Annotated in this window: 39 protein-coding genes; 15 read left to right on the forward strand and 24 right to left on the reverse strand. The window is 73.6% G+C overall.

Features of this window, described 5'->3' with window-relative positions; translation table 11 throughout:
• Positions 1–247 (forward strand): hypothetical protein (locus tag ACZ52J_RS39590; RefSeq protein WP_465625911.1); only part of this gene is annotated, 247 nt, incomplete at its 5' end.
• Positions 248–413: 166 nt separating this feature from the next.
• Here the strand turns inward: ACZ52J_RS39590 and ACZ52J_RS39595 are convergent.
• Positions 414–1,418 (reverse strand): stage II sporulation protein M, encoded by a 1,005-nt coding sequence (locus ACZ52J_RS39595; protein ID WP_360507986.1) that lies wholly within the window; start codon positions 1,416–1,418, stop codon positions 414–416.
• Positions 1,419–1,724: 306 nt separating this feature from the next.
• Between ACZ52J_RS39595 and ACZ52J_RS39600 the strand changes: the two genes are divergently transcribed.
• A complete protein-coding gene (locus tag ACZ52J_RS39600) occupies positions 1,725–2,729 on the forward strand; it encodes an RDD family protein (protein WP_465625913.1) in 1,005 nt (334 codons plus the stop codon).
• Positions 2,730–2,808: 79 nt separating this feature from the next.
• On the opposite strand, the gene ACZ52J_RS39605 is transcribed toward ACZ52J_RS39600, so the two are convergent.
• Complete coding sequence (locus ACZ52J_RS39605; protein ID WP_465625915.1) at positions 2,809–3,444, reverse strand: hypothetical protein; 636 nt, start codon at positions 3,442–3,444, stop codon at positions 2,809–2,811.
• Positions 3,445–3,554: 110 nt separating this feature from the next.
• Between ACZ52J_RS39605 and ACZ52J_RS39610 the strand changes: the two genes are divergently transcribed.
• Entirely contained in the window at positions 3,555–4,067 is a 513-nt protein-coding gene (locus ACZ52J_RS39610) for a SigE family RNA polymerase sigma factor (RefSeq protein WP_465625917.1), read from the forward strand.
• Positions 4,064–5,167: a hypothetical protein gene (locus ACZ52J_RS39615; RefSeq protein ID WP_465625919.1), complete on the forward strand. Its 1,104-nt coding sequence runs from the start codon at positions 4,064–4,066 to the stop codon at positions 5,165–5,167. Before ACZ52J_RS39610 ends, ACZ52J_RS39615 begins: the two co-directional genes overlap by 4 nt.
• 100 nt (positions 5,168–5,267) lie before the next feature.
• Here ACZ52J_RS39615 and ahcY read toward each other — a convergent pair whose 3' ends face one another.
• From ahcY to ACZ52J_RS39645, 6 genes are all read right to left on the reverse strand, one after another.
• Positions 5,268–6,716: an adenosylhomocysteinase gene (ahcY, locus tag ACZ52J_RS39620; protein ID WP_360507972.1), complete on the reverse strand. Its 1,449-nt coding sequence runs from the start codon at positions 6,714–6,716 to the stop codon at positions 5,268–5,270.
• A gap of 388 nt (positions 6,717–7,104) precedes the next feature.
• A complete protein-coding gene (locus ACZ52J_RS39625; protein WP_360507969.1) occupies positions 7,105–8,082 on the reverse strand; it encodes a cation diffusion facilitator family transporter in 978 nt (325 codons plus the stop codon).
• A gap of 84 nt (positions 8,083–8,166) precedes the next feature.
• Complete coding sequence (locus ACZ52J_RS39630; protein WP_465625922.1) at positions 8,167–9,414, reverse strand: SIS domain-containing protein; 1,248 nt, start codon at positions 9,412–9,414, stop codon at positions 8,167–8,169.
• A 60-nt stretch (positions 9,415–9,474) separates the two neighbouring features.
• On the reverse strand, positions 9,475–9,657 hold the full coding sequence (locus tag ACZ52J_RS39635; RefSeq protein WP_280686052.1) for a Trm112 family protein: 183 nt from the start codon (positions 9,655–9,657) through the stop codon (positions 9,475–9,477).
• 136 nt (positions 9,658–9,793) lie between these two features.
• The gene (locus tag ACZ52J_RS39640) at positions 9,794–11,179 is read right to left on the reverse strand and encodes a phosphomannomutase/phosphoglucomutase (RefSeq protein ID WP_465625924.1); all 1,386 of its coding nucleotides are present in this window, start codon (positions 11,177–11,179) and stop codon (positions 9,794–9,796) included.
• A 132-nt stretch (positions 11,180–11,311) separates the two neighbouring features.
• On the reverse strand, positions 11,312–11,677 hold the full coding sequence (locus ACZ52J_RS39645; protein WP_350520082.1) for a DUF3499 domain-containing protein: 366 nt from the start codon (positions 11,675–11,677) through the stop codon (positions 11,312–11,314).
• 163 nt (positions 11,678–11,840) lie between these two features.
• Here ACZ52J_RS39645 and ACZ52J_RS39650 point away from each other — a divergent pair, with 163 nt between their 5' ends.
• Positions 11,841–12,293: a metallopeptidase family protein gene (locus ACZ52J_RS39650; protein ID WP_360507960.1), complete on the forward strand. Its 453-nt coding sequence runs from the start codon at positions 11,841–11,843 to the stop codon at positions 12,291–12,293.
• 107 nt (positions 12,294–12,400) lie between these two features.
• Here ACZ52J_RS39650 and ACZ52J_RS39655 read toward each other — a convergent pair whose 3' ends face one another.
• The 3 genes from ACZ52J_RS39655 to ACZ52J_RS39665 form a co-directional block, all read right to left on the reverse strand.
• Positions 12,401–14,128, reverse strand: a complete 1,728-nt coding sequence (locus ACZ52J_RS39655; protein WP_465625927.1) for a DUF5719 family protein — start codon at positions 14,126–14,128, stop codon at positions 12,401–12,403.
• 6 nt (positions 14,129–14,134) lie between these two features.
• Entirely contained in the window at positions 14,135–18,109 is a 3,975-nt protein-coding gene (locus tag ACZ52J_RS39660) for a glycosyltransferase (RefSeq protein WP_465625929.1), read from the reverse strand.
• 208 nt (positions 18,110–18,317) lie between these two features.
• Positions 18,318–18,590 carry a WhiB family transcriptional regulator gene (locus tag ACZ52J_RS39665; RefSeq protein WP_063349134.1) on the reverse strand — a complete coding sequence of 91 codons (273 nt, stop codon included), beginning with the start codon at positions 18,588–18,590 and terminating at the stop codon, positions 18,318–18,320.
• Between the two features lie 770 nt (positions 18,591–19,360).
• Between ACZ52J_RS39665 and ACZ52J_RS39670 the strand changes: the two genes are divergently transcribed.
• The 3 genes from ACZ52J_RS39670 to ACZ52J_RS39680 are packed head-to-tail and all read left to right on the forward strand — an operon-like array spanning position 19,361 to position 22,184.
• Positions 19,361–19,888, forward strand: a complete 528-nt coding sequence (locus tag ACZ52J_RS39670) for a cysteine dioxygenase (RefSeq protein WP_360507998.1) — start codon at positions 19,361–19,363, stop codon at positions 19,886–19,888.
• A 41-nt stretch (positions 19,889–19,929) separates the two neighbouring features.
• On the forward strand, positions 19,930–20,889 hold the full coding sequence (gene cofD, locus ACZ52J_RS39675; RefSeq protein ID WP_360507951.1) for a 2-phospho-L-lactate transferase: 960 nt from the start codon (positions 19,930–19,932) through the stop codon (positions 20,887–20,889).
• On the forward strand, positions 20,886–22,184 hold the full coding sequence (locus tag ACZ52J_RS39680; protein WP_465625931.1) for a coenzyme F420-0:L-glutamate ligase: 1,299 nt from the start codon (positions 20,886–20,888) through the stop codon (positions 22,182–22,184). Before cofD ends, ACZ52J_RS39680 begins: the two co-directional genes overlap by 4 nt.
• A gap of 74 nt (positions 22,185–22,258) precedes the next feature.
• Here ACZ52J_RS39680 and ACZ52J_RS39685 read toward each other — a convergent pair whose 3' ends face one another.
• Positions 22,259–23,188, reverse strand: coding sequence for a DNA-3-methyladenine glycosylase family protein (locus ACZ52J_RS39685; RefSeq protein ID WP_465625933.1), 930 nt, complete (start codon positions 23,186–23,188; stop codon positions 22,259–22,261).
• A gap of 40 nt (positions 23,189–23,228) precedes the next feature.
• On the opposite strand from ACZ52J_RS39685, the gene ACZ52J_RS39690 reads away from it, so the two are divergent.
• Positions 23,229–23,729, forward strand: a complete 501-nt coding sequence (locus ACZ52J_RS39690) for an SgcJ/EcaC family oxidoreductase (protein WP_465625935.1) — start codon at positions 23,229–23,231, stop codon at positions 23,727–23,729.
• Between the two features lie 117 nt (positions 23,730–23,846).
• Here the strand turns inward: ACZ52J_RS39690 and ACZ52J_RS39695 are convergent, their stop codons facing one another.
• On the reverse strand, positions 23,847–24,959 hold the full coding sequence (locus ACZ52J_RS39695; RefSeq protein ID WP_465625937.1) for a peptidoglycan recognition protein family protein: 1,113 nt from the start codon (positions 24,957–24,959) through the stop codon (positions 23,847–23,849).
• Between the two features lie 104 nt (positions 24,960–25,063).
• Between ACZ52J_RS39695 and ACZ52J_RS39700 the strand changes: the two genes are divergently transcribed.
• The 3 genes from ACZ52J_RS39700 to ACZ52J_RS39710 all read left to right on the forward strand — a co-directional run bounded on the left by ACZ52J_RS39700 (position 25,064) and on the right by ACZ52J_RS39710 (position 28,962).
• Entirely contained in the window at positions 25,064–25,855 is a 792-nt protein-coding gene (locus ACZ52J_RS39700; RefSeq protein ID WP_360507939.1) for a TIGR03089 family protein, read from the forward strand.
• A 166-nt stretch (positions 25,856–26,021) separates the two neighbouring features.
• Complete coding sequence (locus ACZ52J_RS39705) at positions 26,022–27,167, forward strand: LCP family protein (protein ID WP_465625939.1); 1,146 nt, start codon at positions 26,022–26,024, stop codon at positions 27,165–27,167.
• A gap of 211 nt (positions 27,168–27,378) precedes the next feature.
• A complete protein-coding gene (locus ACZ52J_RS39710) occupies positions 27,379–28,962 on the forward strand; it encodes an LCP family protein (protein ID WP_465625941.1) in 1,584 nt (527 codons plus the stop codon).
• Positions 28,963–29,083: 121 nt separating this feature from the next.
• Here the strand turns inward: ACZ52J_RS39710 and ACZ52J_RS39715 are convergent, their stop codons facing one another.
• From ACZ52J_RS39715 to ACZ52J_RS39725, 3 genes are all read right to left on the reverse strand, one after another.
• Complete coding sequence (locus ACZ52J_RS39715; RefSeq protein ID WP_360507930.1) at positions 29,084–30,124, reverse strand: glycosyltransferase family 2 protein; 1,041 nt, start codon at positions 30,122–30,124, stop codon at positions 29,084–29,086.
• A gap of 272 nt (positions 30,125–30,396) precedes the next feature.
• A complete protein-coding gene (locus ACZ52J_RS39720; RefSeq protein ID WP_465625963.1) occupies positions 30,397–32,970 on the reverse strand; it encodes an ABC transporter permease in 2,574 nt (857 codons plus the stop codon).
• Between the two features lie 16 nt (positions 32,971–32,986).
• On the reverse strand, positions 32,987–33,775 hold the full coding sequence (locus tag ACZ52J_RS39725; RefSeq protein WP_465625943.1) for an ABC transporter ATP-binding protein: 789 nt from the start codon (positions 33,773–33,775) through the stop codon (positions 32,987–32,989).
• A 611-nt stretch (positions 33,776–34,386) separates the two neighbouring features.
• On the opposite strand from ACZ52J_RS39725, the gene ACZ52J_RS39730 reads away from it, so the two are divergent.
• A complete protein-coding gene (locus tag ACZ52J_RS39730) occupies positions 34,387–35,739 on the forward strand; it encodes an LCP family protein (protein WP_465625945.1) in 1,353 nt (450 codons plus the stop codon).
• 286 nt (positions 35,740–36,025) lie between these two features.
• On the opposite strand, the gene ACZ52J_RS39735 is transcribed toward ACZ52J_RS39730, so the two are convergent.
• From ACZ52J_RS39735 to ACZ52J_RS39750, 4 genes are all read right to left on the reverse strand, one after another.
• The gene (locus tag ACZ52J_RS39735) at positions 36,026–36,628 is read right to left on the reverse strand and encodes a hypothetical protein (protein WP_465625947.1); all 603 of its coding nucleotides are present in this window, start codon (positions 36,626–36,628) and stop codon (positions 36,026–36,028) included.
• Between the two features lie 199 nt (positions 36,629–36,827).
• Positions 36,828–37,619, reverse strand: coding sequence for an arylamine N-acetyltransferase family protein (locus ACZ52J_RS39740; protein ID WP_465625949.1), 792 nt, complete (start codon positions 37,617–37,619; stop codon positions 36,828–36,830).
• A 161-nt stretch (positions 37,620–37,780) separates the two neighbouring features.
• The gene (locus ACZ52J_RS39745; protein ID WP_465625951.1) at positions 37,781–38,275 is read right to left on the reverse strand and encodes a peptidylprolyl isomerase; all 495 of its coding nucleotides are present in this window, start codon (positions 38,273–38,275) and stop codon (positions 37,781–37,783) included.
• A 71-nt stretch (positions 38,276–38,346) separates the two neighbouring features.
• The gene (locus tag ACZ52J_RS39750; protein ID WP_465625953.1) at positions 38,347–38,493 is read right to left on the reverse strand and encodes a hypothetical protein; all 147 of its coding nucleotides are present in this window, start codon (positions 38,491–38,493) and stop codon (positions 38,347–38,349) included.
• Positions 38,494–38,578: 85 nt separating this feature from the next.
• Here ACZ52J_RS39750 and ACZ52J_RS39755 point away from each other — a divergent pair, with 85 nt between their 5' ends.
• Positions 38,579–38,956, forward strand: a complete 378-nt coding sequence (locus ACZ52J_RS39755; protein ID WP_360507914.1) for a MerR family transcriptional regulator — start codon at positions 38,579–38,581, stop codon at positions 38,954–38,956.
• Between the two features lie 8 nt (positions 38,957–38,964).
• Here the strand turns inward: ACZ52J_RS39755 and ACZ52J_RS39760 are convergent, their stop codons facing one another.
• Complete coding sequence (locus ACZ52J_RS39760) at positions 38,965–39,624, reverse strand: class I SAM-dependent DNA methyltransferase (protein WP_465625955.1); 660 nt, start codon at positions 39,622–39,624, stop codon at positions 38,965–38,967.
• Positions 39,625–39,695: 71 nt separating this feature from the next.
• On the opposite strand from ACZ52J_RS39760, the gene ACZ52J_RS39765 reads away from it, so the two are divergent.
• Positions 39,696–40,310, forward strand: a complete 615-nt coding sequence (locus tag ACZ52J_RS39765) for an NAD(P)H-dependent oxidoreductase (protein WP_465625957.1) — start codon at positions 39,696–39,698, stop codon at positions 40,308–40,310.
• A gap of 9 nt (positions 40,311–40,319) precedes the next feature.
• Here the strand turns inward: ACZ52J_RS39765 and ACZ52J_RS39770 are convergent, their stop codons facing one another.
• The 3 genes from ACZ52J_RS39770 to ACZ52J_RS39780 form a co-directional block, all read right to left on the reverse strand.
• Positions 40,320–40,841, reverse strand: a complete 522-nt coding sequence (locus ACZ52J_RS39770) for a GNAT family N-acetyltransferase (protein ID WP_465625959.1) — start codon at positions 40,839–40,841, stop codon at positions 40,320–40,322.
• Between the two features lie 70 nt (positions 40,842–40,911).
• Positions 40,912–41,778: an oxidoreductase gene (locus ACZ52J_RS39775; protein WP_465625961.1), complete on the reverse strand. Its 867-nt coding sequence runs from the start codon at positions 41,776–41,778 to the stop codon at positions 40,912–40,914.
• A 204-nt stretch (positions 41,779–41,982) separates the two neighbouring features.
• The coding region (locus ACZ52J_RS39780; protein WP_144385854.1) for an acyl-CoA dehydrogenase family protein at positions 41,983–42,072 on the reverse strand (90 nt) is incomplete at its 5' end.

Here is a 42,072-nt window from a genome sequence, read left to right on the forward strand (position 1 = left end):
GACTTTTGGCACGCTGTTGAGTTCTCAAGGAACGGACGCTTCCTTCGGACCGCCTTCCAGCGGACCCTCCGGGCTTCGTTCTTTCGTGTTTCCAGCTTACCAGATGTTTTCCGCTCCGTTTTCCGGAGTTTCATTCATCCGATTCCCGCTGGCGGGATTTCCTGCAAACTTCGCTCCGAAGCTTATCAAAGCTTTCGGTGTGCTCAGTTCGTGGGATTTGCTTCGTCGGAGGGCGCGCATTTCGTGAAACGCGCTCGCCTCGATTCGGCGGTGTCGTAGACACTAACGCCCGGGCCCGACCGTTGTCCAGTCAGTCCCAACCGTTCAAACCTACTAGCCCACCCTCACCACGTCAATGGTTTGGCCGGGATGAGAGAAGACTAGCAGGTCAGAGGAGTGCTGATCACATCGCCTCAGGCCGCGACGGGCTGCAGGTCCGCCCGGTCGGCCGCGTCCACATCACCGGATTCTCCGCCTTCCGCGGCCTTTCGGCCCAGCACGAGGGCGTACAGAAGGAAGGCCAGCTCTGCCAGCGCACCGATGGCGATGCGCGCCCAGGTGGGCAGGCCGGACGGGGTCACGAAGGCTTCGAGGATGCCGGAGACCGCCAGCACCGTCGTCAGCCCCATCGCCATTCCGATGATCGAGCGGCCCTGTTCCGCCAGGGCCACCGCACGCGTGCGCGGACCGGGGGCGATGACGGTCCAGCCGAGGCGCAGGCCGAGGCCGCCGGCCACGAAGACCGCGGTCAGCTCCAGCAGGCCGTGCGGGATGAGCAGACCGAGGAAGACGTCGAGGCGTCCGGCGGAGGCCATCAGCCCGACCCCGATGGCGAGGTTCACGACGTTGCCCCACATCACGTAGAGCACCGGAATGCCCAGCGCGATCCCGTAGAGCAGGCACTGCACGGCGATCCAGGCGTTGTTCGTCCAGACCTGCGCGGCGAAGGAGCTGGCCGGCCGGTCCGAGTAGTAGGCCTCGTACTGTCCGCCGGGGCGGGTCAGCTCCCGCAGACGGTCGGGGGCGACGAGGCTGTTGCGGACCTCCGGGTGGGTGGCCACCCACCACGCGAGCACGGCGGTGGCGAGCAGCGAGACGATCGCGACCGGCACCCACCAGCGGCGCGCGCGGTAGAGCGCGGCCGGGAAGCTCACCGTGTAGTAGCGGGCGACGTCCTGCCAGCCGTTGGTCCGGGAGCCGGTCACCGCGCTGCGGGAACGTGAGACCAGGCTGGTCAGGCGGCTCAGCAGCGCCGGGTCGGGCGCGGCGGCCTGGACCTTGGCGAGGTGGCCGGTGGTGCGCTGGTAGAGGGTGACCAGTTCGTCGGCCTCCTCTCCGCTGAGCCGGCGCCGGCGTGCGAGGGCGTCCAGCCGGGCCCACTCCCCCTGGTGGGTGGCGACGAAGACGTCCAGGTCCATTCGGCGGCTCCATGATCGGCGGTGGGCGCGGACGTGCGTGCGCGGGCGGGCGGGTACGCGGCGGGCAGGCACGTACGGACAGGTGCGGCCCAGCATGCCAGCAGGGGCCCGGGTCGCGGCCTCCGGGATCTCACTTCCCGTGCGCCCACCGGGCCCCGTATGTTTGCGGCTGCGGATCAGACTGCGGCGGGCGGAGCCTGGGGGGCCGATCCGGGCCGATTCCCTCCCCGGCGCTGCCGCCCCCGGCGGTCCCGGATCCCCATGGGCGAGCCGTACGGGCTCCAAGAACGTGAACGGACAGGTGTCTTGAGCGACCTGGTGACGGGTGAGGCGGTCGTCCTCGGCCTGCAGACGGCGAAGCTTCCGAGCCGGGCATTGGCGATCGTGCTCGACCTGCTCGTGGAGTTCGCCGCCCTGCTGGTGGTCACGCTGCTGCTGGGCGTCGTGCTGGTCGACATCGACAGCGCGGCGCTGGCGGCCGTCATGATCGGCCTGATGGTGTTCTTCCTGGTCGCTGTCCCGGTGATGGTCGAGACCTTCAGCCACGGACGCTCGCTCGGCAAGGCCGCACTCGGCCTGCGGGTGGTGCGCACCGACGGCGGCCCGGTGCGGTTCCGGCACTCGCTGGTGCGCGGGCTGGTCGGTTTCTTCGAGCTGATCGCGCTCACCGGCTCCCCGGCCGTGATCACCTCGGCGGTGCACTCGGAGGGCAAGCGGCTCGGCGACATCTTCGCCGGGACGGTGGTCGTGCGTGAGCGCACCCCGGGGGCGGGCGGCTCCGCCACCCCGCTGCCGCCGGTGCACCCGCACCTGCTGCAGACGATGGGCCACGAGCTGGTCGCGATGGACTTCTCCGCGGTTCCGGAGCCGCTCTGGCTCGCTGTCCGCCAACTGCTCGGCCGGATCGGCCAGTTGGACCCGGCGGTGATGAGCCGGATGACCGCCCGGCTGGCCGACGACCTGTCCGACCGGATCGGCCACCCGGTGCCCCCGGGGCTGCACCCGGCGGCGTACCTGGGCGCGGTGCTCACCGAACGCCAGCGGCGGGAGTGGCTGCGCGCCCAGCAGCAGCTGTGGGCGGCCGCGCCGATACCCGTGCAGGTGCCCGTGCCCCGCCCGGCCTCCGGCCCGGTGCCCGGCACGGCCGACGGACGCCCCCTCCGGGTCCTCGGCATCCCGACGGCGCCCGTACCGACCGCACCCACCCCGGCCGGACCGGTCGCACCGGTCGCACCTCTCGCACCGGCGGCCCAGCCGGCCCCGTCCTTCGACAAGCCCGCCGCCGGCACCGGCTTCGCCCCGCCCTCCTGAGGCCTCAGGCGTTCTGACGCCCGACGAGGACCCCGCTACGAGGACCCCAAGGGGGCAAACACCCGAACCCGGCGGGCCCCTACTCCTCGTCCCCCACCCGCCAGGCGTTCGGCGGAGACTCCAGTTCCTCCAGCTCGACCCCGTCCGCCGACAGCACCACGTCCCCCGCCAGGTGCACGACCTGCTGCTCCCCCGTCTCCAGGTCCGCGACCTGGTACCGCTCGACGAGCAGCGGCCCCGAGTCCGTCTCGTGGGTGTCGACGCCCTCCAGCAGCCATCCCTGGTCGAGGGTGCGGGGTGCCAGCACCGGCTCGGTGAACGCCACCAGCCGCACCCGCGCGCTCGCCCCTTCCCGCAGCCGCAGCAGCCGGGCGGTGGCGACCAGGAAGCCCGGCGAGCGGCCGGTGAAGGCGTGCGCCCGGTCGTGTCCCTCCACCGTGTGCTCGCCGCCCGGGTCGGCCGCGTCGGTCCGGACCCAGGCGACTCCGTCCACCGCGCCGCCGCGCACCTGCCAGCCCCCGGCCCGCAGTTCCATCCGCAGCGGCCGGGCCCGGGAGTCCAGGGTGAGGTCGACGCCGCCGATCACCCGGCCGTCCGGCGCGTAGGTCTTGGAGACGTACCGCCACCCGGCCGGCCCGGGAGCGCAGCTGAAGCGCTCCTCGCCGAGCAGGACGTGGTCGTGCGTGTCGGAGAGGGAGTAGCGGCCGTTGGGCATGCCCGAAAGCCTACGTGCGCACGTCGCGTGCAACCTTCTCCGGTGGTGCGCGCATTAGGGGGGTGGACGGCGCCGGAGCGGTGCCGCCGCCATGACGAGAGGGGGTGCGGATGGCGAAGCAGACGCGCGACGAGGAGTTCACGGAGTACGTGGCCTCCAGGACCGGCTGGCTGCGGAAGGTCGCCTATCTTCTGTGCGGGGACTGGCACCGGGCCGACGACCTGGTCCAGGAGACGATCACCAAGCTGTACGTGAACTGGTCGAGAGCCGCGCGGATGGAGAACCGGGACGGCTACGCGCGCCGGGTACTGGTCAACACCTTCCTGGCCGAGCAGCGCTCCCCGTGGTGGCGCCGCACCGTCCGTTCCGGGACCGATCCGGACGCGGCGGCCGGCGGTGTCGACCTGGACGCCGCCCTCGACCTGCGCCGCGCCCTCGCCGCCCTCCCGCCCCGCCAACGGGCCACGGTGGTGCTGCGCTACTACTGCGACCTGTCGATCGAGCAGGCCGCCGAGGCCCTGGGCTGCTCCTCCGGCAACGTCAAGAGCCAGAGCTCCCGCGCCCTGGACACCCTGCGCGGCAGGCTCACCGCCCGTCCCGCCGTCGCCGAGAGGATGTCATGAGCACCATCGACCCGCACGACCTGGCCAACCGTCTGGCGGCCCTGGCCGACGAACCGGCACCGCCTCCGGGCTTCGACGCCGGCCGGTCCCTGGCCGAGGGCGCGACGCGGCTTCGCCGGCGCAGGCTGGCCGTGATCGGCACCGTCGCGGGCGCGACGGCCGCGGTGGTGGCCGGCGGCGCCCTCCTGTTGCCGGGCAGCGGCACCGCCGCCCCCGTGCTGCCCGCCGCACCCACGGTGGCCACCACCGCACTCCCGACGCTCGCGCCGTCCCCGACCGCCACACCGTCCCCGACCGCCGCACCGGATCGGGCCGGGGCCGACCCGCTGACCCCCGAGCTCCGGTTCGGCTGGCTGCCGGAGTGGGCCGGCGGTGACAACGGCGTGGGGTACCAAACCGCCTTCCACGGAATCCAGTTGCAGGCGAGCGGCCGGGGCGAGGACGCTCCGCAGCTGCAGCTCTCGCAGTACCCGGCCGGGTCCCGTCCCCCGATGACCGGGGCACCCGGAAGTGCGGTCCGCACGGAGGAGGCCGAGCCGGTCGACGGCCGGACCGCCTACTGGGTGGTCTCCGACGCGCAGCCGGACTACCAGCACACCCTGCGGTGGCTGACGCCCTCGGGCCGCTGGGCGGAGCTCGCGGGCTCCGGCGGCCGGCCCGCGGACATCACGCGGGAGGTCCTGCACAAGGTGGCCGTCGGGGTCCGGTACGGCACGTGGGACGTCCCGCTGCCGGTCCGGATCACCGGACTGCCCACGGCGTTCAAGGTCACCAACGTCCGGCTGGCGCGTCCGGACGCGGACGCCAAGGTCCCCTGGAGCATGTGGCTGATGCTGGAGGCGGAGGGTAGGAATGTCTGGTTCAGCGTGAAGCCGTCCACCCCCGGGTCGCCGGCGTCGCCGACCGGGAAGAACGGGTCGCCGGACACCGGCCCGAACCCGCAGTCGTGCTCCGCGGACAACGGGGTGCAGGTGTGCGTCGGAGCCGGGGCCGAGCTGCCGCCCTCGCTGGCGCAGCTCGGCGGACTGCCGTGGATGCTCGCCCACACCAAGGCCCTCGGCCCGGACGCGAGCGCCTGGACGACCGACGTCATGCGCTGAGCCGACCGGAACGCGCCGAGCGGGACCGGAACGCGCCGGTGGCCGGCACCCCCGCGTGGGGGGTGCCGGCCACCGGCGTTCGTACCTCAGCGGCACCGCATCAGTAGCGGTACTGCTCCGGCTTGTACGGGCCCTCGACCGGAACGCCGATGTAGTCGGCCTGCTCCTGGCTCAGGGTGGTCAGCTTCACGCCCAGCGCGTCGAGGTGCAGGCGGGCGACCTTCTCGTCCAGGTGCTTCGGCAGCACGTAGACGCCGATCGGGTACTGCTCGGTCTTCGTGAACAGCTCGATCTGCGCGATCGTCTGGTTCGCGAAGGAGTTGGACATCACGAAGGACGGGTGGCCGGTCGCGTTGCCCAGGTTCAGCAGGCGGCCCTCGGACAGCATGATGATGGTGTGGCCGTCGGCGAAGCGCCACTCGTGGACCTGCGGCTTGACCTCGGTCTTCACGATGCCGGGGAGCTTGGCCAGGCCCGCGATGTCGATCTCGTTGTCGAAGTGGCCGATGTTGCCGACGATCGCCTGGTGCTTCATCTTCTCCATGTGCGAGGCAAGGATGATGTCCTTGTTGCCCGTGGTGGTGATGAAGATGTCCGCGATCGAGACGACGTCCTCCAGGGTGGTGACCTGGTAGCCGTCCATCGCCGCCTGCAGCGCGCAGATCGGGTCGATCTCGGTGATGATCACGCGGGCGCCCTGGCCGCGCAGCGACTCGGCGCAGCCCTTGCCCACGTCGCCGTAGCCGGCGACGACGGCGACCTTGCCGCCGATCAGCACGTCGGTGGCGCGGTTGATGCCGTCGATCAGAGAGTGGCGGCAGCCGTACTTGTTGTCGAACTTCGACTTGGTGACGGCGTCGTTGACGTTGATGGCCGGGAACAGCAGGTTGCCGTCACGGTGCATCTCGTACAGGCGGTGGACACCGGTGGTGGTCTCCTCGGTCACGCCCTTGATGGTGGCGGCGACCTCGGTCCACTTGTTCGGGGTGTCCTTGAGGGTGCGGTTGAGCAGCTCCAGGATGATCCGGAACTCGTCGTTGTCCGCGGTGGACGGGTCCGGCGCGGCGCCGGCCTTCTCGAACTCGACGCCCTTGTGGATCAGCAGGGTGGCGTCGCCGCCGTCGTCGAGGATCATGTTCGGGGTCTTGCCGTCAGGCCAGGTCAGCGCCTGCTCCGTGCACCACCAGTACTCGTCCAGGGTCTCGCCCTTCCAGGCGAAGACCGGCACGCCCTGCGGGTTCTCCGGGGTGCCCTCCGGGCCGACGGCGATGGCGGCGGCCGCGTGGTCCTGGGTGGAGAAGATGTTGCAGGAGCACCAGCGGACCTCGGCACCGAGCGCCGTCAGGGTCTCGATCAGCACGGCGGTCTGGATCGTCATGTGCAGCGAGCCGGTGATGCGGGCGCCGGCCAGCGGCTGCGACTCGGCGTACTCGGCACGGATCGCCATCAGACCGGGCATCTCGTGCTCGGCCAGCTGGATCTCCTTGCGGCCGAACGGCGCCAGGGAAAGGTCGGCGACCTTGAAGTCACCGGTGATGTCGGTCGACATGCGTCTGCTCCTCGCTGATGGGGTGGGGCCAAAGGTCCGGGCATGTGTCGCGCGCGGCAGGCCGTACGGGGGCACGGCCACGCCTGGGCCACCGGATCCCCGCGGTGGCGGACCGGCTCCCTACTGCGCAGCACAAACCGTCGGAGGACCTCTCTCCCTCGACCGGCGCACACGTTACGGGTGCGGACCGCCGATCGACCGCCATCAGCAGCGACGTTCTGGCTCTGGGGACGAATCTACACCGATGGCCCCATCGGCCGTCTGTCGATGACCGATTTCGGTCCCCGACCCGACCGGAGCTCGAGCCTCGCCCCAGGCCGTCCCCGGCGGCCCCGAGTCCCGCCCCGCGTCCCGCCCCGAGTCCCGTCAGTGCACGGCCCGAGGGCCGTCAGTGCGCGGCCTCCGGGCCCGGGCCGCCGGGCGTGGCGGCCGGGTCCTCGCCCGCCGCGGCCTTCTCGGCGCTGTAGACGTCGGGCTCCAGGTAGATCGCGCGGGCGATCGGGACGGCGGCCCGGACCCGCTCCTCCGCCGCGTCGATCGCCGCCGCCACCCGGGCGGCGCTGTCCTCGGCGTTGACAGCGATCTTGGCGGCGACCAGCAGTTCCTCCGGGCCGAGGTGCAGGGTCCGCATGTGGATCACTCCGGTGACTGCGCGGCCGTCCACCAGCGCCTCGCGGATCCGCCGCACCGACTCCTTGTCGGCGGATTCGCCGAGCAGCAGCGACTTGGTCTCCAGGGCGAGCACCGCGGCGATCACCACCAGCAGGAGGCCGATGCACAGGGAGCCGATGCCGTCCCAGACGCCGTCCCCGGTGATCACGGTGAGCGAGACGCCGAACAGCGCGAGCACCAGGCCGATCAGCGCGCCGGCGTCCTCCAGCAGCACGACCGGCAGCTCCGGCGCCTTGGCGGTGCGGATGAACTGCGTCCAGCTTTGGTCGCCCTTGACCTTCGCCGACTCGCGCACCGCGGTGAGGAAGGACCAGCCCTCCATCGCTATGGCGAAGACCAGCACGCCGACCGCCCAGCCCCAGGAGTCCAGCGCCTCCGGGTGGTTGACCTTGTGCCAGCCCTCGTAGATCGCGAACAGGCCACCGACGCTGAACAGCACGATGGCCACCAGGAAGCCGTACACGTAGCGCTCGCGGCCGTACCCGAAGGGGTGCTCCTCGTCCGCCACCCGGCGCGCCCGCTTGCCGCCGACCAGCAGCAGCACCTGGTTGCCGGAGTCGGCCACCGAGTGCACGCCCTCTGCCAGCATCGAGGAGGAGCCGGTGAAGCCGAAGGCGGTGAACTTGGCCGCCGCGATCGCCAGATTGGCGGACAGCGCCGCCACCAGTGCCTTGGTGCCGCCTTCGGTACTCATGCCAGGGGTCCTCACGGGTCGGTCTCGGTCAGCGTCGTCGAGCGCTTACCGTACCGGCCCGGCGGCCCGGCCCGGTCGACCGTCTCAGGACTGCGCGGCGGCGAGGCCCAGGTAGACGGCGGCGAAATCGGTCAGCGCGACCAGGTCGGCCAGCCCGTGCAGGGCGTCCGGCCGGGCGCTCGCGTACTCGGTCAGCCGGACGTCGTGCGCGGCGGCCAGCCGGTGCGCCCGGCTCACACCGAAGCTGCGCGGGCCCGCGTCCTCCTCCGGCACCTCGGCCGGTCCGTCCTGCTCCTCCGGCGACCCGCCGGCCGGGCCCGGGACGTGCCGCAGCAGCAGGACCTGGAGGTGCAGCGGGTCCGGCTCGTCGACCCGGTCGCGGAAGAAGTCGTCCGGGTCCGCGCCCGCGCCCAACTGCCCGGTGAACATGCCGCGGTGGGCGGTGAGCACCTGCGGCAGCTCCCCGGCCAGGGCCGGGCGGCCGGCCCGGTCGGCCAGCTGGGCCGCGAAGCGGGCGGCGGCCGCTCCGGCGATCGGGCCCTCGGCCCACAGCAGCGGAACCGTCCCGGCCAGCCGCGCGGCCAGGCCCTTCGCCGGGTTGGTGTACGCGGCGGCGTCGGGGCGGCAGCGGACGGCGGTGGCGTCCAGCAGGTCGGCGACGCCGGGCAGCGCGTCGTACGGCAGCTGGGTGAGGCCGATCTTCTGGGCGAGCGCCAGCAGCGGGGTGAGGTGGGACCAGAGCGCGGCCGGGTCCTCGGCCGGCAGGTCCGGCTCGGCGGCCGCGGCGGGCGGGCCGTCCTCGGGCAGCACCGAGGTCACGTACGGCAGCGGCAGCGCGCGCACCTGCAGCGCGGCCCCGGCCAGCGGGCTGCCCGCCGGGGCGGTCACGACGATCGCGCAGCCGCGCGCGTAGGCCTGCTCGGCGAGGCCGATCAGGCCCTGCTCGCCGCCGTCGGCGGAGCTGATCACCAGCAGGTCGAGCGGGCCGGCCCAGCCGGGCAGCTGCCAGCCGAGCCCGGCGGTGAAGACGGGCGGGGCGCCGGCCCGGTCGGCGCGCGGGGCGGTGGCCTCGGTCGGCGGCAGCGGGACGACCAGGCTCGCGGTGCCGGCCAGCACGGCCACCATCTCGGCGGCGGTCAGCGCGCTGCCGTGTCCGGCGATCAGGACGGCGCGCGGTCGGCCGTCCGGGCGCAGCCGGTCGAGGCCGGCCGTGTCGGCCTGCCGCAGCGCGGTGCGGACCCGGGCGCCGGCGCCGGCCAGGGCCAGCAGGGCGCGGTCCTGGTCGGCGCGCAGGAGGGCGGCCGGGTCGTCGAGCAGGGTGTCGTCGAGCATGCGGCTGGCCTCCGGCTGCGGTCCTGGGCGGCTGGCGGGGTGGGGCTTCGCCCCCAAGGATCAGGCCGGGCGGCGGGCCTCGTCCACCAGGAGGACCGGAATGCCGTCGCGGACCGGGTACGCGAGGCCGCAGTCCGCGCCGGTGCAGACCAGCTCGGGCTGCTCCTCGGTGCCGCCCTCGGTGAGCGCGGCCCGGCACTGCGGGCAGACCAGGATCTCCAGCAGGAAGGATTCGAGCTTCATGGGGCTCTCCATAGTTCGGTGACGGCACGGAGGTGCCCCGGCCGATAGGCAACCCTACCGGCCGGGGCACCACGCGCTGAGGTCAGGCGCGTCCGCTCGGGCACGTCCGCTCAGGCGCGTCCGCTCGGGCGCTCGTTCAGCCGCGGACGATGGCGAGCACGCCGTCGCGCAGCTCGGCCATCTTCGCCGGGTCCTTGGCCTCGACGTTGAGGCGCAGCAGCGGCTCGGTGTTGGAGGCGCGCAGGTTGAACCACCAGTCGGGGCCGGCCACGGTCAGGCCGTCCAGCTCGTCGACGGTGGTGCCCTCCAGGCCGGCGTAGGCGGCGCGGACGGCGGCAGTGCTGGCGGCCTGGTCGGCGACGGTGCTGTTGATCTCGCCGGAGGCGGCGTAGCGGTCGTACTCGGCGGTGAGCTCGGACAGCGCGTCCGGCTGCCCGCCGAGCGCGGCGAGCACGTGCAGGGCGGCCAGCATGCCGGTGTCGGCGCGCCAGAAGTCGCGGAAGTAGTAGTGGGCGGAGTGCTCGCCGCCGAAGACGGCGTCGGTGACGGCCATCTCCTGCTTGATGAAGGAGTGGCCGACCCGGGTGCGCACCGGCTTGGCGCCCAGCTCGCGGACCACCTCGGGGACGGTCCAGGAGGTGATCAGGTTGTGGATGACGGTCGGCTCGGCCTCGCCGGCGGCCCGGGCGCGGGCGATCTCGCGGGCGGCGACCAGGGCGGTGATCGCGGACGGGGAGACCGGCTCGCCGCGCTCGTCCACGACGAAGCAGCGGTCGGCGTCGCCGTCGAAGGCCAGGCCCACGTCGGCGCCGACCTCGCGGACCTTGGCCTGCAAGTCGACCAGGTTCTTCGGGTCGAGCGGGTTGGCCTCGTGGTTGGGGAAGGTGCCGTCCAGCTCGAAGTACATCGGGACGAGCTCGATCGGCAGGCCGTCGAAGACGGTGGGCACGGTGTGGCCGCCCATGCCGTTGCCCGCGTCCACGGCGACCTTGAGCGGGCGGATCGCGGTGAGGTCGACCAGGCCCAGCAGGTGGTCGGCGTAGCCGCGCAGGGTCTCCTGCTCGGAGAGCGCGCCGGGCTTCACGTCCCTGGCCGGGATGGTGACGGTGTCGTCCTCGGCGGTCCAGGACTCGACCAGCTCGCGGATCTCGGACAGGCCGGTGTCCTGGCCGACCGGGGCGGCGCCGGCCCGGCACAGCTTGATGCCGTTGTACTGGGCCGGGTTGTGGCTGGCGGTGAACATCGCGCCGGGCAGGTCGAGCTTGCCGCTGGCGTAGTAGAGCTGGTCGGTCGAGCAGAGCCCGATCTGCACCACGTCGGCGCCGTAGGCCGCGGCGCCCTGGGCGAAGGCCAGGGTGAGCGACGGGGACGAGGGACGCATGTCGTGGCCGACCACGATCGCGGACGCGCCGGTGACCTGTACGAACGCGGCACCGAAGGCCCGGGACAGGCTCTCGTCCCACTGGTCCGGGACGACGCCTCGGACGTCGTACGCCTTCACGAGCTGCTTGAGGTCGCGCACTGCGGCTCCACCCTGGTCTCTGTACTGGTCGGTCGGGATACGTCGGGCCACCGCCCGCCCGGTCGACGGGCGCGGTGGCGGTAGACCGGCAGCGTACCCGGGCCGGACGAACGCCCCGTGCCAGGAGAGGCGTCAGTTGTCGGGCGAGCGCAGCACCCGGAGGTGGCCGCGGCGGCTGCCCTCGGTGGACTCGCCCTCGGGCGCGCGGCCCTGACGGGGGGTCTGCGGGCGGGCGGCCTCGCGCACGGCGTTGGCGAGGGCCTCCAGGTCGTCGCTGCTGCGGCGCAGCGGCCCGGCCTCGGCGGCGAGCCGGACGACCTCCCAGCCGCGCGGGGCGGTGAGGCGCTCGGCGTGTTCGGCGCACAGGTCGTAGCAGTGCGGCTCGGCGTAGGTCGCGAGCGGGCCGAGGACGGCGGTGGAGTCCGCGTAGACGTACGTCAGCGTCGCGACGGCCGGCCGGCCGCACGCGGTCCGCGAACAACGACGTACAGAGCTCACGAGGGTGGACGGTACCGCACTCCCCGCCGGGGAGCGAAGACCGCCTGCCCGGAGGGTGTGCCGTGTCGTCTCCGAGCGCCGGGGCCGCGTATCGACCGCCCCGGGCGATTCCCCGTCGGAGTGGTCCACTTCCGACCGTCCAAGGACTACTCTCGGCAGTGATATGGACAGCTCCGCACCGCAGTCATCGACAGGCCCCGCGCGCCGCCCCCGGCACCGCGACCGGCACGGCAGGGGGCTGCGCGGACCGCTGGCGCCGCCGCAGGTGCCGATCTCGCTCACCCGCTCCGAACTGTTCGACGACTACGTGCGCGAGTCGGTGGAGCGGTTGGAGCGGCGTTGGCCGCAGCTGATCGAGGTGGAGTTCGCCGTCCAGGAGGTGCCGCTGCGCGAGCCGGACGGCGCCGACGCCGAGGACGGTGTGCCGCTGGGGCGGGTCTCGCCGGGCAAGCAGGGACACAAGAGCCAGATCGTGGTGTACCGGCGGCCGGTGGAGATCCGGGCGAAGACCCGGGAGGACCGCGCGGCGCTGGTGCACGAGATCCTGATCGAGCAGGTCGCCGAGCTGCTGGGGCTCTCACCGGACGCCATCGACCCGCGCTACGACGAGGACTGAGCCGGGGACCGAAGCCAGGACCGAGACGGGGATCGAGCGGTCGGGGGCGGCACCCGGAAGGTGCCGCCCCCGTCGCTTGCTCGGTTTGTTCGGCGTGCTCGGCTTGCTCAGTGCAGGACGATGCCCGGGTCCTGGGCGGCCTGCGGGACCTTGACGGTGCTGTGGTCGTCGCGCAGCGCCTGGACGGTGAACATCGGCACGTCCTTGGTGGGGATGGAGAGCATCCGGGCGGCGACCACCGGGCCGCCGGAGACGGTCTCCACGGTGAGCGCGAAGACGCCGTTCAGCCCGGCGGGCTCGGGCGCCGGGAGGGCGACCGTGCCGCCGGCCGGGAGCTGGACCTCCTTGGTGGCCGGGGTGCCGCCGCCGCTGCCGGCCGAGGCGGTGACCCGGACGGTGGCGGCGTCGCCGGTGGAGGTCAGGTAGAGCGTGGAGCCGCCGGCCCGGTTGTCGGCGACGGTGGCGCGGGCGCCGACCGGATCGCTGCCGGTGAGCCAGGCCGCGTCGGTCTTGCCGTTGGCCGCCGCCCGGTCGACCCGCAGCCCGGCCACGACCGGGGTGGGGTGCTTGGGGTCGCTGGGCGACAGCCGCAGCCCGGCCACCTCGTCCCGGGTGACCTTGCCGAGGTCGACGGCGGCCACCATGCCCGCCTTGACGTGGATCGACTCGTTGCCGGCCGGGGTGAACCAGCCGTTCTTGCCGGAGAGCTGGATCTTCAGGTCGGCGTCGTCCTCCGGCGGCGCCCAGATCACCAGGCGCGCGGCGGCGGTGTCCGCGGGCAGGCCGGGCAGCGCCTGGGTGGCGGCCGGGGCGGCCGAGGCCGGGATCCAGTCGGCGCCCTTGTTGCCGTCGGCGGCGTGCAGCGCGGCGCCGACCCGGCCGGAGCGGACCACCACGTGCACGGCGAGGTCGGTGACGGCGCCCTTGCTGAGGGTCGACAGCAGGACGGACTGGGAGCTGCCGGGGGCGACGGTGAGGCCGTTGGCGGCGTCGTTCTCGATCAGGCCCTTGTCGCCGTACAGCTTGATGTCGACCACGGCGGCGGAGGACTCGGTGTTGACCAGGCTCAGGTAGTCGACCCGGTCGCCGGCCGTGCTGGCCCCGGCGAACCAGAAGCTGGTGCCGGCCGGGGTGCAGGTGAGGCCGGACAGGCCGAGGCCGCGCTGCTCGGTGACCACGGTGGTCTGGGTGACGGTGAAGCCCGGGGCGAGGGCGCCGGTGGCGACCGCCCCGGTGCCGGACGCGGTGTCCCCGTTGGCCGCCGGGCCGGTGGCCGGGGTGCCGGGCTTGGTCAGGGTCAGCCGGGCGTCCGCGGGCGCGGCGTTCTTGTCCTGGGCCGGGGCGGTCGGGGCGCCCGAGCCGGTCGGGGCCGGGGTGGCGGGCGCGGTGGCCGCCGGGGCCGAGGGGGTTCCGGAGGGCTGGGCGGCGGGCACGGCTGGCGCGGCCGCGTCGGAGAGCCAGCCGGCGCCGCCGGTGGTGGAGCCCGTCCCGGGCGGGGTGTAGGCGGAGAGCGTGGTCGAGCCGGTCAGGCCCTGCAGAGGCTGCGGGCAGACCGCCCCCGTCCGCTCGACCTGCGCGGTGGTCGGGGCCGCGGCCCCGTCCGCCGTGGCCGGGGCGGCCGGCGGGCGTACCTCGGCGATGCCGAACACCGCCGCGAGCACCACGGCCGCGGCGAGCAGGGACGGGGTGGTCTTCGTCCCGCCGGTCCTCCCGGCGGGACGGCCGGCAGGATCGGCGGCGGGAGCGGACGCGGCCGGCTCCGGCGCGACGGCGGTCCCGACGGGCTCGGGGGCCTCGTCGGCGCCGGACTTCTTCCTGAATGCGGGCTTCTTCATCGCGGGTCAGCTCCCCGATCCGGGCTGGTGCGGGTACCGGCCGGTGCCGTTGGGGTCGTTCGGGTCGTAGGAGGGCTGGGCCTGCGGCTGCCCCGAGGGCCAGGGCTGCTGGTGCTCCGGCTGCTGGTACCCGTCGTAGCCGTACTGCTGGTGCTCCGACGGGTACGGCTGCTCGTAGCCCTGCTGGTCATAGCCCTGCTGGGGGTAGGCCTGCTGCTGGTGGCCGTCGTACCCCTGACTGTCGTAGCCCTGGCCGTCGTACCCCTGCCCGTCGTACCCCTGGGCCCCGTAGCCCTGGCCGCCGTACGGCGCGGCCACCGGCTGCTGGGCCGCGTACTGGTCGTAGCTGTACGGGTCGGCCTGCTGGTACGTCTGGTACGGGTCGGTGTACGGCTCGGCCTCCTGGACGGCGGCGGCCGCCTGGACCGCCTCGGTCACCGGTTCGCCGGCCGGCTGCGCCGGGATCGCGCCCGGCCGGCTCTCGTACACCCCGGCCTCGTCGGCGCCGGGCTCGCCGCCCTCGCCGCGCTCGGCCATCCGGCGGGCCCGGCGGCTGCCGGGAGCGGGAGCCTGCGCCTGGGCGGCGGCGGCCAGCGCGGCGGCGGCCACCACCTCCTCGGGCAGGTCGTCGTCCTTGTGGCTGCGGCGGCCGGGCAGGGCCAGCACCAGGATGGTCAGGCCGAGCAGCACCTGGGCCCAGATCCAGCCGGTGTGGGCGAGGCTGCCCTCCCGGGTGACGGTCAGTTTGCCGCCGCCGGCCGGGAGCTTGAAGCCCTGCGCCCAGCCGTCGACCGTGGTGGGCTCCAGCGCGGTGCCGTCCACGGTGGCCTTCCACTCGGGGGCGGCGGACTCGGCGAGGCGCAGCACCCGGCCGTCCGGGCCGGCCGGGACGGTGGCCGCGAGGTCGCGGGTCCCGGACGGGACGGCCACCGGGTCGGCGCCCGGGCTGGTGATCACCGCGCGGACTGCGGGCGCTCCGCTGACCTGCCAGAGCGCGGTGCCGTTGTCCTGGTTGGTCTTGACCAGGCCGGGCGTGGTGTCCAGGACGTCCTTGAAGACGCCGATCACCGGCTGCTCGACCAGCACGTAGGCGATGCCGTAGCCGGCCAGGGCACCGGCCTGGTCGGCGCCGGAGCCGGCCAGCAGGCTGCCGACCGTCTTGTTCAGGCCGTCCTGGGTGCCGGTCGCCGGGTCGACGGTGGACTCGGCCTGGCCGAGCGTCAGGCCGGCGCCGCGCAGCACGGTGTAGCGGACGGCGCCGCCGCTCTTCTCCCCGGTGACGACGAGGGTGCGGGCCCGGTCGGTGGTGCCGGCCTCCTCGGCGATGAAGGCGGGCACCTGGCCGGCGTCGGCGCGGTTCAGCGGCTTGCCGGCGCCGGTCAGCGCCCACCACAGGCCGGTGCCCAGCGGGGCCAGCACGGCCGCGGCCACCACCAGGGCGGCCACCGGCTGGCGCCAGCCGAAGGCGATCCCGGCGACGCGGGCGTTGGCGCCGTCGGCGCCGATCGCGGCCGCGGCCAGCAGGGCGATGCCGGCGATCAGGGTGGCCGGGCCGGCCCAGGCGGGCACCGCCTGGCCGCCGGAGGCCGGGGTGACGGAGGTGCCCGCCACCGCGACCGAGAAGACCAGGCCGGCGCCGGCCGCGCCCCAAGCGGCGAGCACCGCACGGCGGCGGTCGGCGCGCAGCAGCGCGGCGAGCGCGGCGAGCACGACACCCGCCGACAGCCAGATCGGCGGCACGCCGGCGCCGCCCGGGTTGACCAGCAGCAGGCCGGCCGCGCTCGCGCCGGTGCCGTGCAGGCCGGGCAGCCCGGCCTCCAGCAGCAGCGACTGCGGGTGCGACAGCACCTTGAGCGACCAGGGCGCCAGCACGGCGACCGGGACCGCGAGGATCACCAGGACGCGCAGGCCGAGCAGCCGCAGCGCCGTACCGCCGGAGCCGAAGGCGCCGCCGCGCAGCACCGCGACGACCAGTACCGCCAGGCAGAGCGGCACCGCGAGCGCCCAGGTCAGCGGGACGAAGGCGGTGGCCAGGGAGAGCAGCAGGACGGCCATCCAGACCGGTCGCCAGCCCGGGCGGGCGCCCTTGGCGGCGCTCTCGTCCCGGATGCCGAGGCCGGCCGCGATCGCGGCGGCGCGGGCCAGCGGCGGCAGCAGCACGGCGAGGACGGCGGTGCCGATCCGGCCCTGGGCGAGCGCGCCGGTCGCGGCGGGCAGCAGCGCGTAGGTGGCGCTGGCCCAGGCGCGGACCAGCTTGGAGTCCAGCAGCGGCCGGGACACCAGGTAGGCGCTGACCGCGGACAGCGGGACGGTGAGCACGACGAGCACGGTGAGCGCGAAGTCGGCGTGGTCGAACAGCAGCCAGGAGAGCACCGCGAGCACGCCGAGGTACGGCGGTGCGGCGGCGGTGGAGCCGGTGCCGACCGGGTGCCAGGCGTCCGCGTACATCGACCAGAGGCCGCCCGCGCCGTCGGAGGCGGGCAGCAGGGCGCCGCCGAACAGCTCGCCGCTGCCGAACAGGCCGCGGCAGGCGATCAGGGCGAACACCAGCAGGGCCGCGAACAGCACCGGCGCCGGGCGCCGGGCGAGCTTCTTGATCAGCGCGAACTGCTCGACGACCAGGTCCTCGGAGTCGTCGTCGCCGCCGGCCTCGACCGAGCCGTGCCGGCTGCCGGTGTCGTCGCCGCCCCCTATCCCGAGCGAGCCGATAACGCCCTCGACGGCCAGCCGGGTGGTGGCGCCGGGCGCCGGGAAGAGCGTGCGGTCGTCCAGGGCGTCCGCGGCCCTGGTCCGGGCGCGGCGTTTGCGGGCGGCCAACAGCCTTGGGAACCGGACCAGTTCGTGGCCGAGCCCGGCGAGTTCGTCGACGGCCTGGCGCGGGTCCTTGCCGAGCAGGTTGGTGACGGCCCGCAGCAGGGTGCCGAGCACCAGCCGCAGCAGGACGTAGGGGAAGAGCGCGCCCCGGCAGTTGGCGAGCAGGGTGTAGACGGCGCCGGCCTTGTCCACCCGGTGCGGGTGGGAGGAGGCGCAGTCAATGGCGCGGCGCTCGCGGGCGGAAGCCTCGGCGTGCCGCAGCACGGCGTCGGGGGCGACCACGACGCGGTGGCCGGCGGCGTTGACCCGCCAGCAGAAGTCGGTGTCGTCCCGCATCAGCGGGAGGGCCTTGTCGAAGCCGCCGAGCTCCTCGAAGACGTCCCGGCGCACCAGCATGCCGGCACTGGAGACGGCGAGCACCGGACGGACCTGGTCGTGCTGGCCCTGGTCCTGCTCGCGGCGGTCGAGGCCGGTCCAGCGCCGCCCGGAGCGGGCGATCGTCACGCCGACCTCAAGGAGCTGGCGGCGGTCGTACCAGCTGCGCAGCTTGGGGCCGACCACGGCCGCGCTGGGGGTGGAGTCGGCGACCTGGAGCAGGCGGCGCAGCGCGTCGGTCTGCGGCTCGCAGTCGTCGTGCAGCAGCCAGAGCCACTCGACCGGCTCGGTCTCGCGCGGGCCGCCGCGGCCGAGGTCGTCCTCCTGGGCGAGCGGGTCGCCGAAGTCGTCCCAGCCGCCGGTGACCGGGTCGTAGCCGGAGGGGTCGAGCCGGTAGGACAGGTCCTCGGGGCGCAGCGGCGGGCTGTTGAAGACGGCTTCGGCGACGGCGGTGCCGAAGCCGGCCCGGCGGCCGAGGACGAGCGGGCCGCTCTCGGGGAGCCAGTCGGCGAGGGTGTCGGCGAGCAGCTGCTGGGAGTTGTCGGTGGAGCCGGTGTCGACCGCGAGGACGCGCTGGACCTGGCGGTCCTGCCCGAGCAGGCCGGCCAGCGTCTGCGGGAGCCAGCGGGCGCCGTCGTGCGAGACGATCACGGCGGTGACCAGGTGGCGCGGGTAGGCGGGTGGCCGGGAAGCGGTGAAGCCGCTCTGGTGGCTGTAGACGGTCATCGAGTGCGCGGGCCCCAGTTCTCGGTGGACACAGCCGGTGAACGGCAACCGGATGGCGCACCACACTAACGGCTCCTGGTGGACGGTTCGTCCGGGGTGCCGGTGCGGGGACGGTGAAGGAGGCCGCCGGGGAGACCGTGGAGGAGGCGGTGGGAGGGGCGGCGGGGGAAGGGGCGGGAACACGAAAGCGCCCCACCACCACGGTGAGGCGCCCGTACAGCTGTGCGATTGTCCGTCGCTGTCGAACGGTCAGCGGGGCCCGGGGGCCGCCCCGTCAGACCGCGCTCTTCTTGAGCCGACGGCGCTCGCGCTCGGAGAGGCCGCCCCAGATGCCGAAACGCTCATCATTGGCGAGGGCGTACTCCAGGCACTCCGAGCGGACCTCGCAGGCGAGGCAGACCTTCTTGGCCTCGCGGGTCGAGCCGCCCTTCTCGGGAAAGAAGGACTCCGGGTCGGTCTGAGCGCACAACGCGCGCTCCTGCCAGCCGAGTTCCTCCTCTTCCTCCGCGATGCCGTCCCCGATCAACAGCTCAAAGAGCTCGCTCATGTGGCGCGCCTCCTCTGCCCCTACTTGGCGTCCCCGTGGTTGCCGTTGCCTCGTGCGGCTGACGACACGAGTGAAATTACAGTTGCGTCACTCTGGCCCAGTCAAGCCGAGCTCTGGTATTGGGGCCAGGATTCACTCCCCGGCACCAAGCCGTTACGAATAGTGTACATATCCGGACACAACGGACCTTCTGCCGTAAGGCCCTGAACAGTGCCGAACCGTCCGCAACCATCCGCCAGGTGACCCTTGGTCACCACCACAGGCCGGTCATCGGCCTGCCTTCCCGGCGATCTTCCCATCGAAACATAGAGAGTGATGAATCACCCCATCAGGGCAAGATCCGGACCGAATCCACTCGAATGCCTCATCCTTCCGTTTGACACCGACCCTGCGGATGCGGTGTCCTTTCCCCTATGTCAGAGTTCGCCAGCCCCCGGAGCGGTTCCACGCTCCGCCGTGCCGTGAACTCTTGTTGTCGCCTCTGTTCCTGCTGTATCTAGGCGCCCGCGTCCCACCGCGCGCCGCCCCCAGGAAGCACAGAGGCCGCCCGCGATTCCCGCCCCAGGACATCCCGGATCCGGCTGATCCCGACGAACCAGCCGACTCCTCCGAGGACGACTCCCGTGCGCATCATCCGCATCCGCCGGCGGAACCGCGACCGCAACAGGCTCGCCCGCCTTGGCCTCACCCCCAGCCACTCCCCCCGCCACCCTGACCGGCAGCGCCGGACGGACGGGCAGCGCTGGACGGACGGGCTCAGCGACGTCTCCATCGCCGGCGACCCGCTCGCCTTCCCGCACCTGGCCCGCACCGACCTGCCCGCCCACCCCACCACCGTCGCCGGCTACGCCCGGCTGGTCCGCGAGATCGCCGCCGACCGCGCCCGCTGGGAACCGCTCGTCCGCTACGACGCACTGACCCGCTGGTACGCCCGCCTGGCCACCGGCCCCGGCTACGAGATCTGGCTGCTCAGCTGGCTGCCCGGCCAGAGCAGCGGCTTCCACGACCACGGCGAGTCCTCCGGCGTGATGACCGTCGTCCGGGGCGAGCTCATCGAGCGCTCCCTCACGCACGCGGGCGAGGGCGCCCGCACCCTGAAGCCCGGCGGGCAGCGCGTCTTCTCCTCCGGCTACCTGCACGAGGTGGTCAACGGCGCGCTCGAACCCGCCGTCTCCATCCACCTCTACACCCCCGGCCTCACCGAGATGAACCAGTACGGCGCCACCGCCCTCCCCGAGCAGCACGCGCAGCAGCACGCGGACCAGCAGCAGGCGCAGGCGCAGGCCGAGGCGCACTGACGCCGGGCTGACGGACGGTCCGATCGTGGCAGGATGACCCCATGCGCATCGTGGCACTGGCAGGCGGAATCGGCGGAGCGCGCTTCCTGCGCGGGCTCCTCGCGGCGGTCGGACCGCAGGACGAGATCACCGTCATCGGCAACACCGGCGACGACATCCACCTCTACGGCCTCAAGGTCTGTCCCGACCTCGACACCGTGATGTACACCCTCGGCGGCGGCATCCACGAGGAACAGGGCTGGGGCCGGACCGACGAGACCTGGTCGATCAAGAACGAGATGAAGGAGTACGGCGTCGGCCCCGAGTGGTTCGGGCTCGGCGACCGGGACTTCGCCACCCACCTCGTCCGCAGCCAGATGCTCACCGCCGGATACAGCCTCACCCAGGTGACCGAGGCGCTGTGCGTGCGCTGGAAGCCCGGCGTGCGGCTGCTGCCGATGAGCGACGACCGGGTCGAGACGCACGTGCGGATCACCGACGAGCAGGGCACCCGGGCGATCCACTTCCAGGAGTACTGGGTCAAGCTGCACGCCGCCGTGGACGCCGAGGCGATCATCCCGGTCGGCGCCGACACCGCCAAGCCCGCGCCCGGCGTGCTGGAGGCGATCGCCGCGGCCGACATCATCCTCTTCCCGCCGTCCAACCCGGTCGTCTCGATCGGCAGCATCCTCGCCGTCCCCGGCATCCGGGAGGCCGTCGTCGCCGCCCCGGCGCCGGTCGTCGGGCTCTCCCCGATCATCGGCGGGGCGCCGGTGCGCGGCATGGCCGACAAGGTGCTCGCCGCCGTCGGCGTCGAGGCGACGGCGGAGGCGGTCGCGCTGAACTACGGCTCCGACCTCCTCGACGGCTGGCTGGTCGACACCGCCGACGAGGCGTCGGTGGCCGCGGTCGAGGCCGGCGGAATCGCCTGCCGGGCCGTCCCCCTGCTGATGACCGACATCGAGACCACCGCCCAGATGGCCTGGGCCGCGCTCGCACTGGCGGATCAGGTCCGCTCGTGACCGCGCCGCTGCAAATCCTGGGCATCGAGGGGATCCCGGAGGTCGATGCCGGGGCCGACCTCGCCGAGCTGATCGCCAAGGCCGGGACGTATCTGGACGGCGACATCCTGCTGGTCACCTCCAAGATCGTCAGCAAGGCCGAGGGCCGGCTGCAGCACGCCGCCGACCGCGAGGCCGCGATCGACGCCGAGACCGTCCGGGTCATCGCCCGGCGCGGACCGGTCCGGATCGTCGAGAACCGCAACGGCTTCGTCATGGCCGCCGCCGGCGTCGACGCCTCCAACACCGCCCCCGGCACCGTGCTGCTGCTGCCCGAGGACCCGGACGCCTCGGCCCGCGCGCTGCGGGCCCGGCTGCAGCACCTCACCGGCCGCCGGCTCGCCGTCGTCGTCACCGACACCTTCGGGCGGCCCTGGCGCAACGGGCTCACCGACGTCGCGATCGGCGCCGCCGGACTGTCCGCCCTGGACGACCACCGCGGGCGCACCGACAGCCACGGCAACGCGCTGGAAATGACCGTCACCGCGACCGCCGACGAACTCGCCGCCGCCGCCGACCTGGTGAAGGGCAAGGCCACCGGCGTCCCGGTCGCGGTCGTCCGCGGGCTCGGCCACCTGGTCACCGCCGAGGACGGCACGGGCACCCGGCCACTGGTGCGGCCCGCCACGGACGACATGTTCCGGCTCGGCACCTCCGAGGCACTGCGGCAGGCCGTCACCCTGCGGCGCACCGTCCGCTCCTTCACCGCCGAACCGGTCGACCCGGCCGCCGTCCGCCGCGCGGTCGCGGCCGCCGTCACCGCGCCCGCCCCGCACCACACCACGCCCTGGCGGTTCGTGCTGCTGGAGTCACCCGACACCCGCACCCGGCTGCTCGACGCGATGCTCGCCGCCTGGCAGCGCGACCTGCGCGAACTCGACGGCTGGGACGAGGCCAAGATCGCCCGTCGCACCGCCCGCGGCGACGTCCTGCGCGACGCGCCGTACCTGGTGGTGCCCTGCCTGGTGATGGACGGCTCGCACGACTACCCCGACACCCGGCGCGCCGGCGCCGAACGGGAGATGTTCACCGTCGCCGTCGGCGCCGCCGTACAGAACCTGCTGGTCGCCCTCACCGGCGAGGGCTACGGCTCCGCCTGGGTCTCCTCCACCATGTTCTGCCGCGACACCGTCCGCGCCGCCCTGGACCTGCCCGCCGACTGGGACCCGATGGGCGCCATCGCCGTCGGCCGCCCCGCCGAGCCGCCCCGCGAACGCCCGGAACGCAGCGCCGACACCTTCATCGAGGTGCGGTAGGGATCAGCGGCCCCGGGAGATCCCGCGGCGGTTGCCCACCGACCCACGCGGGTGTACACCGGGGCGGCCTCTCCTCAGCGGTGGCGGTGGTCGTTGGGGGTGAGGCGGGGGCCGTAGCGGGGGGCGCGGGCGCCGACGGCCAGCAGGAGGCGGCAGAGCCGGTGGCGGTGCGGGCGGAAGGGCTCCAGGAGGGCGAGCATCTGGGCGTCGTCGCTGCGGGGGCGGCCGGCCAGGGCCCAGCCGACCAGGTTGGGCAGGTGGAAATCGCCGACCGAGACCGCGTCCGGGTCGCCGTTGCTGCGCTGCAGGGTCTCGGCCGCCGTCCAGACACCGATGCCCGGCACGGCGGTGAGACGGGCGAACGCCTCCCCGTGGCCCATCGCCGACGCCTCCTCCAGGCGCGGCGCCAGCCGGACCGCCCGCATCACGGTCGCGGACCGCTTCGGGTCCACGCCCGCCCGGTGCCACTCCCAGCTCGGTATCAGCGCCCACTCCCGGGCCGACGGCGCCACCCGCATGCCCTCGGCCGGGCCCGGCGCCGGGGTGCCGAAGTCCCGCAACAGGGTCCGCCAGGCGCGGTAGGCCTCGTCGGTGGTGACCTTCTGCTCCAGGATCGCCGGGACGAGGGACTCCAGCACCAGACCGGTCCGGCTCAGCCGGACCCCGGCGGTACGGCGCTGCGCGTCCCGCAGCGGACCGGGCGGCAGCACCAGCGCCTCCGGCTCGTCCTCCGCGCCCAGCAGCACGGGGAGCCGGTCGAGCAGCCAGTCCGCGGCAGGACCCCAGGCGGTCGCCTCGACATCGCCCGCGGCGGGGTGCGACAGCACGCGCAAGGTACCGACACCCGCCGGGGTACGGGAGGCGCGCCAGACGGCGCCGTCCCCGGCGGTCCGGTACGACGGGTCGGCGGGGCCGCGGCGCAGCGGCAGCAGCGTCCGGGCCGCGTCCAGCGGGAAACCCGGCCGCCAGCGCCGCACCGAGCCGCCGGCCGTACCGTCCGCCACTGCCGTCGCCTCCTTCGCTGCCGTCACCGACCATGGGGATATGAACGATACGCGGCTGCCGGAACTGCCCTCCGAGGACGAGATCGCGGTGCGGGCGCTGTACCGCCGGATGCTGGAGGGATGGAACCAGCGGGACGGCGCGGCCTTCGCCGGGCCGTTCGCGGTGGACGGGGAAGCGATCGGCTTCGACGGGAGCGGACACCGGGGACGGTCGGTGATCGCCGCCGAGCTGGGCCGGATCTTCGCCGACCACGCGACGCCCCGGTACGTGGCCACCGTACGGCGGGTGCGGGCCCTCGGGGCCGGGGTGGCGCAGCTGGAGGCCGTCGCCGGGATGGTGCCGGACGGCGCGCAGGAGCTGGACCCGGGGCTCAACGCGGTGCAGACGGTGATCGCGGTGAACGCCGGGGCGGGGTGGCGGATCGCGCTGCTGCAGAACACCCCCGCGCGGTACGACCTCCGGCCGGATCTGGGGGCGGGGCTGACGGAGGAGCTGCGGGGGTTGGTACGGCGGTGGAGTGAGGTGGGGGGCGGCAACTGAGCGTTCGCGATCGGGTGGCCCCGACGCGCCTGCCGCGCGCGGTTCCCCGCGCCCTGTCGGGGCGCGGGGCCAGGGGAAGGGGGGAAGGAGCCGGGCGCGGGAGGCGGCGTCGGCGGGTCAGGGGCTCTGGGTCTGGAGGCGGGTCGCTGCCGCGCGCAGGGCCGGGAGTTGGGCGTAGAGGGCGTTGCCGGGGCATTCGGTGTTGAAGGCGTCGCGGTGGCCGGAGACGGTGTCGAAGTCGACGACGGTGCCTTTGGGGTAGCGGCTGGCGTCGGAGGCCGAGGTGAGCTTGGTGTGGCCGTCGGCGGGTTGGCCGGTGAGGCCGAGTTTCCAGGCGGTGATGGCGGCGAGGCCGTCGAGGAGGGGCTGGGGCGGCTGGTCGCCGCCGTAGGTGCCGATCGCGGCGATGCCGGAGGAGTCGGTGTTGAAGCCGAGGGTGTGGGCGCCGTGGACGGGTTGGTCGACGCCGCCGGCGCGGCCCTCGTAGACGGTGCCGCAGCGGTCGACCAGGAAGTTGTAGCCGATGTCGCGCCAGCCGCTGGTTTTGACGTGGTACTGGTAGATCGCCCGGATCACTCGGGGGGCGTCGCCGCAGGCGTAGTCGGTGGCGGTGGCGGTGTGGTGGACGAACACCTCGCGGACCGGGCCGGTGTACTCGAAGCTCTGGTCGCGCAGCGACTCGTCGGCGCCCCAGCCGGCCCGGGTGACGATGGCCGGGCGTGGGGCCTGGTGCCCGTCGGCGGGCTCGGGGGGCAGGGTCCGTGCGGCCGGTGCGGCAGCGCCCCGGCCGGGGTCGACGAGTTCGAGCCGCAGTCCGGGCGGCGCTCCTGCCGGGCCGGGCCGGACGTCGACCGCGACGCCGTCGCTGCGACCGGTCCACAGGGGTGCGGTGGCGCCGTGCGGCGAGTGGTCGGGGCCGTCCTCGGGCTCGGCTTCGAGCCGCCGCCAGTCGCCCCAGCGGCCGGTGTCCGCGTCCCGGGTGCGGATCCGGATGTCGGCGCCGGCGAGTGCGTCCGGCGGGCCGTCCCAGCTGACGCCGAGGAGTTCGAACGGCCGGGTGCCGCGCGGGGCGAGGCCGTGGCCGGCGGGCAGCGGGAGCGAGGTGGTCGAGCCGCCGTCGGCGAAGTCGCGGCGCTGGGGGCCGGACGGGTCGGCGGCGGAGGCGGCGGGTTGGACGAGCAGGGCAGCGGTGCAGCCGGCGAGCAGAACGGCTGGTAGTGAAAGGCGCATAATTCGGATCGTCGCCGCAAACCGGACCGCTCGCCACGCCGCCCCGCGGCCGTTCGGCCACCCCTCCCGGCCTCCCACTCGAAGGCCGTAGGCTGGGGCGCACCATGACTGCGCCTTTCGCTGCCGATGCCCACACCCCCGTCGAGCTGCTGCACGCATTCCTGCGCGGCGGCCCCCCTTCGGTCGATCCCGCGGCCCCGCTGGTCACCTTCTACGACGACGCCACCGGCGAACGGGTGGAGTTGTCCGCCCGGACGTTCGACAACTGGGTGGCCAAGACCGCCAACCTCCTCCAGGACGAGCTGAACGCCGGCCCGGGCGACCGGGCGGCGCTGCTGCTGCCCGCCCACTGGCAGAGCGCCGTCTGGCTGCTTGCCTGCTGGTCGGTCGGAGTGGCGGCGGTGCCGGGCGGCGACCCGGCCGCCGCGGACCTGGTGGTCAGCGGCCCGGACGGGCTGGCGGCCGCCCAGGCCTGCGAGGGCGAGCGGGTGGCGCTCGCCCTGCGCCCGCTCGGCGGCCGTTTCCCGCAGCGCCCGGACGGCTTCCTCGACTACGCCGCCGAGGTGCCCGGGCAGGGCGACCGCTTCGCGCCGTACTCCCCCGTCGCCCCGGACGGGCAGGCGCTGGAGACCGCGGTGGACGGGCTGCCGCTGAAGCTGACGGGCGAGCAGACCGTCGCGCTGGCCCGGGAGGGAGCGGCCCGCCTCGGCCTGAAGCCCGGCGACCGTGTGCTGTCCACCCTCTCGTACGACGACTGGGCGGGCCTGGAGGCCGGCCTGCTGGCGCCGCTGGCGGCCGGCGCCTCGGTGGTGCTGTGCCGCAACTCGCAGGCGCTGGACGCCGAGCAGTGGGAGAAGCGGACCGAATCCGAACGGGTGACACTGCGCCTCGGGTGACCCCCCGGCCCGGGCCCGGCGGGTAGGTATCCCTGCCATGGCCGAGGACGACACCGAGCACCCCCCGACCGACGACTCCCCTACGGAGACCTCTCCGACGGACGTTCCCCCCGCGGACGCTCCCCCGGACGGGACCGGACGCCCGCGCAGGCGCCGGCGGTGGCTGATGATCACCGCCGGCGTCGTCGCGTTCCTGCTGGTCGCGACCGGGGCGCTGCTCTGGATCGCCTACCGCAAGCTGGACGGCAACATCCGGACCGACGCGGCCACCGACCGGCTGCTCGCCAAGCTGGAGGCCGAACGGCCGAGCCGCACCGCCGGCGCGCGGGGCGCCGAGAACATCCTGCTGATCGGCAGTGACGACCGCTCCGGCGCGAACGGCTCCTACGGCACCGACGCGGGCACCCAGCGCTCGGACACCACGATCCTCCTGCACCTGGCCGCCGACCGGAAGCACGCGACGGCGGTCTCCGTCCCACGCGACGTCATGGTCAGCGTCCCCGCCTGCGAGAAGCCGGACGGCACCCACAGCAAGCCGGCGCTGATGCAGTTCAACTGGGCCTTCGAGACGGGCGGCCCGGCCTGCTCGATCCGTACCGTCGAGCAGCTGAGCGGGATCCGGATCGACCACTACGTGATCCTCGACTTCAGCGGCTTCAAGACGATCGTGGACGCGATCGGCGGGGTCGAGGTGTGCGTGCCGCAGCCGATCCACGACAAGGACGCCAAGCTCGACCTGCCCGCCGGCCGGCAGACCCTGCACGGCGAGCAGGCGCTCGGCTACGTCCGGGCCCGGGAGAGCCTGGGGGACGGCAGCGACACCCAGCGGATGGGCCGTCAGCAGCAGTTCCTGGCCGCGCTGATCCGCAAGGTGGAGTCGCAGGGCGTGCTGCTGAACCCGGCCCGGCTGTGGCCGGTGCTGGACGCGGCGACCTCCTCGGTCCGGGCGGACGGCGGACTGTCCTCGCTCGGCGCGCTGTACGACCTGACCCAGGACCTGCGCGGCGTCCCCACGGCGAACGTGACCTTCCTGACCGCGCCGCGCCGCCCGTACCGCTACGACTCGGACCGGGACGAGTTCGTGCAGCCGCAGACCACCCAGCTGTTCACGGCGCTGCGCGACGACCAGCCCGTCGCCGTCCGGCCGCCCGGGTCGGCGCCGTCGGCGGGCGCGGCGGCGAACGCGAGCCCGGGCGCGGGACCGAACGCGGGCTCCGCCGAGGCGGCGATGGCGGCGGCGTCACCTTCGGCGGGCGCCTCGCCCACGTTCGAGGGACGCACCGCCGACGTGGACGCCTGCGCGCAGCACTGAGCGGGCCCCCCGGGCCGCGCCGCGCCGCAGGTCGGCGCGGGTGTGTCCGGAAATCGTCTGGCGGAGAACGGAATTTACCTTCGCTTTGTTCACGCATGATGCAGATCACACCCGGAACGATTCCCCCATTCGGCTCGTCTACTGTGTCCGGATCGGCCCGTTCAGGACGGGTGGGCCGGAGCCGTGACCGGTCGAAGGTAGGGAACCCCCCGTGCACGAGGAGCAACCGGAATCCGGTCGGTACCGGGTGGACCCGGCGCCCGGTGTCCCCCGGCAGCGCCGCCGGGCCGCCGAGGCACCCGAGGCACCGGCCGGAGAGGGCCGCCGGGACACCCGGCGGCGGGCTGCCGCCCTCGCCAAGCGCAACCGGCGCCGGCGCGCGCTCAAGTGGACCGCCGGGACGGGCGCCCTGGTGATGGCCGCGGGCTGCGGCGGGGCGTACTACCTGTACCAGCACTTCAACAACAACCTGACCTCGGTCAAGGTCCAGCTGGGCGACGAGGCGGAGCGCCCCAAGGCCGCCGGGGAGGCGCTGAACATCCTGGTGATCGGCACCGACAGCCGGGAGGGCCTCGGCCGCGAGTACGGTGACGCGGGCAGCACCGGGCACGCCGACACCACGCTGCTGTTCCACATCGCCAAGGACCGCTCCAACGCGACGGTGGTCAGCCTCCCGCGCGACCTGATGCTGCCGATCCCGGAGTGCCAGAGCGCCCAGGGGAAGAAGATCCCGGGCTCGGCGCGGGACATGTTCAACAACAGCCTCGGCCAGGCGGGACGGGACGCGGGCTGCACCTGGAAGACCGTCGAGAAGAACACCGGGATCCGGGTCGACCACTTCGTGCAGGTCAACTTCGAGGCGGTGAAGACCCTGTCCACCGCGGTCGGCGGGGTCGAGGTCTGCGCGGCCAAGGACATCAACGACAAGGACTCGCACCTCAAGATGACCAAGGGCCGGCACGTGGTCCAGGGCGAGGAGGCGCTGGCCTTCGTCCGCACCCGGCACGCGGTCGGCCAGGGCGGCGACCTCAGCCGGATCCCGCTCCAGCAGCAGTTCATCAGCTCGATGATCCGCAAGATCAAGACCGACGACACCCTGACCAACCCCGCCAAGCTCTACAAGCTCGCGGACGCCGCCACCAAGGCGCTCACCGTGGACGACGGCATCGGCAGCGTGGACAAGCTGAAGGACCTCGCGCTGGACATCAGCAAGGTGGACACCAAGAACATCACCTTCGCCACCGTGCCCGTCGTGGACGACCCCCAGGACAAGGACCGGGTGATCTTCAAGCAGCCGGACGCCTCCCAGGTGTTCGCGATGGTCGCGGGCGACCGCTCGCTGACCGAGACGGCCGCCCCGCCCGCGCCCGACGGCGCCGGCTCGGCCGCCCCGACGACGCCCGCCGCCACCGCCCCGGCGGTGGACACCAAGGGCGTCCAGGTGACGGTCCGCAACGGCAGCGGCAAGCGCGGGCAGTCCGGGCCGACCGTCGAGAAGCTCCAGGCGAAGGGCTTCGCCAAGGCCGCGGTCGGCAGCGACGCGCCGGTCGCCGCGAGCACCACGGTCTCCTACCCGGCGGGCCAGGAGGCCGAGGCCAACGCCTTGGCCGCCGCCCTCGGGCTGCCGGGTGACGCCGTGAAGCCGGCCGCGAAGACGGACCCGAAGGCCGGGCTGCTCCTGGTGCTCGGCAAGGACGCCCTGAGCGCGCCCGCCACCCCGGGGGCGGTGCCGACCGCGGCGCCCGAGGACCTCCAGCGGGTGCAGGCGGACGACGTCGACGCCTGCGCCAAGTAGCTGCCGGGGCAGGAGGGTTCCGGCCGCCTCGCGGTGCCCTTCGCCGGTTCGGGCACCGCCGGTGGCCGCCTCCTCGTCCGGCAGCGGCTCGCCGGCGCGGCCGACCCGGCGCGACGGGGCGTCAGCCGGTCTTGGAGAGCAGGTTCTTCGAGGACGGGCTGACGCTGGCGATCACCCGGCGCGCCAGCGAGCGCGGTGAGGTGAGGAAGCCGAAGCCCCAGCTGAGGTGCATGGTCGCGAACGCCACCGGCAGCAGTGTCCTGGCCTTGACGGACAGGCCGCGGCCCTCGGTCACGGCGCCGCCGACGATGCCCAGCAGGTAGGCGCCGGGCACCGCGAGGAAGGCCGGGTGGACGGCCGCGCCGAGCACCAGCCCGAGGGTGACCGCCAGCAGCGCGGCCGGCGGGGCGAGGTAGCGCAGGTTGACCGAGCCGCGGTGGTAGCGGGTGACCACCCGGCGCCAGCGGCCGTAGTCCTTGTACTGCTTGGCCAGCGCCCGCACCGAGGGCCGGGGCCGGTACGTCACCTTGAGCTGCGGGGTGAACCAGACCAGGCCGCCGTCCTGGCGGATCCGGTAGTTCAGCTCCCAGTCCTGGGCGCGGATGAACTCCTCGTTGTAGCCGCCGAGTTTCTCCAGCACCTCGCGCCGGAACACCCCGAGGTAGACGGTGTCCGCCGGGCCGGCCAGGCCTCCGGTGTGGAAGGCGGCGTTGCCGACACCGAGCTTGGAGGTCATCGCGGCGGCGACCGCGTTCTCCCACTCGGTCTCGCCCTCGGCGTGCATGATGCCGCCGACGTTCGCCGCGTCCATCTCGCCCAGCAGCCGGACCGCGGTCGCGATGTAGCCGGGGGTGAGCAGACCGTGGCCGTCCACGCGCACCACTATCGGATGGCGGGAGCCCCGGATCGCGGCGTTCAGCCCGGCGGGCGTCCGGCCGGTGGGGTTCGCCACCGTCCGCACCCGCGGGTCCTCGGCCACCAGCTCGGCGGCGATCTCGTCGGTACGGTCGCTGGAGGGACCGAGGGCGATCACCACCTCCATCGGCCCCGGGTACTCCTGGTCCAGGATGCGCCGGACAGCCGTGCGCAGGTGACGTTCCTCGTTGAGCACCGGCATGATCACGGAAACAGCCGGCAGCTCCTCAGCAGCCTTGGTGTTCATCGGGGCCACCGTACCGGTGCGGACGCGTCCCCGTCTTGTCCCGGTCCGGGCGGCCGCGCACTCCTCGCGGCGCGGCACCGGCACTGTGATCAAGGTCACCGCGCTCTCCCGTCGGCGCGGGCCCGGACCGGGGCGGACGCGGAGTTGGTGGGGCCCTCGGCGCGGCACGCGGCAGGGGCCGGGTGCGGTGCGCACCCGGCCCCTGTCCCGCGTCCCCGTTCCGACGCCCCCCGGCGCCGGAACGGGTCCGTCGCGCTTCAGTCCGCCGCGCTTCAGTCCGTGGCGATGGCGGTGAGGACGTTCATCCGTCCCGCCCGGAAGGCCGGGACGAGCGCGGCGACCAGGCCGATCACCACCGAGGAGACCAGGGTGATCGCGATCGTGGTGGTGGGGACGGAGAGCGCCCCGAGGCCCTGGTCCCGCAGGACCCCCTGGGCGGTGACGCCCCAGGCGAGGCCCAGCCCGGTGCCGAGGACGGCGCCGAACACCGCGATCACCACGGACTCCAGCCGGATCATCCGGCGCAGCTGGCGGCGGGAGAGCCCGATCGCCCGCAGCAGGCCGATCTCCCGGGTCCGCTCGACCACCGACAGCGCCAGGGTGTTGACCACACCGAGCACGGCGACCGTGATCGAGAGGGCGACCAGCCCGTAGATCAGGTAGAGCAGGGTGTCGACCTGGGACTGCACCAGCTCCTTGTAGCCGGCCCGGTCCTTGATGGTCAGCTGCGGGTACTCCTTGAGCCCGTCCTCCAGCGCGGTCAGCGTCCTGTCGACGTCGGCGCCGGAGGAGGCCTTGGCGAAGAAGGTCCACACCGGCGGCTGCTCGGCGGCGGGGACGACCTCGGCCATGGTGTCCATGGCGACGAAGGAGCCGTCGCCGAACAGCTCACCCTTGGCGAAGACCGCGCCGACCGGCAGCACCTGGGTGTGGCCCCTGCCGTAGTCGACGGTCACCTGGTCGCCGACCTTCAGGCCGTGGTCCTTGGCGAAGGTCTCGCCGATCCCCAGCGAGCCGCGGCCGACCGAGTCCGCCGCACCGGAGTTGACGGTCGGACGGAAGTCGGTGCCGAGGAATCCGGGCGGCACGGCGGTCAGGTCGGTCTTCGCCTTCTGTCCGTCCGGCAGCCGGACCTTGGCGGCCTGGAAGCCCTTCTGGATGGTGACGTGGTCGATGCCCGGGGTGCGGCGCACGATGTCCAGCATCTCCGGGGTGACCTCGGTGCCGCCGCCCGCGATGATGTAGTCCACGCCCACCGACTTGTCGATCTGTGCGCCGGCCGAGGTGACGGCCGAGGAGCTGAACACCGCGGAGGCGATCACCAGCGCCAGGCCGATCATCAGCGCGGCGGCGGTGGCGCCGGTGCGGCGCGGGTTGCGCATCGCGTTGCGCTGGGCGAGCTTGCCGGACGGGCCGAACACGGCCGGCAGCACCGCGCCGAGCACCCGGACGATGGCCGAGGCCAGCAGCGGGCCGAGCACCACGAAGCCGACCAGGGTGAGCACCACGCCCATGCCCAGGTACTGGCCGCCGGTGGCCGCCTTCTCCGACCGCGCGCCGAGCACCAGCAGGGTGCCGCCGCCCGCCGTCAGCAGCAGGCCGACCGCCGTACGGACCAGGTTGGCGCGGCCCTCGGCCGGGGTGCCGTGGTCGCGCAGGGCGGCCATCGGCGAGATCCGGCTCGCCCGGCGGGCCGGGAACCAGGCCGCGACCAGGGTGACCACGATGCCGAGCGCGTAGCCGGCGACGAACACGTCCGGCCCGATCTGCAGGTCGGCCGCCTTGAGGTCCATGCCGATCGCGTTCATCAGCTTGATCAGGCCGACCGCGACGCCCAGGCCGGCCGCGACCCCGAGGGTCGAGCCGAGCACGCCCAGGATCAGCGCCTCGACCAGCACCGAGCGGTTGACCTGCCGGCGGCTGCCGCCGATGGCGCGCAGCAGGCCGATCTCCCGGGTGCGCTGGGCGACCAGCATCGAGAAGGTGTTGATGATCAGGAAGCCGCCGACGATCGCCGAGACGAAGGCGAAGCCGAGCATCGCGTACTTCATGAAGGCGAGGCCGCTGCCGACCTGCTTGGCGTTCTCGTCCTTCTGCTCGGCCGCGGTCTTGGCCTGGTAGCCGCCGCCGACCTTGGCCAGCGCCGCGGCCTTGAGCTGGTCGTTGCTCCGGCTGCCGTCGCCGAAGGCCTCGATCGAGGTGTAGGCCGGCTCGCCGAGCAGCAGCTGCTGGGCGGTCGGGGTGTCCAGGAAGCCGAGGGCCGCGCCCGGGTTGGTGGCGGTGAAGGTGGCGATGCCGGCGATGGTGAAGTCGTGCTTGCCGCCGGAGTTCTCGACCCGGATCCGGTCGCCGAGGCCGAGCTTGGCCTTCTTCGCGGTGTCCGCGTCCAGCACCAGCTCACCGGAGTTCTGCGGCGTGTGGCCGGAGGTGATGGTGACCGGGTTGCGCGGGGTGTCGGTCCAGTTCCCGAGCAGGGTGGGCGCGCCGCTGGTCGGGCCGACCAGCTTGTTGGTGGCCGGGTTGACCAGGATCGCGTTCCCGACCATGACCTGGCCGACGGCTTTTTTCACGCCCGGCACCGCGGCGACCTGGTCGGCGAGCGCCACCGGGACGGTCGACGGCTTGGCGGCGGCCTGCTGCTCCTCGTCATCGGCCGGCTTGGGCGGCTGGACCGAGACGTCGGAGGCGGTCGCGGCGAAGAGCTTGTCGAAGGTACTGGTGGCGGTGTCGGAGAACACCAGGGTGCCGGAGACGAAGGCCACCGACAGCACGACGGCGATGAGCGAGAGCGCCATCCGGCCCTTGTGGGCGAAGAAGCTCCGCAGTGAGGTCTTGAGCAGCATGATCGTGTCGTCCCGTCGCTCAGCTGGTGCGCTTGCCGTCGAAACGGCGCATGCGTTCGAGGACGGAGTCGGCGGTGGGCGCGTGCATCTCGTCGACGATCACGCCGTCGGCGAGGAAGAGCACGCGGTCCGCGTAGCCGGCGGCGACCGGGTCGTGGGTGACCATCACCATGGTCTGGCCCAGCTCGTCCACCGAGCGGCGCAGGAAGGTCAGCACCTCGGCACCGGCCCGGGAGTCCAGGTTCCCGGTGGGCTCGTCGCCGAAGATGATCTCGGGGCGGGCGGCCAGCGCCCGGGCCACCGCGACGCGCTGCTGCTGGCCGCCGGAGAGCTGGGTCGGGCGGTGCTTGAGCCGGCCGGCCAGGCCGACGGTCTCCACCACCTGGTCCAGCCAGGCCTGGTCGGGCCGGCGGCCCGCGATGTCCATCGGCAGCGTGATGTTCTCCAGCGCGTTCAGGGTCGGCAGCAGGTTGAACGCCTGGAAGATGAAGCCGATCTTGTCCCGGCGCAGTCTGGTCAGCTGCTTGTCCTTGAGGCCGGTGATCTCGGTGTCGCCGATCCAGATCCGGCCGGTGCTCACCGTGTCGAGCCCGGCCAGGCAGTGCATCAGGGTGGACTTGCCGGAGCCCGAGGGGCCCATGATCGCGGTGAACCGGCCGCGCTGGATGTCGACGTCGACCGCGTCGAGCGCGGTGACCTTGGTCTCGCCGGAACCGTACGCCTTGGTGACCTGACGGGCCGAAGCGGCGACGGCGGAGGCTCCGCCGGGAAGCTGGGGGTCGTACACGGCTGCTGCTGCCGTCGTCACTGGAGTCTCCTAGAGGAAAAATGCGCTCACCCGTTGGCCCCCAGCCTCACGGGCCCACCCGCCTCACGACATGGCGCAGGCGGTAGTCCTCGACCGGGAGTTGTCTCCACCCTCCCGGTGGACCTGGCCACCGGACCCGACCGGATCGGGCCGCTTCCTGGCGGTGGGGATGTAGGAACCACGTTAGGAGTGGACGGCGGACCGCTCGTCATCCGACGGAATGAAGCGGCTCAACCAAGGTTCTACGGGGCGCGGCGCGCCTCCCCCTAGGGGTCGCCGCGGCCCGTCTCGGGGACGCCCCGTACGGGCCGCGGCCGCGGTTGCCGGCCGGTCAGCGCCGGTCGGCGCCGGTCGGTAGCCGGTCGGTAGCCGGTCGGTAGCCGGGTGGCAGCCCGCCAGAAGCCGGTCAGTGCCGGTACGGGCAGCCGCTCCGGGGCCGTGGCGAGGCCCTCGACGACCGGGGCCGGCAGAGCAGCGCGTACTGCCGGGCGTCCGGGCCTTGGCGGACGTTGCGGCGGAACGATCCGGTACGTGCATCAAAACTGCTACAAGAGGCCTGGCCGGCCCCCCGGGGGGAGTCAGCCCGACCGGGGTCGGGCATCCTCGACGGCATGAACACGTGGCAGGAGGGCCGCCCCGGGGGCGGCGGGAACCCGTACGGCGGCAACGGCGGAGGCAGCGGGAACCCGTACGGCGCAGGCGGCGGAGGCGGCACGGCGGCCGAGCCGCCACTGCCGTCCTCGCTGAATCCGCGCGGGCCCGGGGCGTCCACGCCGCAGCAGCTGGGGCAGGGGCAGCAGGGGCCGTCCCGGCTCGGCGGCGTCCCGCAGCAGGGGGCCGGCGCGCCCGGCGTCCGCCCCGGCGGCCCGGCCGGTCCCGGATATCCGGGCGGGCCCGGCGGCCCGGATGGGCCGAGTGGTCCCGGTGGTCCCGGTGGTCCCGGCAGTGCCCGGCCGGCCGGTGCGCCGGCCGCCAAGCGCTGGCCGCGGCGACGGATCGTGAAGTGGTCGGTCTTCGGCCTGCTGATCGCCGTCATGGTGACCTCCGTCTCCACCTGGTTCTGGGCGGACTCCAAGCTCAACCACGAGAGCGTGCTCGCCGACTACCCGGGCCGCCCGGCCGCGGGCAAGGGCACCAACTGGCTGATCGTCGGCTCCGACAGCCGCCAGGGCCTCACCGACTCCGAGCAGGACGACCTGCACACCGGGCACGACGAGGGCAAGCGCAGCGACTCGATGATGATCCTGCACGTCGGGGACAACGGGAACACCCTGATGAGCATCCCGCGCGACTCCTGGGTGCCGATCCCCGAACACCCGGGCAGCAACGGCAAGCCGGTCAAGGGCACCACCGCGAAGATCAACTCGGCCTTCGGCGCCGGCGGCGGCCGCCTGCTCGTCCAGACCGTCGAGCAGAGCACCGGCATCCACATCGACCACTACGCCGAGATCGGCTTCGCCGGCTTCGTCGGCATCGTCGACTCGATCGGCGGCGTCGAGATGAAGATCGACCAACCCGTCAAGGACAAGGACTCCGGCCTCGACCTCCAGGCCGGCGACCAGACCCTCACCGGCAAGCAGGCCCTGGCCTTCGTCCGTCAGCGCCACCAGATGGCCGACCAGGACCTCGGCCGGATGCGCAACCAGCAGAAGTTCCTCGGCGCCCTCGCGCACCAGGCCGCCTCCCCGGGCAACCTGCTCAACCCGTTCACCTTCTACCCGCTGGTCGACTCGGCGCTCGGCACCCTGATCGTGGACGACGACTGCGGGCTGACCGACCTCGGCTCGCTCTTCCTCGCCATGAAGGACGTCAACGGCGGCAGCGGCAAGACGATCACCGTCCCGATCGGCAACGCGGACTACCGGACCAAGACCGGCGAATCCGCGGTGCTGTGGGACGCCAACAAGTCCAAGCAGGTCTTCGACGCCTTCAAGAACGACACCACGGTGCCGGACGTCAAGTGAGCGAGCGGTGACTTCGAGTGACGACGGCGCCACAATGAGTGAATGCCACTCGTCACCGCACTGATCTACCGCCGTCGCCACCGCCTCCTGGGCCGCCTGGTCCAGGAGGCGCTCGCGTTCTCCGGCATGGAGGTGCCGGCCGCCTGCGAGATCGGGCCCGGCCTCACCGTCTTCCACCGCGGCTTCGGCACCGTGCTGCACCCGTACACCGCTCGCCCGTTCCGGCCCAGTCCGCCTCGACCCGGTCCGTCTCGGGCTCTCCCGCTCCGCGCCATCCCGCTCCGGGCTATCCCGCCTCGGCCTGACCGGCGTACGGCAGCAGGCCGGTGCCGCACTCCGGGAGGCGGACCAGCCACTCCCCCGCGCCGCCCGCGGCCTCGGTGGCACCCGCGTAGCCGTAGTGGATCGGCTGCCCGTCGCCGCCCAGCCAGCGGGCGTGCGCCAGTTGCACCGACAGGGCGGCCGGGCGGTGCGGCGCGGCCTGCTCCAGCACCAGCTCGTGCTCGGTCTCGCCGGGCCGGAAGATCACCGCGGTCTCCGTGCTCGGACGGCGGCCGAAGACCCGCGCCCCGTCCGTCCAGTACGCGGCGACCGTCACGGCGAGCGTGCCGTCCACGCTGCCGGTGTCCGGCCGGACGTACTCCTCGTCGGCGACCCAGCGCGCGTGGTGGCGGATCTCCTCCGCGCCGCGGCGCTCGTCCCAACGCGCCCAGTAACCCGCCACCCGCTTGACGGTCATGCCCTCGCGGACGACCCGGACCGCGAACCGCGCGGGGCCGACCGGCTCGCCGGAGGCCGGTTCGAGGGAGGCGGGTTCGCAGGAGGCCAGGGAGACCACCGTCACCTGCTCGTACGTCACCTCGCCGTCGTCGGCGCTCTGCTCGATCATCGGTGAACCACCTTGCCGGAAAGTCGAGTTCGACCGCGGTTCGACCCGCGTCCGAGGAGAGCGTAAGGCGAACGCGGTGACGGCCGGCGCGATTGCCCGGTTCCGGCCCGGACGATCGCACCCCCGGCTACCCTGCCCCTCCCGCGACCCGGCCGGGCCCGCTCCGGTCCGGCCCGGTCCGGCCCGGTCCGGCCCGGCCTCAGCCGGGCAGGCGGTCCAGCGCGATGCCGAAGTGCTCGCGGTAGGCGGCCGGCGTCTCGGCGGCGGTGAGCTGCCGCTCGCTGCGGGTGCCGTCGGGGGCGGTGCGGATGAGCCGGGTGCCGCTGATCGTGGTCCGGCCGCCGTCCTCGGTGGGCAGGGAGCAGGTGGTCGAGCGGGTGAAGTGCGAGTCCGGCAAGGTGCTCTGCCACCAGCAGGTCGGGGCGAAGTCGGCGAGCGGGTACGGACGCGGGTCGAGGCGGTACTGCGGGGCGCCGTCCATCCGGACGTCCAGTTCGCCGTGGGCGCCGTGCGGGGCGACGGTGAACGTGCCGTCCGGGTCGGACTGCGGGGCGCGCTCGTCCAGGCGCAGTGGGTGCCGGGAGAACCGGCCGAAGCCGACGTCGGCCAGCCAGGGCTCGTCCAGGTCGACCCGCAGCGCGAGGTGGCCGAACGGCGGGCCGGGGCGCTCCCCGTCGAAGACCCGGCCGGCCAGCAGGCTCACCCGGTAGCCCAGGGAGCGCAGCAACTCGGCGAAGGCGCCGTTCAGTTCGTAGCAGAACCCGCCGCGTCGCCGGTCCACCACCTTGGCCACCAGGGCCGCCGGGTCCAGGACGACGGGCTCGCCGAGGTGGATGCTCAGGTTCTCGAAGGGGACGGCCCGCAGGTGGGCCTGCTGCAGCCGTGCCAGCGCGCCCGCCGACGGCTCCCCGGGGTCCGGCAGGCCGATCCGCGCCAGGTAGGCCGTCCGTTCGGCGGGTGTCAGGCCCTCGCGCACCGTGTCGTGATCCATCCGCCCATTCCAGCCGGGACGGGGGCACCAGGCCATCGGTCCTTGGGCTTAGGACCTGGCGGCGGTGCTCCCGGGACCGGAAACGCCACCGCCCCGGAAAGGAAGGTCGGACCTGCCGACTTCCCACTCCGGGGCGGTACGGGTTGCCAGGGCAGCGGTGATTACTCGACCACGCCGGACTTGGCGATCTTGATGGTGGCCGAGGTGCGGCCGCTCTGCGAACCGAGCGACTCGATCTTCTTCACCAGGTCCATGCCCTCGACGACCTCGCCGAAGACGACGTGCTTGCCGTCCAGCCAGTCGGTGACGATGGTGGTGATGAAGAACTGCGAGCCGTTGGTGTTGCGGCCGGCGTTGGCCATCGACAGCAGACCCGGGCGGTCGTGCTTGAGCTTGAAGTTCTCGTCCGCGAACTTCTCGCCGTAGATGCTCTTGCCGCCGGTGCCGTTGTGGTTGGTGAAGTCACCGCCCTGCAGCATGAAGGCCGGGATGACGCGGTGGAAGCCGGAGCCCTCGTAGCCGAAGCCGTTCTGGCCGGTGGCCAGCTCGCGGAAGTTCTGGGCCGTCTTCGGGACGACCTCGTCGAACAGCTTGAAGACGATGCGGCCCGCCGGCTCGTCGTTGATGGTGATGTCGAAGAAAACGTTGGAACTCATGCAGGGATCATGGCATGAGCGGTCGGCTCCCGCGCGGTACCCCCGGGCGGGCGCGGGCGCGCCCCGCCGTGTTATCCGGCGTGCCGTCCCGCGAGCTGTCCCGCCGGCGCGGGGTAGTCGGTGTACCTCTCGGCCCCGCCGCCGTACATCAGCCCGTCGCGGAGCGGGCCGAGTGCGGAGGGCTGGAAGAGACCCGCGGTTTCCGTGTTCGTCCTCATGCCGGAACGGTGGAAGCTAACATCGATGTCAGGTTCAAGAGGCCTTCACTCGGCTCGGCCAGGCACGGATGACGGGACGGACGGCATGCGGATCGGCGAACTGGCCCGGCGGACGGGCGTGAGCGAGCGTTCGCTGCGCTACTACGAGCAGCAGGGCCTGCTGGCGGCCCGCCGCACCGCCGGCGGCCACCGGGAGTACCCGGAGGCCGCCGTCGACCGGGTGGTGCACATCCAGGAGCTGTACGCGGCCGGGCTGCACAGCCGCACCATCTACAAGATCCTCCCCTGCATGCAGGACGCCGACGGCAGCCCGAGCGAGATCGCCACCCCGCTGCTGGTCGAGGAGCTCACCGCGGAGCGCGAGCGGATCGACCGGATGATCACCGACCTGCTGCGTTCGCGCGAGGTACTGGACGAGGTGATCGTCACCGCCTCCGGGCAGCCGGCGTCCGAGGTCGCCTGACCACCCGGTCAACTGCCGGCCTCCGGCTTGCGGGCCAGCAGGTAGGCCTGCTGGACCTTCTCCTCGCCGTCCGGCTCGCGGACCGTACGGCAGGTGACCGGCAGGCCCGCCTCCCGGGCCAACTCCTCGACGTGCTCGGGCCGCAGGCGACGGAAGTCCAACGACACCGGGTGGCCGAAGGGCTGCTCCAGCCGCAGGGGCTCGTCGCCGACCTGGAAGGCGACCAGCAGCCGGCCCCCGGGGGCGAGCACCCGGGCGAACTCGGCGAACACCTCCGGGAGGCGCTCCGCCGGGGTGTGGATGATCGAGTACCAGGCCACCGCGCCGGTCAACTCGCCGTCCCCGAAGGGGAGGTCGAACAGCGAGCCGACGGCGAACGGCACCTCCGGGTAGGCCGCCCGCGCCAGCTCGACCATCCGCGGCGAGAGGTCGATCCCGCACACGTCCAGGCCGAGCCCGTGCAGGTGCTGCGTCACCCGGCCCGGACCGCAGCCGAGTTCGGCCGTCCTGGCGTCCGGGCCCTCGGCGCGGACCAGGTCGGCGAAGAGCGCCAGCACGGCCCGGTCCGTCGGCATGGAGTCCATCGCGTCCCGGAAGCGGTCGGTGTACTCGATGGCGATGGCGTCGTAGAACGCCCTGGTCGTGGCGAGGAAGTCCGGCTCGGCCATGGTCCGGCACCCTACCCGCGGGCCTCGGCCCGTAGCATCACGTTCGCCAACCAACGGGAGGGGAACGGACGATGAGCACGATCGGGGTCTACCTGGCGCATCCGCGGCCGGGCAGCTTCAACCACGCACTGTACGAGGCCGTGGTCGGCGAACTGCGGGAGCGCGGCTGCGAGGTACGGGCCCACGACCTCTACGCGGAGGGCTTCGCACCGCTGCTGACCGCCGGGGAGACCGGCACGGTGGACGCGGCGGACCACGCCGACGATGCCCACCTCGCCCTGCACCGCGCCGAAGTGGCCACCCTGGACGCGCTCGTGCTGATCCACCCCAACTGGTGGGGCATGCCGCCCGCCGTCCTGGTCGGCTGGACACAGCGGGTCCTGGTCCCCGGCGTCGCGTACAAGCTCGGCACGGCCGACGGCGAACCGGCCGGGCTGCTGCGGGCCGGACGGGCCCTGGTACTGAACACCTCGGACACGCCCGAGGAACGCGAGCGCAGCGAGTTCGGCGACCCCCTGGAGCGGATCTGGGCGGCCTGCGTGCTGCCGTACGTCGGCGTCACCGACGTACGGCGGACGGTGTTCCGCACGGTCACCGACTCGCCCGCCGCTGTCCGCGCCGAGTGGCTGCGGCAGGCGCGGGAGCAGGCGGCGGCGCTGCTCGACCGAGGGGGGCCGGGGGCCTGAGGGGGGAGGCTAGAGGTCCAGCTCCGCCACCGTCTGGTCGCCGCTCAGCTCGCCGGTCGGGCGGAAGCCGAGACGGTCGTAGAACTCCGCCGGGCCGTCCGGGCCGGGCACGTACGTGACGGTGGCGCGGGTGCCGCCGCGGCGGCGGATCTCGGCGCAGACCTGCTCCACCGCGAAACGGCCGTAGCCGCCGCGCTGCGCGTCGGCGTCGATCAGCAGGCGCCACAGACCGGAGCGGGCACGGTCGTCGGGCCGCTCCGGGTGGAAACGGAGGTCGAAGAAGGCCATCACGAAGCCGACCGGCACCTCGCCGTCCATGATCAGCCGGGGCCAGGCGGTCTCCCCGTACGCGTACGCCTCGGCCAGCGACTTCACCACCGGCGCGACCAGCCCCTCCTGGTCGGGGCGCACCCGCAGGGCGAGGGCAGCGTCGATGTTCCCGGGGGTGACGGCGGCCAGGCTGAGCTTGGCGGACGCGGAGGGCGTGGCGGGCGCGGAGGGCGTGGCGGAGGCGGAGGGCGTGGCGGACATGGCGGGCAGCCTAGGGAGCGGGGCTGCCCGCCGTCGCGCGGTTTTCCTCAGGAGCGGGGAGGCCCCGCCGTCACTCGCCGGCCAGGAAGTCGGTGCCGCGGCCGACCGCCGCCCAGACCTCGACTTCCTGCCGCGCGCCGTCCAGGTTGCCGAGGACGGCGTCCACGGCGTCGCTGCCGAGCGCGAGCCGCAGCGGGGTCCGCTCGGCGGCCAGGGCGGCCAGGATCGCGGCGGCGGCCTTCGCCGGGTCGCCGGGCTGCTTGCCGTCGGAGTCCGGCAGGCCGGTGCGGACCGGGCCGACCACCGGCTCGTACGCGGCGATCGGGGCGGTGTGGGCGAGCGCGCCGCCGCCCGCGAAGCCGGTCCGGAACGCGCCCGGTTCGACGACCAGCACCTTGATCCCGAACCCGGCGACCTCCTGCGCCAGCGCCTCGGACAGGCCCTCCAGCGCGAACTTGGTGGCCGAGTAGGCGCCCACGCCGGGGAACGAGAAGCGGCCGCCCATGCTGCTCATCTGCACCACCGCGCCGGAGCCCTGGGCGCGCATGTGCGGCAGCACGGCCCGGGTGAGCGCGGCCGGGCCGAAGAAGTGCAGGTCCATCAGGTCCCGCAGGTCGCGGTCGGTGTACTCCTCGACGGCGCCGATCAGGCCGCGCCCGGCGTTGTTCACCAGGACGTCGATCCGGCCGTGCCGCTGCACGGCCTCCGCGACGACGGCGGGGATCCGCTCCTGGTCGGTGACGTCCAGCCGGACCGGGATCACCCGGTCCGGATGCGCGGCGGCCAGCTCCGCCAGCGTCTCGGGGCGCCGGGCCGCCGCGACGACGGTGTCGCCGGCCGCCAGGGCGGCCTCGGCGATCGCCTGGCCGAAGCCGGAGTTGGCGCCGGTGATCAGCCAGACCTTGCCGGCCGGGTGCTGCTCGGGGGTGTTGCCCATGTTCCGTGATCTCCCGCGATTGTCGTTCGCTGCCTGCCAGTTGACGATCATTTATGACACCGGGTGCGGGGATCCGTCCAGGATGGTTCGATGCCGGACGACATGACGGGGGGCGACAGGACGTCGGACAGCAGACGGCCCCCGACCGCGGACGGGCGGTCGGGGGCCGTGGGCACCGGGGTCGCTCGTTGCGACCCGGCCGGATTACGGGAGGTTGCGGGCCATGACGATGCGCTGGACCTGGTTGGTGCCCTCGTAGATCTGCGTGATCTTCGCGTCCCGCATCATCCGCTC

Source organism: Kitasatospora sp. NPDC034035 (genome assembly GCF_055575755.1).

Coding starts and splice junctions, on each gene's coding strand:
- ACZ52J_RS39595 (WP_360507986.1), bottom strand. CDS start 1,418: ATGGACCTGGACGTCTTCGTCGCCACCCACCAGGGGGAGTGGGCCCGG.
- ACZ52J_RS39605 (WP_465625915.1), bottom strand. CDS start 3,444: ATGCCCAACGGCCGCTACTCCCTCTCCGACACGCACGACCACGTCCTG.
- ACZ52J_RS39610 (WP_465625917.1), top strand. CDS start 3,555: ATGGCGAAGCAGACGCGCGACGAGGAGTTCACGGAGTACGTGGCCTCC.
- ACZ52J_RS39615 (WP_465625919.1), top strand. CDS start 4,064: ATGAGCACCATCGACCCGCACGACCTGGCCAACCGTCTGGCGGCCCTG.
- ahcY (WP_360507972.1), bottom strand. CDS start 6,716: ATGTCGACCGACATCACCGGTGACTTCAAGGTCGCCGACCTTTCCCTG.
- ACZ52J_RS39625 (WP_360507969.1), bottom strand. CDS start 8,082: ATGAGTACCGAAGGCGGCACCAAGGCACTGGTGGCGGCGCTGTCCGCC.
- ACZ52J_RS39630 (WP_465625922.1), bottom strand. CDS start 9,414: ATGCTCGACGACACCCTGCTCGACGACCCGGCCGCCCTCCTGCGCGCC.
- ACZ52J_RS39635 (WP_280686052.1), bottom strand. CDS start 9,657: ATGAAGCTCGAATCCTTCCTGCTGGAGATCCTGGTCTGCCCGCAGTGC.
- ACZ52J_RS39650 (WP_360507960.1), top strand. CDS start 11,841: ATGGACAGCTCCGCACCGCAGTCATCGACAGGCCCCGCGCGCCGCCCC.
- ACZ52J_RS39655 (WP_465625927.1), bottom strand. CDS start 14,128: ATGAAGAAGCCCGCATTCAGGAAGAAGTCCGGCGCCGACGAGGCCCCC.
- ACZ52J_RS39665 (WP_063349134.1), bottom strand. CDS start 18,590: ATGAGCGAGCTCTTTGAGCTGTTGATCGGGGACGGCATCGCGGAGGAA.
- cofD (WP_360507951.1), top strand. CDS start 19,930: ATGCGCATCGTGGCACTGGCAGGCGGAATCGGCGGAGCGCGCTTCCTG.
- ACZ52J_RS39690 (WP_465625935.1), top strand. CDS start 23,229: ATGAACGATACGCGGCTGCCGGAACTGCCCTCCGAGGACGAGATCGCG.
- ACZ52J_RS39695 (WP_465625937.1), bottom strand. CDS start 24,959: ATGCGCCTTTCACTACCAGCCGTTCTGCTCGCCGGCTGCACCGCTGCC.
- ACZ52J_RS39700 (WP_360507939.1), top strand. CDS start 25,064: ATGACTGCGCCTTTCGCTGCCGATGCCCACACCCCCGTCGAGCTGCTG.
- ACZ52J_RS39705 (WP_465625939.1), top strand. CDS start 26,022: ATGATCACCGCCGGCGTCGTCGCGTTCCTGCTGGTCGCGACCGGGGCG.
- ACZ52J_RS39715 (WP_360507930.1), bottom strand. CDS start 30,124: ATGAACACCAAGGCTGCTGAGGAGCTGCCGGCTGTTTCCGTGATCATG.
- ACZ52J_RS39730 (WP_465625945.1), top strand. CDS start 34,387: ATGAACACGTGGCAGGAGGGCCGCCCCGGGGGCGGCGGGAACCCGTAC.
- ACZ52J_RS39735 (WP_465625947.1), bottom strand. CDS start 36,628: ATGATCGAGCAGAGCGCCGACGACGGCGAGGTGACGTACGAGCAGGTG.
- ACZ52J_RS39740 (WP_465625949.1), bottom strand. CDS start 37,619: ATGGATCACGACACGGTGCGCGAGGGCCTGACACCCGCCGAACGGACG.
- ACZ52J_RS39745 (WP_465625951.1), bottom strand. CDS start 38,275: ATGAGTTCCAACGTTTTCTTCGACATCACCATCAACGACGAGCCGGCG.
- ACZ52J_RS39750 (WP_465625953.1), bottom strand. CDS start 38,493: ATGAGGACGAACACGGAAACCGCGGGTCTCTTCCAGCCCTCCGCACTC.
- ACZ52J_RS39755 (WP_360507914.1), top strand. CDS start 38,579: ATGCGGATCGGCGAACTGGCCCGGCGGACGGGCGTGAGCGAGCGTTCG.
- ACZ52J_RS39760 (WP_465625955.1), bottom strand. CDS start 39,624: ATGGCCGAGCCGGACTTCCTCGCCACGACCAGGGCGTTCTACGACGCC.
- ACZ52J_RS39765 (WP_465625957.1), top strand. CDS start 39,696: ATGAGCACGATCGGGGTCTACCTGGCGCATCCGCGGCCGGGCAGCTTC.
- ACZ52J_RS39770 (WP_465625959.1), bottom strand. CDS start 40,841: ATGTCCGCCACGCCCTCCGCCTCCGCCACGCCCTCCGCGCCCGCCACG.
- ACZ52J_RS39775 (WP_465625961.1), bottom strand. CDS start 41,778: ATGGGCAACACCCCCGAGCAGCACCCGGCCGGCAAGGTCTGGCTGATC.